Raw genomic sequence first — 57,671 nt, forward strand, 5'->3', positions numbered from 1 at the left:
GTAGGCGGCGACCGCGTCGGGCTGCGTGCCCAGCTCGCGACGCGAGCGGGTGGTGTCGAGCGGCGCCTGCAGCGACACCACCGGGTAGAGCATCGCCAGGAAGTCGGGCCGCGACGAGGTGCGGTCGGCGGCATCCAGGGCGGGATAGAAGTCGTGGTCGAAACGCGTGGCGAGGATGCCACCGAGGTTGGCGCCTGCCGACGAGCCCATGACGCCGATCTTCTGCGGGTCGATGCCCAGCGCATCGGCCTGGCTGCGCAGCAGGCGCATCGCGCGCTGGCCGTCCTGGAACGGTGCCACCGCCGGCCAGCCATCGCCGGGCAGCCGGTAATACAGCACGGCGGCGGTGGTGCCGATCGAGGCCAGCCACTGCGCCATCGGCGCGGCGGCGGTGCCGACCTGGATGCGGAAGTAGCCGCCGCCGCCCAGGATCAGCACCGCGGTGCCGTTGGGCTGCGCCGGCCGGTAGATCTCCATCCGCGGCTCGGCGATGCGGGTCACCGCGCCCAGCGCGCTGCCTTCGTTGCCGACCTGCTCGGGGCCGGTGACATTGGTCGGCAGATGGCCGGCCGGCCACAGCGGCACGGTCTGTGGGGCGGTCTGCGCCTGGGCGATGCCGGTACAGGCGAACAACAGGCCGGCGATGGCGCCGGCCCAGCGGTGTGGTGTGGTCATGGGTCCCCTCCCGAGGTGAAGCATGGATGGCGCCGGTCCGGCGCTCAGTCGAGTGCCAGCACGTCGCGGTCGCCGGGGCCGGCGGCCGGATCGGGCGCGGCCATCACCGGCGCCGGCTTGCCGTCGAGCGCGGCGGTCAGGGCATCGCGGTCGAGCGCGTTCTCCCAGCGCGCGACGACCACGGTCGCCACCGCGTTACCGATGAAGTTGGTCAGCGAGCGGCACTCGCTCATGAAGCGGTCGATGCCCAGGATCAGCGCCATGCCGGCCACCGGCACGGTGGGCACCACCGACAGCGTGGCCGCCAGCGTGATGAAGCCCGCACCGGTCACCCCGGCCGCGCCCTTGGAGCTGAGCATCGCCACCAGCAGCAGCGTGACCTGCTGCCACAGCGTGAGTTCGGTGTTGGTGGCCTGGGCGATGAACAGCGCGGCCAGGGTCATGTAGAGGTTGGTGCCGTCGAGGTTGAACGAGTAGCCGGTCGGCACGACCAGGCCGACCACCGATTTCTTGCAGCCGGCCTTCTCCATCTTCTCCATCAGCGACGGCAGCGCCGATTCCGATGACGAGGTGCCCAGCACCAGCAGCAGTTCGGCCTTCAGGTAGCGGATCAGCTTGAGCACCGAGAAGCCGCAGGCGCGCGCCACCGCGCCCAGGATCACCAGCACGAACAGCAGCGAGCTGACGTAGAACGTGCCCACCAGCCACGCCAGGTTGACCAGCGATTCAAGGCCGTACTTGCCGATGGTGAAGGCGATCGCGCCGAACGCACCGATCGGCGCGGCCTTCATCAAGATATGCACCAGCTTGAACACCGGCGTGGTCAGCGCTTCGAGGAACGTCAGCACCGGGCGGCCCTTCTCGCCGGTGAGCGCCAGCGCGATGCCGAACAGCACCGCGATGAACAGCACCTGCAGGATGTTGCCGTCGACGAACGCGCCGACCAGGGTGCCGGGGATGATGTCGAGCAGGAAGCCGGTCAGGGTCAGCTCGTGGGATTTCTGCACGTAGCCCTGGACCGCGGCGGTGTCGAGCGTGGCCGGGTCGATGTTCATGCCCACGCCGGGCTGGACGACATGCGCGACGACCATGCCGACGACCAGCGCCAGCGTCGAGAAGAACAGGAAGTAGGCCATCGCCTTGGCGAACACCCGGCCGACGGTGCGCAGCTGGGTCATGCCGGCGATGCCGGTGACGATGGTCAGGAAGATCACCGGCGCGATGATCATCTTGACCAGTTTGATGAATGCGTCACCCAGCGGCTTGAGCTGCTCGGCGAACACCGGCGCGTAGTGGCCCAGCAGCGCGCCCAGCGCGATCGCGACCAGCACCTGGACGTACAACTGGCGATACCACGGCAGCCGCGGGGCGGCCGGCGTGGTGGCGGGAATGGCGTGCATGCGGAGGATCCGGTTGGCGCGTCCGTCGACATGCGGGCGCTCGGCGAGGCAGTGTTGTACGCCCGCGCGCCCGATCCGCCGATAGCGCATTGGTGTTATGCGCCGCGTGCATCTGCCGGGCGCACTGCCTAGACTGCCCGGCCCCCTTGCATCCCCTGAGGTCCCCGATGCGCCCCACTCTGCCGCTGCTCATCGCACTCGCCGCCTGTTCTTCATCCGCTTTCGGGCGCGAGTTCGACGACTGGCCGACCAGCTACACCTTCGCCAACGGCACCCAGGTCTCGGCGACGGCGAACTTCGCCTGGGACACCGTGGACTTCAGCGGCGACCCGCGGCTGAGCGACGACAGCGGGCTGCGCCGCCGCGAGTTCGGCGCAACGATCAAGAAGGCCGGCGTCTGGGATGCGATGGTCTATTTCGACTTCGAATCCAAGACCTGGCTGGACGTGTTCGTGCGCGTGGAGAGCAAGGCGTTCCTGGGCCGCGACCTGGGCAAGCTGCGCGTGGGCTACATGAAGGTGCCGGTGGGGTTGGAGGGCGTGACCGCCTCGCGCGCCGGCACATTCATGGAACTGGCTGCGCCGATCCAGGCGATCTACCAGGGCCGGCGGACCGGCGTGGAGTGGACCTACGAGCAGCCGGCCGCGCTGTTCCAGCTCGGCGGCTACGCCGGTCAGGACCTGCACGGCGACAATCACGGACAGACCCTGGCCGGGCGTGCGGTGTGGACGCCGCGCAAGGCCGACGGCGACGTGCTGCACCTGGGGCTGGCGGCCTCGCGCGAGAATCCGGAGGCCTGGACCGATGGGCGCGGCGACCGTTTCGCCCCGACCGCGCGCCTGCGCGCGCGGCCCGGCGCGGGGCTGACGCCGGTGCGCCTGGTCGACTCGGGTGAGCTGGGTCCGGTCGACCACATCCGCCGCACCGGCCTGGAAGGCATCTGGATCCGGGGGCCGGTCTCGCTGCAGGGCGAGCTGCTGCGCGCCGATATCGCCCGCGACGGCGGCCTGCCCGACTACCGCGCCGAAGGCGGGTACCTGGCCGGCAGTTGGCTGATCACTGGCGAGCACCGGCCGTACTCGGCCGGCAACGTCGCCAACCCCAAGCCGGCGCGCAGCTACGGCGCGGTGGAACTGGCCGCGCGCTACAGCACGCTCGACCTCGACGACGGCCCCATTGCCGGTGGCCGCCAGCACGACTGGACGTTCGGCGCCAATTGGTACCTGACCTCGCATTTCAAGCTGCAGGCCAACTACGTGCGCATCAACGCCACCCGCGGCGGCCGCTCGACTTCGCCCGATGCGGTCGAGTTCCGTGCGCAGGTGCATTTCTGAGCGAGCGCACCGTCAGCTCGCGACACGTCGGCCGCTAGTCTGGTCCCATGCGATCCCCGCCCCGCGCCCGCCGTCTGCTGTCGACCGCGATCGCGGTCGGCGGGCTGGTGGCGACGACCGTGCTGGGCTATCAGCTCGGTGGCCACACGGCGCTGCGCCAGCAGACCGCGCTGGCGCAGCAGCAATTGCAGTTGCAGGCGCAGGCGCTGGACCAGCGCATCGAGCGCTACCGGGCGCTGCCGCAGTTGCTGGCGCTCGATCCCGACCTGCGTGCCGCCGTCGCAGCCCCCGTGGACGCGCCCACCCGCGATCGGCTGAACCGGCGACTGGAGGAAGCCAACCGCACCGCGCAGGCGTCCACGCTGACTTTGATCGGCGCCGACGGCACCGCGATCGCGGCCAGCAACTGGCGCACGCTGGGCAGCAACGTCGGCGAGCGTTACGCCTTCCGCCCCTATGTGCAGCAGGCACTGCGCGAGGGCAGCGGGCGCTTCTACGGCATCGGCGTCACCACTGGCGTGCCGGGTTACTTCCTGTCGGAAGCGCTGCGCGACGCGGACGGCCGCGCGGTCGGCGTGATCGTCATCAAGCTTGAGCTGACCCAGTACGAGGAACGCTGGCCGTACGCGCGCAACGTGATGTTGGCCAGCGACCGGTACGGCATCGTGTTCCTCGCCAGCAGGCCCGAATGGCGCTACCGGCTGCTCACCCCGCTCACGACGAGCGCGCGCGAAGAACTCGAGGCCACGCGGCAGTACGGCACGCAGCCGCTGCGTCCGTTCGTGGGCACAATCGGCGCCGATGCGCTGGCACGCATCGACAATCCGGCGATGCCCGGACGCTGGTTGTGGCAGCGCACGCCGCTGGCCGATACCGACTGGACGCTGCACCTGTTGCAGGATGCGACGCCGATCGCGATCGCGGCCTGGCAGTGGGCCGGCATCGCCGGGGTGTCGTGGATCGCGCTGGTGTTCGTGGTGCTGTTCGCGCAACAGCGGCTGCGCCTGGGCGCGCTGCGCCGACGCAGCCGCGAGGAGCTTGAGACGCTGGTGCGCCAGCACGCCCAGGAGCTGCGCACCGCCAAGGACGGGCTGGTCGCCGCGGCGCAGGAGGCCGACACCGGGCTGAGCCGGCGGCTGGCCCACCTGCCGCAGGGGGTGGTCATCATCGACGCGCGGCTGCGCATCGTGGCCTGGAACGCACGCTACATCGAACTGTTCCGCTTCCCGCCCGACCTGGTGCGCGTGGGCACGCCGATCGAGGACGTGTTCCGCTACAACGCCCGCCGCGGCCTGCTCGGCCCCGGTCCGGTCGAGGAGGCGATCGAGCGCCGGCTCGACCACCTGCGCAGCGGCAAGCCGCATGCGCGCGAGAGCGAGAAGAGCGACGGCACGGTGCTGGAGATCCGCGGCAATCCGCTGCCCGACGGCGGTTTCGTCACCAGCTACGCCGACATCACCGCCTACAAGAACACCGCGCGCGAACTGCGCACGCTGGCCGACGCGCTGGAACAACGCATCGCCGAGCGCACCGCGGACCTGGAGCAGGCGCGCCGCGAGGCCGAGGCGGCGAACCGCCAGAAGGGCCGGTTCGCCGCAGCCGCGGTGCACGACCTGCTGCAGCCGCTCAACGCCGCGCGCATGTTCGTCTCGGCGTTGCGCGCACGCTTGCCGGGTGCGGAGGCACGCAACATCGTCGACAGCATCGAGAGCGCGCTGTCGGCGCAGGACGGCATCCTGACCAGCCTGCTCGATGTCTCGCGGTTGGAATCGGGCACGCTGCAGACCGACGTGCGCGACGTGCCGCTGGGGCCGGTGCTCGAGGCGCTGGCGCGCGAGGCCGGTGTGCTGGCGCAGGCCCGCGGCCTGCAGCTCGACGCGGTGCCCACGCGCGCCTGGGTGCGCAGCGATCCGATGCTGCTGCGCCGGCTGGTGCAGAACTTCCTGTCCAACGCGGTGCGCTACACCGCGCACGGCCGCATCCTGCTCGGTTGCCGACGCGAGGGCGCGTCACTGCGCATCGAGGTGCACGACACCGGCCCGGGCATTGCGCCCAACCGCCAGCGCGAGATCTTCGAGGAGTTCCGCCGGCTCGACGACGGCGGCGGCGACGACCGCGGGGTCGGTCTGGGGCTGTCGATCGTCGAGCGCATCGCGCGCTTGCTCGGCCATCGCATCGACCTGCGCTCGCAACCGGGCGTGGGCAGTGTGTTCTCGGTCACGGTGCCGCGGGTCGCCCCCGGCGACGCCGCGCCACTGCCCGCGCCGGAGACCGCCGATACCGACGACGCGCCGCTGCGCGGGCGGCGGGTGTGGTGCATCGACGACGATCCGCACGTGTGCGCGGCCACGCGGCTGCTGCTGGCGCGCTGGGAGTGCGAGGTGCCGCTGGCCGACGGGCCCGAGGCGGCGCTGGCGGCGGCCGCGCCGGGCCAGGCGCCGGAGTTGGTGCTGCTGGACGTGCGCATGGGCGCCTACGACGGTCCGACGCTACTGACGTCCCTGTGCGAACGCTGGCAGGCCACGCCGCTGGTGCTCCTGGTCACCGCCGAGCCCGACCCCGATCTGCGCGCACGCGCCCGCGAGGCGGGTTGGGGCTATCTCGCCAAGCCGGTGCGGCCGCCGGCGCTGCGTGCGGCGATGACCCAGTTGCTGCTGCGCGGCTGAGCGGCGCCGTCAGTCCTCGTCCTCGTCGCGCTCGAGCGCCTTGACCAGCACCGCCGCCTGGGTGCGGCTGTGGCATTCGAGCTTGCGCAGGATCGCGGTCACATGGACCTTGACGGTGTTCTCGGCCAGGCCCAGCTGGTGGGCGATCTGCTTGTTGAGCAGGCCGTCGGCCAGGCACAGCAACACCCGCACCTGCTGCGGCGTGAGCTGGGCCAGGCGGCTGGCCAGCTGGGCATCGGCCTCCGAGCGTTCGGCGGTCAGCGGCGGGAACCAACTGCCGCCATCGAGCACCGCCGCGACCGCCTGGGCGATCGACTCGGCCGGTGCCGACTTGGAGATGAAGCCGGCGGCGCCGAACTGCTGCACCCGGCGCACGGTGCGCGGGTGGTCGTTGGACGAGATCACCAATACCGGCAGCTCGGGCCGCTCGCCGCGCAGCCAGACCAGCGTCGACAGCCCGCGCGCGCCAGGCATCGCCAGGTCGAGCAACACCAGTTCGATCTCGGGGTGGGCCGGCAGCGCGGCCTCGACGGCCGAGGCGCTGGCGGCCTCGACCACGCGGATCTCGCCCAGGCCGTCGCGCAGCGCGTGCAGGACCGCGGCGCGCAGCAGCGGGTGGTCGTCGGCGACCAGGATCGTGGGAGTTTCCATCGCCACAGTCTGGCATGCCCATCGCGCGACGCTTTCGAAGGCACAATGGTCGATCGGGACGATCGGGAGCCGGAGCCGCCATCGAGGTGCATACCGACGCGCACATCCGTCGCGCGCGCAGGCGCCGCCGTTGGCGTGGCGCGCTGCTCGCGCTGCTCGCCGCGCTGGCGTCTGCGGACGTCTTTGCGCAGGCGCCGGACGAGGCGCCTCCGCTGAGCCTGGAGGTCTACGGCCTCGACGAAGGGCTGTCGCAGCTGACGGTCTCGTCGATGTCCGGCGACGACCAGGGATTTCTGTGGGTCGCCACGCAGGATGGCCTCAACCGGTTCGACGGCCATCGCTTCCGCACCTACCGGACCGACGCCACGCCCGGCGAGGCGGGCCTGGCGAGCAGCGGCATCGACAGCCTGGCGTTCGAGACGTCCACCACGCGGATGTGGCTGGGCACCGACGACGCCGGCCTGGAAGTGGTGCATCTGCCGACCTGGACGCGGCGGCGGGTGGATGTCGATGCGGGCCTGTCGCATACGCGCGTCACCGAGATCCTGCTCGACCCGGACGGCGGCGCGTGGGTGGGCACCGAGGCCGGGGTGGGCCATGTCGACGCGGCGGTCGCCACCGTCCGCCCGCTGGGCGCGACTGGGGAGATCGTGGGCCTGGTCTGGGTCGAGGGTCGCGCGCAGCCGGTCGCGCTGGATGCCGCCTGCGGGCTGTGGGCGGTCGCGGACGCCGGGCTGACGGCGCTGCCGTCGCCGCCGGGCGCGCGCCATTGCCTGGCGCTGCAGGCCGGCCCCGAAGGGCTGTGGATCGCGTCCGATGCCGGCCTGCACCGGCTCGACCTGCGCGGCGCGGTGCTGCGCCACTGGCCGATGATCGCGCTGGGCGCCAGCACCGCGCGGCCGACGGCGATGATCCGGCTCGACGACGGCCGGCTGCTGGTCGGCTTCGCCGATGGCGGCGTGGTGCAGCTCGCGCCCGGCAGCGACCGGCCGCAGCGGTTGCGCTTCGATGAACCACCGCGCAGTGCGATCACCCGCTTCCACCAGGGGCGGTCGGGGGCCTGGTGGATCGGGACCTACACCTCGGGCCTGTACCGGGCGCGACCGCTGTCGTCGGTGATCCGCCACGACTTCGTGGGCATGGGCGACATGCGCGACTGGCCGAGCCCGAGCGTGCGCGCGGTCGCGCGCGACGGTGCGCGGATGTTGGTCGGCACCGATGCCGGGCTGCACTTGCGCGATGGCACAGGCGCGTGGCGCACGGTGCCTATGCTCACGACCGATTCGGTGCGCGCACTCGCGCCCGACGGTGTCGGCGGCTGGTGGGTCGGGACGCTGTCGGGGCTGTACCGCCTGCACCGCGACGACCGCATCGCACCGGTCGCCGGCCTGCGCGATCCGCGCATCGATGCGCTGTTGCGCCAGGGCGACACGCTGTGGATCGGCACTCGCGGCGGGCTGCAGCGCTTCGAGCGCGGTCATGCGGTAGACGACCCACGCCTGGCCGCGATCGACGGCAGCATGGTCACAAGGCTATATCCCGATATCGACGGCAGCCTGCTGGTAGGCACCAGCACGCGCGGGCTGTGGCGGCTGCGCGGCGATACGTTCGTGCGATTGCAGCCCACCGGCGCGGGTCTGCACCGTGCGGTCTGGGCGATCCATGCCGATGACCGCGCGATCTGGGCCGGCACCTTTGGCGGCGGCCTGTACCGCATCGACCGCGCGACCGGCGCCTCGACCGTACTGACCGACGGCGACGGGCTGACCAACAACGTCGTCTACCGGATCCTGCCCGATCCGGGCGGGCGGCTGTGGGTGAGCACGAATCTGGGCCTGAGCGTGGTCGACCATGAGAACGGCATCGTGCAGAACCTCGGCCGGCGTGACGGCCTGCGCAACCAGGAATACAACAGCGGCTCGGCGTTCCAGGACGCGGACGGCCTGCTGTACTTCGGCGGCACCCTGGGGCTGGACGTGATCGCGCCGATGCAGCTGCCGCGGCGCAGCGCGCCGGCGCGCCCGGTGCTCACCGGCCTGCAGTTGCTGAGCCGGCGCAGCGACCCGGAGGCGCGCCGTGCCGGCGAGACGGACATCGTCTACGCGACCCGGATCGCGCTCGACGACGAGGACGACGTGTTCACGATCGGCATGACCGCCATCGACTTCCTCGCCCCCGGCGCGGCGCAGCTGCGCTACCGGGTCGAGGGCCTGCACGCGGGCTGGCTGTATCCGCACCAGGCGCGCACCGAGGTCTCGCTCAACCACCTGCCCGCCGGCCGCTATCGGCTGGAAGTACAGGCGGCCGGTCGCGACGGCACGTTCGGCCCATCGCGGGTGCTGGAGATGACCATGCCGCCGCCGCCCTGGCGCCATCCGCTGGCCTATGCCGGCTACGCGCTGCTGGCCGTCTGTGCGCTGGCGCTGTTCGCCTGGCGGGCGCGACGGGCGGTGCGCCGCGAGCGCGAACGCGCGGCGCTGCTGGACCGCACGATCGCCGAGCGCACCGCCCAGCTCGAGCAGGCCAACCGGCAGCTGCAGTTGAGCAACGCACAACTCGACGCGGCGACCCGGCTCGACCCGCTGACCCGCCTGGCCAACCGACGCGAACTGCAGGACTGGCTTGCGCGGGCGTCGCAGCGCGTGTCCACGCCCGCCGCCGCGGAGGCGACGCCGGCCGCGCTGTACTTCTTCATGCTCGACATCGATGCGTTCAAGCGCATCAACGACACCCGCGGCCACCAGGCCGGCGATGCGGTGCTGGTGCAGTTCGCGCAGCGGCTGCGCGGCCTGTGCCGCAGCGACGACCTGCTGGTGCGCTGGGGCGGTGAGGAGTTCCTGCTGGTCGCTCCGCTCGACGGCGCCGAGGCCGCGGCGCGGCTGGCCGAGCGCATCCGCGACACCGTCGCCGCCGAACCGGTGGCGCTGGCCCACGGCGCGCCGCTGCCGCTGACCTGCTCGATCGGCTTCGCGCCGTGGCCGTTCGCGTCCGCCTGGCCGACGCTCGGCGACTGGCAGCAGACCAGCGCCCTGGCCGACCGCTGCCTGTACGCGGCCAAGGCCGCCGGGCGCGACGCCTGGGTCGGTCTGGTACCGACCCCCACGCCCCGCCGGCACCAGCTCCATGCGCTGTTCGCCGGCGCCGACCCGGCCGACCTGGGCGAGAGCGTGCGCTGCCTGTATTCGACCGCCGCGCCACCGACGTTCGGGCTCTGAGCGCCTAGAGCTGGTCGAGCCGGATACGGTTGGCGAACAGCGAGAACGCGAGCATGCCCGCCAGCCCGCCGGCGCGCGCCAGCCACGGCGGCAGCCAATGCGGCGGCTGCAGGGTGCCGTCGTCGAACAGCGGCGCGAACCGGTGCACGTCGTCCAGGGTCATCTTGCCGGCAAACAGTTGCCGGCACAGCGGCAGCTGGCGCTGTGCCAGCGCCTGGCGGAAGAAGGTGTGCACATCGATCAAGCCGCGCAGGTACACCGTGTCCTTGGTGAAGGCATAGCCGCCGCTCAGCGGCACGCCACGAAACACCCGCTGCGCTGAGGCGAAACTCTCGGCCGGGGCTTGTCCGGCGGCGTGGAAGTAGTCGAACACCTGCAGGAAATCGGCCCCGTCCAGGGCACGCGCGATCGCCTCGGTGCGCAGGCTGATCCGCTTCATGCGGGCGATGTCGAGGCTGCCGGTGATCTGCTCGGCGAACACCGCCAGCCCTTCCTGCGTGGCGGTGGTGCGCGGCGCGGCCATCGCCAGACTCGGCAACACCGCCTGCGCGCGGCCGTTGAGCGCGGTCAGCGAATGCACGAAGGCTTCGTGCTGCAGCAGTTGGGCACGGTCGTGCGGCGAATAGCGCGCATCGGCGCGCAGTCGCAGTCGATAGGCGCCGGCGGCGGCCTTGGCGATCAGCCCGGCATCAAGGGCGACCTCGACCAAGCGCACACCGAAGTACGCGTCCAGATCGCCCTGGAGCTGCACTTGCAGCGTCGCGGCATCGACCGTCGGATCGTCGGCCTCGCCGAGCAGGGCCGGATCGTAGGCCTCGGCGATCCGGAGGAAATGCCGCGCCGCGTCGCAGGTCGTCAGCGCCCCGCCGGGTAACACCGCGTCGGGACGTCCGTAGAGCGCGACCGCATGCGCGGTGACCGCGCCTGTGCCCAATGCTTCGAGCAGGCGCGCGGCCACATCCCAGGACTGCGCCGATTCGATCAGGTACGCGCCCAGCGGATGCTGCGCATCGGCCGCCGCCTCGACCGCGGCCAGTTCGCGTCGCGCCTCGGCGAAATCGAGCGTGGGATAGACGACCTCCGGCATCTCGCGGCGTCCGGCCGCGAACGCCGCGAGGAAGCGCTGCTGTGTCTGCGGCGCCCAACTCGCCAGCCCGAGCAACCGGATCCCACGCGCAGCCGCGACCATGCGCGCATCGAGCGCGGCGTGATGGGCAATCGCATCGGGCATCGGCGGCTCCTGGTCGCGGCGCGGCCACTGTAGCAACGCCGCGTGGTCGACTCTCGGCGTCCGCATTGTTCCCTCCCCCGCCTGCGGAGGAAGCAGGCCTCAGCGTCGGCCGGGCCGTCGTCCGGTCGGGCGGGCGTCGTCCTGGCGGGCGGCCAGGCGGTCGGCGCGGCGGGCGGTGGCGGCGTCGCGCTCGTCGCGCAGCTTGAGATAGTTCGCCAGCCGCTGCGCGGTCAGGGTGCCGGCGTCGACCGCGGCGCGCACGGCGCAGCCAGGCTCGCGTTCGTGCCGGCAGTCGCGGAAACGGCAATCGGCGGCCAGGACTTCGATGTCGGCGAAGCCGCCTTCGGCAAGGTCTTCCTCACCAGTCGGCTTGAGCTCACGCATGCCGGGGGTGTCGATCAGGCAGGCACCGGCCGGCAGCGGGATCAATGCACGGTGCGTGGTCGTGTGGCGGCCACGGTCGTCGCTGTCGCGCACCGCGCCGGTGCGCATGTGTTCGCGCCCGAGCAAGGTGTTGGTCAGCGTCGACTTGCCGGCGCCCGAGCTGCCGACCAGCACCGCGGTGGTGCCCGGCCCGAGCCAGGGATGCAGCGCGGCGACGCTGTCGGGGTCGTGGGCGTTGACCGCCAGCACCGCGACGCCCAGCGCAGCAATCTCGGCCAGCGCCGCGCGCGCGGCCTCGGGGTCGGCGCCGTCGCGGTCGGCCTTGGTCAGCACGACGACCGGCGTGCCGCCGCCCTGCACCAGCAGCAGATAGCGCTCGATGCGGCGCGGGTTGAAGTCGGCATCGAGGCCGCAGACCACGAGCACGGTATCGATGTTGGCCGCGATCAACTGCTGCCGGTAATGCTCGCCGGCCGCCGCGCGCTTGATCGCGCTGCGCCGGGGCAGCATCGCAACGATGCGGCGCGCGTCCTCGACCAGCACCCAGTCGCCGACCGCGGCGCGGTCCTCCGGGGCCATCGTGCCCTTGCGGTAGCCGCTGCGGCGCAGCCAGTCGGGCAGCGACTCGACCGACAGCGCTTGCCCGGGGGCGCCGGCGACCAGGTAGCCGGAGCGGTGTTGCTCGACCACGCGCCGGGGTTGCGCCTGCGGGTGCGCGGCCATCACCTCGGCCCAGGGGCCGGACGGGGGGCCGTCGAATGGCCATCCGATCGCGCGCAGCGCGGGGTCGGGGGCGGTCAAGCAGTCGGCGGGACAGTCGGCATGCGGCAGATTCTACGGGGACGGCGCCCAGGCGCGCACGACGGCCGGGCATGTCCATTCGTCGGCCCGGCCGCATTCATGCGGCTTTTGGGCTAGCATCGGGCGACCCGCCCCGCGCAGAGCGCCGTCCGATGTCCGCCCCCCTCAAAACCCGCGAACGCCTGTCCGAAGTGCGCTACGAAATCCGCGGCGAGCTGGCCCGGCGAGCGCGCGAGCTGGAGGCCCAGGGGCGCACGCTGATCAAGCTCAACATCGGCAATCCCGGCGCCTTCGGCTTCCGCGCCCCTGAGCACCTGCAGCGCGCGATCGCCGGGCGCATCCACGATACCGATCCCTACACCCACCAGCAGGGCCTGCCGGTCGCGCGCGAGGCGATCGCCGCGCACCACGCCGCGCGCGGCGCGCATGGGGTCTCGCCCGAGCGCGTGTTCGTCGGCAACGGCGTCAGCGAACTGATCGACATCGCGCTGCGCGCGCTGCTCAATCCCGGCGACGAAGTGCTGGTGCCCTCGCCCGACTATCCGCTGTGGTCGGCGGCGACGATCCTCAACGACGGGCGGCCGGTGTTCTACCAGTGCAAGGCCGAGCACGGCTTTTTGCCCGACCCCGACGCACTCGAAGCGCTGGTGTCGCCGCGCACGCGCGCGATCGTGCTGATCAATCCCAACAACCCGACCGGCGCGGTGTACCCACGCGCGCTGCTCGAGCGCATCGTCGCCATCGCCCAGCGCCACGGTCTGCTGTTGCTGTGCGACGAGATCTACGACGCCATCACCTACGACGGCGCGGTGTTCGAGCCACTTGCGCCGATCGCAGGCGACGTGCCCTGCGTCTCGTTCGGCGGGCTGTCGAAGGTGCACCGCGCCTGCGGCTGGCGCGTGGGCTGGGCGGTGCTGTCGGGCAGTGAGGCGCGCAGCCGCGAGTTCCGCAACGCGATGGACCTGCTCGGCGCGCTGCGCCTGTGCGCGAACGTGCCTGGGCAGTTCGCGATCGAAGCCGCGCTGACCGGCGTCGACACGATCGGCGCGCTGTGCGCGCCGGGCGGCCGGCTGTACGAGGCGCGCCGGGCGGTGGTCGAGGCCTGCGCGGCGAGCCGCTATCTGCAGCTGGTCGAGCCGGCCGGTGCGCTGTACGCGTTCCCCGGCATTGCGCCCGAGTACGCGCAGGGCTTCGACGACCACGCGTTTGCGCTGGACCTGATGGATGCCGAGGGCGTGCTGGTGGTGCCGGGCAACAGCTTCAACGTGCCCTATCGCAACCATTTCCGCGTGACCCTGCTGCCCGAGCCGGCGCAGCTGCGCGAAGTGTTCTCGCGCATCGAGCGGGTGCTCGATCGCCAGATCACCCACGCGCGCAAGGTCGTGCCGCTGGTGCCGCGCGCGGTCAATGGCTGAGCGCGCGCAGCCGCTCCGCTATCTGGCGCTCGGCGACAGCTACACGATCGGCGAAGGCATCGCGCCAGCGACGCGCTGGCCGGTCGCGCTGGCCGATGCGCTGCGCGCGGCCGGAACCGCGATCGATGCGCCGCAGATCGTCGCCACCACCGGCTGGACCACCGACGAGCTCGACGCCGGCATCGACGCCGCCGCACCCGAGGGGCCGTTCGATCTGGTGAGCCTGCTGATCGGCGTCAACGACCAGTACCGCGGCCGCGCCCTCGACGACTACCTGCCACGCTTCGAGGCACTGCTCGCGCGGGCGATCCGCTTTGCCGGCGATCGCGCCGGACGCGTGTGCGTGCTGGCGATCCCCGACTGGGGCGTCACGCCGTTCGGTGCGCAGTCCGGGCGCGACGTCGGCGAGATCGCGCGCACGCTCGATGCCTACAACGCCGCGGCGGCAGCACTCTGTGCGCGACGCGGTGTGGCGTTCGTCGACATCGCGCCGGTCAGCCGCGCCCACGGCGGTGAGCCGGCGATGCTGGCCGACGACGGCCTGCATCCGTCGGCCGCGCTGCACGCGGCCTGGGCCCGACTGGCGCTGCCGGTCGTACGCGGCTTATTGTCGCGGGCATGACCGCGACTGTCTCCGATCCCACTCCGCTCTCCACCGCCCCGTATCCGCGTGATGTCGCGCGTGGCATCGCACGCGCCTTCCTGCCGCGCCACCCGCTGGGCAACCGCTACGACTACTACTACACGCTGACCAAGCTGCGCACCGACCCGCTGTATCCGGGCGTGCTGCAGGCGCTGCGGCCGACGAGCGCGCCGGTGCTCGACCTGGGCTGCGGCCTGGGCCTGCTGGCACACGCCCTGCGTGCCGATGGCCAGGCCCTGCCCTATGCCGGCGTCGACATCGACGCGGCCAAGATCCGCCGCGGTCGCGAGGTCGCCGCACGCGCCGGGCTGGCCGACGTGCAGTTGGACGTGCTCGACCTCGCCGCCGGCCTGCCGGCGCACCAGGGCAGCGTCGCGATCCTGGACGTGCTGCAGTACCTGTCGCACGAGCGCCAGCGCGCATTGCTCGACGAGGTAATCGCGATGCTCGCGCCGGGCGCACTGCTGGTGATCCGCAGCGGGCTGGCCGACGGCTCGACCCGCAGTCGCACCTCGCGCATCACCGACCGGCTGGCCAATGTCGCCGGTTGGATGCAGGAGCGCGCACGCTGCTACCCCACCGCCGACGGGCTGCGCACGCAGCTCGAGGGCGCGGGCCTGGCGACCACGCTGCGGCCGCTGTACGGCGACACGCCGTTCAACAACTGGCTGATCGTGGGCCGCCGCGCATGAGTCCGCGCGACGGGCTGGCCGATGCGCCGATGCTGGCGCTCGACGACCCGGCATGGGCGCGCCTGAGCTGCGCGCAGGGCATCGCCCTCGGCGTGCCGGCGCTGCTGGCGCAGCTCGACGGCGCGACCGAGGACAGCTGGCAGAGCCCGCCCTGGCAGGCGCTGTGGGCGGCGCTGTGCGACGAGGGTCGCGTGCACCCGGCCTCGTTCGCGGCCGTGCCGCACATCGTCGCCGCGCTGGCCGAGGCGCCCGAGCGCGCCTGCCCGAGCCATTTCGTGTTGCCGGCGAGCATCGAGCTGGCGCGCGCCGCCAGCGATGCGGTGATTCCCGACAGCCTGATCGATGGCTATGTCGCCGCGCTCGCCCGGTTGCCGCTGCTCGCCGGCCTGGTCGCCACGCCGGACTGGGACGAGACACTGTGCGCATCGGCGCTGGCCGCCACCGCCGCGGCGACCGGCCAGCACGCGCTGGCCGAGTTGCTGCTCGAGGCCGACGACGTCGACGCGGTGCTCGCCTGGCTGCGCGCGGACTGACGCGGGACCGCCGCTCCCACATCTGCTTCAGCGACGCTTGGCTATAGTCGTCGGCCCGTCGCCAAGCCTGTCTGCCGATGCCGTCCAGCGCCCCTCGCACCGCCCATCCGCTGCCGCGCACGCTGCGTGGCGCCCTGCTGTCCCTGCTCGCGCTCGCCGCTGCTGCGCAGGCGCAAGCACCGGGCGACGACGGCTTTCTCGCCGCGATGCAGGCGGCTGAGCGCGGCCAGCCGGTGCCACCGGCAATGACCGGCCATCCGGCCGCCGCCTGGCTGGAACTGGCCGCGCTGCGGCGCAATCTCGACACGCTGCCGCTGGCGCAGGGCCAGGACTTCCTGACCCGGCATGCCGGTGCGCCAGTGGCCGAGGTCTTCCGCGAGAGCTGGCTGCGTGCACTGGCCAAGCGCCAGGATTGGGCCGGCGTGCGTGCGGCCTGGTCGCCGTCGATCTCGAACGTCGCGCTGCGCTGCATCGAACTGGACGCGCGCGCGCGCACCGGCACCACCGACGCGCAGTGGACGCGCGACGCGCAGGCGATCTGGCGCAGCAGCGGCACGTCGCTGCCCGACACCTGCGACGCCCCGCTGCAGACGTTGTCCGCGCGCGGCGGTCTCGACGACGCCCTGCGCTGGGAACGTTTCGACCTGGCGGTCGCCGCGCAGGATGTGGCGATCGCGCGCGGGATCGCCCGCGGGCTTTCAGCGGCCGAGCAGCCGCTGGCCACCGACTACGCGGCCTATCTGCAGGCGCCGCACGCGCGCGCCACCGGCTGGCCGAAGACCGCGCGCAGCCGGCTGGTCGCCTCGCACGGGCTGGCGCGCCTGGCCAAGAACGACCCGCTGGGCGCCGAGGCACAACTGCCGGCGGTCGCGACCGCGCTGGGCTTCACCGAGGAAGACAACGGCCGCGTGCTCTACCAGGCCGCGCTGTGGACGGTGGCCTCCTATCTGCCGGACTCGGCGCGACTGCTGGCGCGGGTGCCGGCCTCGGCTTACGACGAGCGCCTGCACGAATGGCGCGCACGCGAGGCGATGGCGCGCAGCGACTGGCCAGCGGCGCTGTCGGCGATCCGCGCGATGGGCGCGACGCAGCGCGCGCAATCGCGCTGGACCTACTTCGAGGCGCGGCTGGCAGCGCTGACCGGCGACCCGGCGACCGCCGAACGGCTGTACCGCGACGCGGCGACGAAATCCGACTTCCACGGCTTCCTCGCCGCCGACCGCCTCGGCCAGCCCTATGCACTGTGCCCCTGGGACTTCGCGCCGTCGAACGAGGCCAAGACGCGCGTGGCGACCGACCCGGGCATCGTGCGGGCGATGGCGTTGTATCGCATCGAGCGGCCGATCTGGGCGACGCGCGAGTGGAGCGCCGCGCTCGAGCGCTTCGACGACGAGCAGCGGCGCATCGCGGTGCTGGTGGCGCAGGAGAACGGCTGGTACGACCGCGCGGTGTTCGGCCTCGGCCGCCAACCCGACGAAACCCGGCTCTACGCGCTGCGCTTCCCGCTGACCCAGCAGGCGCTGATCGAGCGCGAGGCCAAGCGCCACGACCTGGACCCGGCCTGGGTCGCGGCCGAGATCCGCGCCGAGAGCACGTTCAACCCGCGCGCTCGTTCGCCGGCCGATGCCCGCGGACTGATGCAGGTGCTGCCGTCGACCGGCGCGGCGGTCGCGCGCCGGCTCGGCCGCAGTTGGGGCGGCGCCGAGAGCCTCTACGACCCTGAGACCAACGTCGCGCTGGGCACCGCCTACCTGCGCGAGAAGAAGGACATGTACGGCAAACCCTACGTCGCGATCGCGGCCTACAACGCCGGGCCGACGCCGACTTCGCGCTGGCTGGCGCAGCGCCCGGACATGGACCCTGATTTCTGGATCGAGACGATCAGCTACCGCGAGACGCGCGAGTACGTCGCCCGCGTGCTCGCCTTCAGCGTGCTCTACGACTGGCGCATGTACGGCCGCGCGGCCAAGCTCGACGAACGCCTGCGCGGCGTCGGCGACGCCCGACAGACGCCATTCGCCTGCCCCACGCCGTGAACACGATGCAGACCTATCTGGTCGGTGGCGCGGTGCGCGATGCGCTGCTCGGCCAGCCGGCGGGTGATCGCGATTTCGTCGTCGTCGGCCAGACCCAGGCGGCGATGGAGGCGGCCGGCTTCCGCGCGATCGGCCGCGATTTCCCGGTGTTTCTGCATCCGCGCACCGGCGAGGAATACGCGCTGGCACGCACCGAGCGCAAGGCCGGACGCGGCCATCGCGGCTTCGTCGTCGATGCCGATCCGTCGGTGACGCTGGAACAGGATCTCGAGCGCCGCGACTTCACGATCAACGCGATCGCCCAGGCGCCCGACGGCAGCCTGGTCGATCCCTACGGCGGCGCGCGCGATGTCGATGCGCGGGTGCTGCGCCACGTCGGCCCGGCGTTCTCCGAAGACCCCCTGCGGGTGCTGCGCGCCGCACGCTTCATGGCGCGGTTCGCGCCGCTCGGCTTCACCGTCGCCGACGAGACGATGGCGCTGATGCGCGCGATGGTCGAGGCCGGCGAACTGGCGACGCTGACACCCGAACGCGTGTGGCAGGAACTGCGCCGCGCCCTGGGCTCGGCGCGGCCCTCGGCGTTCGTGCGCACCTTGCACGACTGCGGCGCGCTCGCGGTCGTGCTGCCCGAAGTCGATGCGCTGTACGGCGTGCCGCAGCGCGCCGAGTACCACCCCGAGGTCGACACCGGCGTGCACATCGAGCTGGTCGTCGACATGGCCGCGCGGCTGGCGCCGGGCGACGATGTGATCGGCTTCGCCGCACTGACCCATGACCTCGGCAAGGCATTGACGCCGGCCGACCAGTTGCCGCGCCACGTCGGCCACGAGCATGCGGGCGTGCGTCCGCTCGAGGCGCTGTGCGCGCGGCTCAAGGTGCCGGTCGCGCATCGCGAACTGGCGATCGTCGCCTGCCGCGAACACCTCAACGTGCATCGCATCGCCGAACTGCGCGATGCCACGCTCTACGAACTCATCGCACGCTGCGACGGCTTCCGCCGGCCCGAACGCATCGACCAGCTCGCGCTGGTCTGCGAGGCCGACAAGCGCGGCCGCCTGGGCAGCGCCGATAGCGACTATCCGCAAGGTGCGCAGCTGCGCCGCGCCCATGCCGCCGCGTGCGCGCTCAACGCCCGCGACATCGCCGCGGAAGGCCTCACCGGCCCGGCAATCGGTGAGGCGCTGCGGCGTGCACGGATCGCCGCGATCGGTGCTGCGCGTGGCGGCGACGCACCGACCACGCCGGTGTCGGCATCCTCGAATCGTTCCGATACGAGAGTCTCCGATGCATAAGGCCGTGATTCTGTCCCTGGGGCTGCTGCTGACGGCTTGCAGCCCACCGCAGGCGCCCGCCCCCGCCACGCCCGCTCCGACCACCACACCGACCGCGGTCGGCGGCGACCGCGATGCCCATGGCTGCATCGGCTCGGCGGGCTATGCCTGGTGCGCACGCAGCGCGGCCTGCGAACGACCGTGGGAGCTGGCCGAACGCGAGGGCATCGAGAACACCGCGCCCGCCGTCGAGGCCTGGTGCGCGGCGCCGGCCGATGCGCCGCAGCCAGGCGACGCGCCCGTCCGCTAGCTCGCAACGCCGCCGGCCATGCCGGCATGTGCGCGGTCGTCGCCATCGAATCCGCTCATGGCTGCGATGAGATCGTCGCGCTTGTGGCGTGCGTGAGGGCCTGTCGACAATCGACCACTCCCAATGACCGGAGTGGATGATGCGAAGCGCGATCGGTTGGATGCTGTGGACGACGGCGGCGCTCGGCGGCCTCGGTGCGGTGCCGGCGAAGGCGGCCGAGCCGCTGCCGCAGTTGCGCGCCTACGAGGTGCCCGCCGCCTGGCGGCAGCCGGTCGCGCCATTGCGCATCGCCGCCGGTACCTGGCAGATCGGCACGACGCAGTTGAGCGCGTTGCTGCTCAAGGGCGATGCCGGGGCCATCCTGATCGACGGCGGCATGCCACAGACCGCCGAGCACTTGCTCGCGAACATGGCCGCCCTCGGCGTGGCCCCGTCCGATCTGAAATTCATCGTGCTCAGCCATGCCCATGCCGATCACGTCGGCCCGTTGGCGGCCCTGCGTCGGGCCACCGGTGCCCGGGTCGTGGCCAATGCCGAATCGGCACAGTTGCTCGCGCGCGGCGGCAGCGACGACCTCCACTATGGCGATGCGTTTCTCTATCCGCCGGTCGTCACCGATCGCCTGCTGCAGGACGGCGAAACGCTGGCATTGGGCGAGCTGCGCTTGCAGGTGCATTTCACGCCCGGCCACACCCCGGGCAGCATGAGCTGGACCTGGACCGACCGGGCCGACGACGGCACGCCCGTGCGGATCGCCTACGTCGACAGCCTCAGTGCGCCGGATTACCGCTTGCTCGACAACCCGCGCTATCCGCACATCGTCGACGCCTATCGCGCGAGCTTCGCGCGCGTGCGCAGCCTGCCCTGCGACCTGCTGCTGACCCCGCATCCCGACTTCAGCGGGCTGCGCTATGGCGCAACGCTCGAGCGCGCACGCCCGGCCACCTGCACGACGTATGCCGACGCCGCCGAGGCCGCGTTCGAGGCCCAGCTCAACGCCGAACGCCAGGGCGCGGTGGGCTGAGCGCTGCGCCAGTTGGTGGGCGCGGCCACGCGAACGCGTGCACTGCCCTTGCCCCCACCCGGCACGCTGCGCGCACCGACGCTCCCGCGCTGCGGGGGCGGTGATCCACGGCGCTATGCGGTCGCTTCGAGCCGCTGCTGCAGCGCCATCGCGGCGGCGGGATTGCGGGCCTTGGCTGCGGAGATGAAGAACACGAAGGTCTCGCGCGGCACGACCGGCGCAGCATCGCGCTCGCCGGCATAGGGCAGGTCGGACGGTGCACCGCCCTTCGCCCACTGGCGCGCGCGCTCTGCCCAGGCGTCGAGTTGCAGGCCGGGGTAGCCCTGCGGGTGCTCCTCGCGGCTGGACATCAGCCGGGCGTAGACGAAGTCGCCGGTCAGGTCGGCGAATGACGGGTAATCGGCCGAATCGGTGAACACTGTGGCGACTTCATGCGCGCGCGCCAGCGCCAGCCAGGCGGCGCTCTGGAACGAGGGATGACGGACTTCGATGGCGTGGCGCAGCGGCAGGCCGTCGACCTCGCGCGGCAACAGCGCGAGAAAGGCCTCGATATCGTCGGCGTCGAAGCGGCGGTTCGGGGCGAACTGCCACAGCAGCGGGCCGAGCCGATCGCCGAGCTCGGCGATACCGCCCCCGACGAAGGCCTTGATGCGCGGGCCGGTGCCGGCCAGTGCGCGCGCGCCGACGATGTGGCGCGGCGCCTTGAGCGAGAACATGAAGCCCTCGGGCGTTTCCGCGCGCCACGCGGCGTAGGTCGCCGGCTTCTGCGCGCCGTAGAACGTACCGTTGACCTCGATCGCGGTCAGACGCCGGCTTGCGTATTCGAGCTCGCGCTTCTGCACCAGGCCCTTGGGGTAGAAGTTGTCGCGCCACGGCGCGAAGGTCCAGCCGCCGATCCCGGTGCGGATGCCGTCGACCGGCTGCGGCGGGGCGTCGAACAGGTCGATCATGAGAACCTCAGTCGGGATGCTGCGCAAAGCGCAGTCGGTTGTGGTCGGGGTCGACGAGCAGCATCTCGCGCGTGCCCCAGTCGGTGTCGTGTGGCGGCTGCAGGATCGCGACACCGGCAGCCGCGAACGCATGCGCGCAGGCATCGACGTCGGCCACCTTGAAGTAGACCGCGCCGCCGACTGCGCAATCGCCCGCATGCCCGCTCAGGAACAGCGTCTGACCATTGCGGGTGAGCTGCGCGAACAGCGGCAGCCCGGGTTCGAACCGATGCTCCCAGTCGACCCGGAAGCCGAGCGCGGCGTAGAACGCGAGACTACGCACGGCATCGGTCATGCGCAGCTGCGGGATCACGGTCTGGGTCATCGTGCAACCTCCGGCGAGGCGGCCGCTGCGAGATGCGGCCGCACGTGGCGGTCGAGGATGACGGCCAGCGGTGCGAGCGCCGGTTCGCGCGCGAGCACCTGGTCGAGATACGCGACGAAGCGCGGCGCATCGGCGAGATACCGGGGCTTGCCATCGCGGTAGTGCAAGCGCGCAAACAGGCCGAGGATCTTGAGATGGCGTTGCAGGCCGGCGAGGTCGGCATGGCGCGCGAACACAGCGGGATCGGGGTCGAGCGGCACCCCGGCGGCGCGCGCACGGGCGTGGTAACGCGCGAGCCAGGCATCAACGCGCGCCGGCGGCCAGCTGCGGAAGGCATCGCGGAACAGGCTGACCGGGTCGTAGGCCAGCGGCCCGCGCACGGCACCCTGGAAATCGATCACCGCCACGCCCGCGCCCTCGGGCATCAGGTTGCGCAGCATGTAGTCGCGGTGCACGAAGCCCTGCGGCTGCGCCAGCACGGCCTCGATCAGCGTCCGCTGCACGGCCTGCAGGCCGGCGCGCGCGTCCGCGTCGAGCGTCACACCGAGGTGGCGGCCGAGGAACCAGTCTTCGAACAGGTCAAGCTCGCGTTGCAGCATCGGTGCGTCGTAGGTCGGCAGGTCCGCGGGGCAGGCGATCGCCTGCAGCCGCAGCAGTTGCTCGAACGCGGCGTCGACCATCGCATCGGCACCGGCGTCGTCGACGACATCCAGACAGGTGCGCGGCCCCAGATCCTCCAGCAGAAGGAACCCGGCATCGGTGTCCTCCGCCAGCACCTCGGGCACACGCACGCCGGCCTCGCGCAGCAACGTGCGGATACGCAGCCACGGCCGCACGTCCTCGAGCTCGGGCGGCGAATCCATGACGATGCGCGCCGCGTCTGTGCCCTGGGTGCGCCAGTAGCTTCGGAAGCCGGCATCGGTCGATGCGCGGACCAGCGTCAGCGCCGCATCGCCGGCCGCGCGGCGCGCCCAGGCCAGGCGAATGGCGCTGTGGTCGGGATCGGCCTCCGGGGAGACGGGAAACGTCGCGGTCATCGGGCGAATGCGTGAGGCGGGATGCGCAGGGTACAAGCTCGGCGCGAGCGCGGCATCGCGGCTTCAGACCTTCGGGTACCACCGCCGCCGGTCCATCCAGGCGGCGACCGCCCACCACAGCGCGACGAACGCCAGCGCGAAGGCCAGCGACGCGCCCTGCGCGCCGAGCACCGGCGTCAACGGTGCGGCAAACAGCACGCGGTAGAGCGGGGCCCACAAGCCGGCGCCGATGGCCAGCAGCACCAGCGCGCTCGAACCGGCATAGACCGCGATCGCGTTGACGCCGAAGCGGCGGCCCCAGGCTGGCCAACCGCGCTGGTCGATCAGCAGGTGCAGGCCGACGAGCGCAAGCGCGGCCAGCCCGCCGGTCCACAGCACGTAGGACCCGCTCCACAGCGGCTTGTTGAGCGGCAGCGCCAGCGACCACGCCGCGCCGAGCGCGCATGCGATCACGCCCAACGCGGCCAGCGCGCGCACGCGCCCTAAACGCAGCCAGTCGCCGGCGCGCACGCCCAGCAGCGTTGTCGCCAGCGCACCCGCCGTGCTCGCCAGGCCCTCCGGGTCGTGGCCCAGGCCGGTGACCGGGTCGTAGCGATACAGCCACGGCGCGAACAGCGCGGTGTCGAGCCGGTCGAACGGGTTGCTCCCGGGCGCGGTCCCGCCCAGGCCCAGGGCCACCGCACCGGCCACAAGCAGCCCGGCCAGCAGTGCCCATTGCGCGCGCGGCGACAGCGACAGCGCCGCAAGTCCGGCGAGCGCGAAGCACACGCCGATACGCTGCAGCACCCCCCACGGGCGGAAATGCGCCAGGTCGAGTACCCACCAGGCCAGCAGATGCAACGCCAGGCCGATCAGCACCAGCCGCGCCGCGCGCGCGAGTACGCTGCGACGCAGCCGGGCGACATCGGCCCCTGCCTCCCGCCGGGGCGACAGCGACAACGCGATCGACACACCGACCACGAACAGGAAGGTCGGGAATACCAGGTCGGCCAGCGTGCAGCCGTGCCAGGCCGCATGCCGCAGTGGCGCGTAGACGTGGTCCCAGTCGCCGGGCGTGTTGACCAGCAACATCGCGGCGACCGCGATGCCGCGCAGCGCATCGACGCTGGTCAGCCGCGCGGGCCGCGCGGCCATGTCAGCCAACCGCGCCACCGATCCAGGTCCCGCGCAGCGACAGCGTGTCGTCGACCAGCGCGAAGTCCGCGCGCAGGCCGGGCGCGATGCGGCCCAGCCGGTCGTCGAGGCCGAGGAACTGCGCCGGATAGGTCGCCGCCATCCGCGCCGCTTCGTCCAGCGGCACGTCGAGCGTGCGCACGGTATTGCGCACCGCCGCCATCATGTCGAGCGCCGAGCCGGCGAGCGCACCGGCGGCGTTGCGCACCACGCCGTCGACGGCAGTGATCGTCTCGCCATAGAGCACGTAGTCGGGGTGGTCGGCGCCGACCGGGGGCATCGCATCGGTGACCAGGAACACCTTGCCGCGTGGCTTGGCGGCCAGTGCGATGCGCAGGCTGGCCGGATGCACATGCGCGCCGTCGACGATGATCCCGCACCAAGCCTTGCGGTCTTCGAGCGCGGCGCCGACCGCGCCCGGCTCGCGCCCCTGCAGCGGCGACATCGCGTTGTAGAGATGGGTGAAGCCGCGGATGCCCGCTTCCAGGCCCGCGCGCGCCTGCGCCCAGGTCGCCGCGGTGTGCCCGGCGGCGACGATCGCGCCGCCGGCGACCAGCGCACGCACGGTGTCGGCCGGCACGCGTTCGGGCGCCAGCGTGACCAGGGTGACACCGCCGCGCAGCGAGGTCGCCAGCGCGATCTCGTCGGCACCGGGCACCCGGAACTTGCCGGCATCGTGGGTGCCGCGGCGCTCGGGCGCGATGTAGGGACCTTCCAGGTGGATGCCGATCACGCCGGGCACGCCGGCGGCGATCGCCGCGTCCACTGCCGCGATCGCTTCGCGCATCACTTCGACATCGTCGCTGATCAGCGTCGGCAGCAGCGCGGTCGTGCCGAAGCGCCGGTGCGCGGCGGCGATCGTGGCGATCGCCTCGACGGTCGGCGCGTTGTTGAACAGCACGCCGCCGCCGCCGTTGACCTGGGCATCGACGAAGCCAGGCAACAGATGCAACCCGTCGAGGTCGTGACGCTCGACCTCGCGCAGCTTCGGGTCGTCGTGCGCGAGCAGCGCGGCGATGCGCGCGCCCTCGACCAGCACCGCGATGTCGTCGCGGAAGCCGGCGTCGGTCAACACGCGGCCATTGACCAAGGCGAGGGCCATCAGACGGTCTCCGTGACCTTGTTGAGATGCGGCGGGACATCGGGATCGAAGCCACGCCGCAGCGACAGCGCATTGGCCGCGCGATAAAAGCTCTGCACTGCCAGCAGCGGCGCGCAGGCCGGTTCGGGCGCCGCGGCAACCGGTAGATCGCCACCGGGCGCGGCCAGCCACACGTCCGCGCCACGGCCGCGGAACTCGTCGGCGACCGCACGCGTGCCAGCGTCGGTGCCGTCGGGCTGGGCCAGCAGCAGTACCGGGAACCGGGGGCCGACGAGCGCCATCGGCCCGTGGCGGACCTCGGCGGCGCTGTAGGCCTCGGCGTGCAGGCCGCAGGTCTCTTTGAACTTCAGCGCCGCCTCCTGCGCCGCGCCCAGACCGGTGCCGCGACCGAGCACGAACAGGTTGCGCGCATTGGCCAGGCCCTCGACCAAGGGCGACCAGTCGCAGGCCCAGGCCGCGCGCATCGCCTCGGGCAGCGCCGGTAGCGCCGCGGCCAGCGCGGTGTCGCCGCTGGCGGCCCGCTGCCAGTGCGCGGTGAGCTGCAGCAGCGCCGACAGCGAGGCCAGATAGCTCTTGGTCGCCGCGACGCTGCGCTCGGGGCCGGCATGCAGCGGCAGCACAGTGTCGGCGAGCTGCGCCAGCGGCGCATCCTCGACGTTGACCAGCGCGACCACGTACGCGCCGGCCGCACGCGCGGCCTCGGCGTTGCGCAGCAGATCGGGGCTGCGGCCCGATTGCGAGATCGCGATGAACAGCGCGCCGTGCATGCGCTGCGGCGCGGCATACACCGAGCCGACCGACGGCGAGGCCGATGCGGTGACGATCCCTAAGCGCGTCTCGAACAGGTATTTGGCGTAGGTCGCGGCGTGGTCGGAACTGCCGCGCGCGCAGGTCACCACGAACGGCGGCGGGCGCGCGACGAGCGCTTCAACCAGCGCATCGACGGTGTCGGCGTTGCGCGCGAACTGCGCGGCGACGACGTCCGGCGCCTGCGCGGCCTCGCGGAACATCCAGGTGTTGGCCGCGTCGCGCGGCGCCTCAGTCGTGTGGAGCATCCTCGGGTCCCGGTGACGGCGTCGGCCGCGGTCGCATCGGCGCGGTGGACCCGCGCACCACCAGCTGCGGCACGAAGCCCTGGTTGTGGGTGGCCTGCGCGGCGACGGCATCGGCGTCCTCGCGCAGGCTGGCGATCAGCATCCGCGCGGCCTGCCGCGCGATGTCCTCGGTGGCCTGCTTGGCGGTGGTCAGCGGCGGCCACGACTGACGCGAGAACGGGCTGTCCTCGAAGCCGGCGATCGACAGATCAAAGGGCACGTGCATGCCGGCCGACTTGGCGGCGGCCAGCACGCCGGCGGCGATCTCGTCGTTGGAGCCGAAGATCGCGGTCGGCGGGTCGCGCAGCGCCAGCAGCCGACGCGCGCCGCGGAAGCCGTCGTCGAAGGTGTAGTCGCCGGGCACCACCAGGTGCTTGTCGTGCGGAATGCCGTAGTCCTTGAGCGCGGCCTCGTAGCCGGCGTGGCGCTCGCCGCTGGAATGGTGCTGCGGCCCGCCCCAAAGAAAACCGATGCGCTGGTGGCCGAGCTGGATCAAATGCTCGGTGATCTCGTAGGCGGCGTCGCGGTCGTCGACGAACACACAGGGATGGCCGTCACGCGGGTCCTCGGTGGCGGCGATGATGCGCACCAGGCGGATGCCGCGTTCGGTCAGCGCGTCGATCAGTTCGCGCCGCTCGGACATCGGCGCGGTCAGCACCAGGCCGGCCAGTCGCGATCGCCGCACGAACTCCACCAGTTCCTCGACCAGCAGCGGCGAGCTCGCATCGCAGGGATGGATCTGCAAGCCGAAGCCGGTTTCCCGGCACGCGGCGAGCACGCCGTTCTGCACGCCGATGATGTGGTACGGGTTGGGGTTGTCGTAGATCAGCCCGATCACGAACGAAGTCGCGCTGCGCAGGTTACGCGCCGACGGATCGGGCTCGTAGTCGAGCTCGGCGATCGCGTGCAGCACCCGCGCGCGGGTGGCCTGCAGCACCGACGGCTCGTTGTTGATCACCCGCGAGACGGTCTTGAGCGAGACCTTGGCCCGCTCGGCGACATCCTTGATGGTGGGTTTGCGCACGTCCGGCTCCGGCATTCTCTCAGGCCGCCATCATCGCGCAGCCCGGCGCGCCGCGTGGCCGGCGCGATGCCCGCGCAGACCGTAGTACAGGATGTACAGGTAGCACGGCAGGGTCAGCGCCAGAAACACCAACTGGAAATCGTAGTGCTGTTTGAGCACCGCAAACAGCTGCGGCACGATCGCGCCACCGGCGATGCCCATGATCAGCAGCGCCGAACCGGTCTCGGTCAGCCGGCCCAGGCCCTTGATCGCCAGCGGGAAGATCGCCGGCCACATCATCGCGTTGGCAAACCCGAGCGCGGCGACGAAGCCCACTGCGACGTAGCCGTGGCTCAGGAACGCGCCGGCCGAGAACACGATGCCCAGTACCGCCGAAATGCCCAGGTAGCGTTCCTGGCTGACGAATCGCGGAATCGCGACCAGACCGGCCACGTAGCCGAGCAGCATCGCGCCGAGGGTGAACGAGGTGAAGAACTTGGTCCGGTCCAGCGGCAGGTCGAAGCCGTTGCCGTAGGTGCCGATCGCGTCCCCGGCCAGCACCTCCACACCGACGTAGAGGAACAGGCACAGCACGCCCAGCCACAGGTGCGGCAGTTGGAACAGCCCACGCACGCGCGCGCCCTCGCCCGGCTCGGCCGCAGCGTTGGCCTCGGCCGGCCGCAGTTCGGGCAGCGGCGAGAACAGCACGCCCAGCGCGACCAGCATCAGCACGCCAGCCATGACCAGATAAGGCAGATGGATCTTGGCGGCGAACTCGCCCAGCAACTGCGCGCGTCCAGCGGCATCGGCCGCGGCGGCCTGCGCGCTGAGATCGCCCATGCCATGCAGTACCACCGTGCCCAGCACCACCGGCGCCAGGATGCCGGCGACCTTGTTGCAGATGCCCATCAGCGCGATGCGCCGCGCCGCGCTCTCGATCGGCCCCAGGATGCTCACGTATGGGTTGACTGCGGTCTGCAGCAGCGCCAGTCCGCTGCCCATCACGAACAGCCCCGACAGCGCACCGGCGTACCAGCGCTGGGTCGAGAACTCGCCAAACAGCATCGCACCAGCGGCCATCACGAACAGGCTCAGTGCCAGGCCCTTCTTCATGCCGGTCCGGCGCAGCACCCAGGCCGCGGGCAGCGCGAGGAAGAAGTACGACAGGTAGAACACCATCAGCACCAGGAAGGCGTTCACCTCGTCGAGTTCGAAGGCCAGTTGCACGAACGCGATCAGCGGGCCGTTGACCCAGGTGAAGAAGCCGATGATGAAGAACAGCAGGCCCATGATCGCGATCGAAGTCGCGTGACTCGGGCGGGCATACGGTGTCGCGATCGCAGACATCAGGGAGCGCTCCGGCGGACGGGACTGCAGGACCGGCGCGGCATTGCCGCAGACCGGACATCGAGTACCAACGTTGTCATCAATCCAGGCCGGACGCTACCCGGCGTCCGCATCATGCCTCAACTTCCGCGCGAAACGCGTGCTGCATTGCGGCATCCAGCGATCGATCTTCTGCCCTGCCCGCCCCCGGAAGCTGCTGATTCGACGCGCGTATCGCGTTCGTTCGCGCGGATGCCGCCGATTGTTGCAAAAGTGTGAAGGATCCAAGCCGCCGATCGACTCTCGACGCGCGAATCGTTGACATCGTTGTCATGACATGCCGACACTCCGTCGCATCTGGCAGCGGCTGTCATCGTATGGCGCCCTTCCCCTCCGGAGCTTCCGTGGCTGCAACCCCCACCCTCTCGTCGACCGCCCATCGCCACGCCGCGCACGAGGCCTTCATTGCCGCCGACGTCGGCGGGACCCACGTGCGCATCGCCCTGGTCGAAGCCACCGGCGATGCCGCGCGTCCGGTGCGCGTGCTCGAGTACCGCAAGTACGCGTGCGCGGCCTATCCGGGTCTGGCGGAGATCGTCGAGGAGTTCCTGGCGACGCTGCCGGGGCGCCGGGTCGATGCCGGCGCGATCGCCAGCGCCGGCTACGCCCTGGGCGACGGCACCGTGATCACCGCCAACCTGCCGTGGCCGATCTCGCTCGAGCGCATCCGCGCGCAGTTGGGCTTCCGGGATTTCCGCCTGGTCAACGATTTCGAGGCCGTCGCCCATGCTGCCGCCCAGGTCGACGCCAGCGAAGTAGTGCGCCTGACCGGCCCCGATGCCGCTGCGCCGGGACCGATGCTGATCGTCGGACCGGGCACTGGCCTGGGCGCCGCGGTGCGCATCCCGACTGCGCACGGCCCGGTCGTGCTGGCCACAGAGGCCGGGCAGGCGGCATTGACCACCGGCCATGCCGGCGAACAGGCGCTGCTGCGCGAACTGCAGCGCGGCCGCAGCCACGTGCCGATCGAGCACGCGCTCTCGGGCCCGGGCCTGCTCAATCTCTACCGCGCGGTGTGCGCGCTGCAGGGCGTCACGCCAATCCACACGACCCCGGGCGCGATCACCGCGGCGGCGATCGCCGGTGACGACGCGCAGGCGCGCGCGACGCTGGATGCCTTCTGCGGCCTGCTCGGCAGCACGATCGGCGACATGGCGCTGCTCTACGGCGCGCACGGCGGCATCTACCTGGCGGGCGGGATCCTGCCGCAGATCCGCGACTACCTGATGGGCAGCGACTTCGTCGCTCGGTTCCTCGACAAGGCGCCGATGCGCGAAGCGCTCGAACGCATTCCCGTGAATCTGGTCGAGCACGGGCAGCTGGGCGTCATCGGCGCCGCCAGCTGGTATCTCGACCGGCTCGACTGACGCGTCGCCGGCGGCGCGCGGGTCGGGAAAACGTCGTGTCGCGACGCGCCCTTGGGGCGCGCGCGGTGCGGCCAGGCAGTGGGGTACGCCGGTACAGGTACGCACGCGACGGCACGACGGCCGCCGCGGCGCCACTCACATCAGCGATGGGGACCACCATGAACACCCGTAAATCAGTGCTTTCGGCCGCGATCACGCTGGGGCTGTGCGTCGCCGCGCAGGCCCAGGCACAACAGACGGCCCCCACGTCGGACGCGGCCACCGATCTGGACCGGGTCGTGGTGACCGGCATCCGCGGCAGCCTGGAGAAGTCGCTCGACACCAAGCGCGAGGCGCAGTCGCATGTCGAGGCAGTGTCGGCCGAAGACATCGGCAAGCTGCCGGCCAAGAACGTCGCCGACGCGCTGCAACGTCTGCCCGGCGTCAACATCAGCTCTTCGAGCGCCAGCGAGGGCGGCTTCGACGAAGCCGACCGGGTGAGCCTGCGCGGCACCAATCCCAGCCTGACCCAGACCCTGGTCAACGGCCACACCATCGGGACCGGCGACTGGTTCGTGCTCAGCCAGACCGCGAACGTCGGCCGCAGCGTCAGCTACTCGCTGCTGCCGGCCGAGATCGTGGACCAGGTTGTGGTCTACAAGACTGCGCAGGCCAAGCTGGTCGAGGGCGGCACCGCCGGCTCGGTCAACATCGTCACCCGCAGCCCGCTGCAGTTCCCGCAGCCGTTCACCGCCGAATTGTCGGTGGGCGCGGTCCACGCCGACCTGCCGGGCGAGACCGATCCGCAGATCAGCGCGCTGTTCAACTGGAAGAACGATGCCGGCAACGTCGGTGTGATGGTCCAGGGCTTCCACCAGAAGCGCCACCTGCGCCGCGACGGCCAGGAGGTCGTGGGCGGCTACGGCGTCATCGGCGCCGATTCCGCGGTCGCGGCGACCAACCCGGACCTTGCAGGCGTGCTCTATCCCAACCTGCTCGGCGCAGTGCTGTTCGAGCAGGAGCGCGAGCGCAAGGGCGGTGTGGTCGACATCGAGGTCAAGGCCTCCGACACCCTCACCCTCGGCCTCAACGCCTTCTACTCCAAGCTCGAAGCCGACAACTTCAACCGCAATTTCATGATGTGGGGCAGCCAGTTCGTCAACGGCCAGGCGCCCGAGCCGGGCTACGTGGTGCGCAACGGCGTACTGACCCAGGCCACCTACGCGCCGGTGACCAGCGACACGGTCACGCCCTACGGCGTCTACGACATGATCTCGCGCCCCGGCGCGGGCTCCGAATCGAAGTACATCGCGCTCGACGCCGACTGGCAGGCCAGCGATGCGCTGGGCATCAAGGTCCAGGCCGGTACCACCCGCGGCCGCGGCCAGAGCCCGACCCAGGACGTGATCGAGACCGGCGTGGCCGGCAACGCCGGCGCCAGCTGGCAGATGCATGGCCTGGGCCACCCGATCGACTGGTCGCTGGGCGGCGACAACACCACCGGCACGCACCTGCCGCAGTTCGGCTGGATCTTCGGCAGCCAGGCGATCGACGTACGCGATGACGAGGACTGGTTCTCTGCCGACGGTGAGCTCTACGTCGGCCGCGTGCTGTCGTCGCTGGACTTCGGTGTGCGCCACGCCGAACACGAACGCCGCAACGACCGACAGATCGGCCAGGGCCCGAACTGGGCCAGTGACTGGCAGAACTTCGACGCCTACCCAACGCCGGGCGGCCACTTCCCCGGCGACTTCGGTAACGGCATCGGCGGCGGCGTGCCCGGCGGCATCTGGTACTACACGCCCCAACAGCTGGCCGAGCTCAACGCCAACTTCGCCAACCGCGATCCGGTGGGCCGTTTCGACTTCTCCGGTGTCTACGGCGTCAAGGAACGCGTGCGCGCCGCGTACGTGCAGGCCAACTTCGAAGGCGATCGCTGGAGCGGCAACATCGGCCTGCGCTACGTCAAGACCGATACCGACGTGAGCTACAACCAGTCGGTGGCCTCGCCCGACGATGTCCCCGGCGCGATCACCGGCTCCGACTTCGGTGCCTACCTGCCGGTGCGCGACGAGAACAACTACAGCAAGCTGCTGCCGAGCCTGAACCTCAAGCTCGACATCACCGACGATGTGGTCGCGCGCTTCGCGGCTTCGCGCACGATGACCCGTCCGGACTTCTCGGCGCTGTCGGGCACACTGGCGCTCGACGACCTGACTCACACCGGCAGCGGCGGCAATCCGTACCTGTCGCCGATCGTCTCGACCAACCTCGATCTGTCGCTGGAGTGGTACTTCGCGCCGCGCGCGCTGCTCGCCGCCAGCCTGTTCCGGATGGATCTGGACGACTACGTCAACTTCGGCACCACCACGATCCAGTACAAGGACCAGGCCGCAAGCGTCGAGGCCGGCCGGGACGTGTACGCCGACTACCTGGTCTCGATGCCGATCAACAGCAACGGCAAGGTCAAGGGCGTGGAGCTGACGTACGAGCAGCCGATTGGCGAGCATTTCGGCGTCGCGGCCAACTACACCTACGCCGACGGCTATGCCGAGGGCGGCCGCCCGCTCAACGGCACGTCCGAAAACACCTACAACCTGTCGGGTTACTTCGAGAACGAGCGCTTCAACGCCCGCGTCAGCTACACCTTCCGCGATGCGTTCTACGCCGGGGTCAGCCGCACCGACGCGTTCTACCAGGACGACTTCGGCACGCTGTCGGCCTCGCTCGGCTTCAAGGCCAGCGACTGGCTCACCGTCACGCTCGAAGGCCTCAACCTCAACAACCCCGACCACAAGTACTACACGCAAACCACCGCCGGTTACCTGCCGTACGCGTTCTACTCCAACGGCCGGCAGTACTACCTCAACTTCCGCTTCAAGTTCTGAGCGCGCAGGCGCGCCGCGTCCGGGTCCACCGGGCACGGCGCGCCCGCATCGCCTGCGGGCCTCCGGTCCGCACCGGCGGCGTCGCATTCGTCCGGCGCCGCGCATTTCTCATGGAATACCGCGCATGCCATTTCGCTTGATCCCGCGCCTGCCCGCCGTCGCGCTCGGCCTGGCCGCCGCCGCCCTGCTGGCGGCCTGCGCGCCCCGCCCGCAACGGCCGCATGAGGTGGTCGCGGCCCCGGCCCTGATTCCCGCGCCGGCTCGCCTTGTCACCGGCGACGGCGGTTTCGATCTCAACGCGACCACACCGCTGCACGCCGACGGCGAGGCCGCGCAGCAGGCGGCGCGCCGGTTTGCCGCGCTGGCCGCCGAATCCAACGCTCTGCACCTGGCCACGCCCACGGGCGGCGGCCCGGCGCCTGGTGCGATCTCTTTCGTGCTCGATCCGGCGGTCTCGCCCGAGGCGCCCGAAGGCTATGCGCTGGAGATCGCGCCGGACGGCATCGTGGTACGCGCCGCCGATGCACGCGGCCTGTTCCACGGCGCGACGACGCTGTGGCAATTGGTCGCGCAGGCCCAGGGCGAGACGATGACCCTGCCGGCGCTGCGCATCGACGATGCCCCGCGCTTCGGCTGGCGCGGGCTCATGCTCGATTCGGCGCGGCATTTCCAGAGCGTCGATGAGATCAAGCGCGTGCTCGATGCGATGGCGATGCACAAGCTCAATGTCTTCCATTGGCACCTGACCGACGACCAGGGCTGGCGCATCGAGATCAAGCGCTACCCGCGCCTGGCCGAAGTCGGCGGCTGCCGCATCCCGGCCGGCGACGGCGGCGTCGATCCGGCCACCGGCGAGCCGGTGCCTTATTGCGGCTACTACACCCAGGACCAGATCCGCGACGTCGTCGCCTACGCCTCCGCGCTTCATATCGAGGTCGTGCCGGAGATCAACGGTCCGGGCCATGCACAGGCTGCGGTCGCGGCTTACCCCGAGCTCGGTGTGCTCGACACCCCGGTGCCGGTGCTCGCCGAATGGGGCGTCAACCGCACGCTGTTCAACGTCGAAGAATCTACTTTCACGTTTCTGGAAAATGTGCTGGCCGAGGTGGTCGAGCTGTTCCCGGGCCGCTACGTGCACGTCGGCGGCGACGAGGCGGTCAAGGACCAATGGGAGGCCTCACCACGGGTGCAGCAGCGCATGCGCGAACTCGGTGTGCGCGACGAGGCGCAGCTGCAGAGCCATTTCATCGGTCGCATGGAGCGTTTCCTGTCCACGCACGGCCGTCGCCTGATCGGCTGGGACGAGATCCTTGAGGGCGGCCTACCGCCGGAGGCGACGGTGATGTCGTGGCGCGGGATCGAGGGCGGCCTCGCGGCCGCCGCGCTCGGCCACGACGTGGTGATGAGCCCGTCCTCAGACCTGTACCTGGACTACCTGCAGACCGACGCCCCTGACGAGCCACCGGGCCGCCCGTCGATGGTCACGCTCGAGCAGGTCTACCGGTTTGAGCCGGTGCCCTCCGCGCTGCCGGAGGCGCAGCGCCATCACATCCTCGGCGTGCAGGCGAACATGTGGACCGAGCACACCCGCAGCTTCGCGCGCCTGCAGCACAACTTGTTCCCGCGCATGGCAGCGCTCGCCGAAACCGCTTGGTCGCCCGTGGAGGCGCGCGACTACGCCGATTTCCTGGCACGCCTGCCGGTGCAGCTGCGGCGCTACCGCGCGCTGGACATCGCCTACGCGCAGACGCCGTTCCAGGCGCTGGCGACGATCGACGGCGACCGCCGCGACGGCACTGCGCGGGTGACCTTACGCAATCCGTTGGGGTACCCGATCCGCTACACCCTCGACGGCAGCAGTCCGGATGCCGGCTCGCCGCGCTATGTCGCGCCACTCGATCTGCGCCTGCCGGTGCAGCTGCGTGCGGCCGCGTTCGCCGCCGACGGCACGCCGCTGGCCCCGGCCACGACCCACGCCGTCGATGCGACCTCGCTGTTGACCCGCCACAACGCCGAGCTGGCGGTCTGCCCCGATGTCGGGCGCCTGCTGCTGCGGCTCGAGGACGACGGTCCGCTGACCGGCGAGCGCGCGATCTTCAACGTGACGATCTTCCACCCCTGCTGGCTGTGGCCAGCGGCGGACCTGGGCGACATCGACCGAATGACGGTGCGCGCCGGGCGCATGCCCTATGCGTTCCAGCTCGCCCACGACGAGCCGCACCGCACGTTCCTGCCGGCACGCACCGCGCATGGCGAGCTGCAGGTCCAGGGCGAGGGCTGCGACGGCCCGGTGCTGGCGACGGTGCCGCTGCCGGCGGCGCCCGATGCCGACGGCTTCCTGACTCTCGACGTCCCGCTCGACACCCGCGCACTGGCCTCGCGGCGCGCCACCGACCTGTGCCTGCGCTTCACCGGCGATACGCGGCCGACGACGTGGGTCGTCGACGCAGTGACACTGCAGCCGCGCTGACGCAGCACGCGGCCGGTGCCCGGACTACGGGCGCCGGCCGTCGATGCGCAGCAGCAGGTCGCGCAGTGGCGTGAGCCGGGTCGCCAGGCCCGCGATCACACCCAGCGTGTTGGCAAGCGCGTCGGCCGGGTCCTGCATGCGGGTCTGGGTCAGCGCGCCTTGCGCGAATTCCAGTCCGATCCCCAGCAGCACCAGACCCAGGCCGGCGCCGAGCAGCGAGGGCCAGCGCGCGTAGAGCTGGACTGCGGCCGCCGCCAGCGCCGCGTAGGCCAGAAAATGCCCGAGCTTGTCGCCATCGGGCACATCGGGCATCGGCACCGATGGCACCAGCGACAGCACGACGACAGTCGCGATCGCCGCGATCCACAGCCCGCACCACAGCCACGGCCGGCGCAGCGGCTTAAGTGCGCTGCGGCGCGCGCACGGCCCCGTGGCGTGACTCACAGCCGGTGGCTCAGATCGCCGACCAGGAAGGCGTGTTCGAAGTCGACGTCGCGGGCAAAGCCGATCGCCTGGAACGCCTCGCCCATGCCGCCGGGCAACGTCAGCTTCTTGACCTGCTGGCGCAGGGCGTAGCGAGCGACTTCGTCGGCGGCCTGGGCTTCGTGCGCGGCCAGGCGCGCATCCAGGCGATTGCCCAGCAGCAACGAGGCCTGGGTGCAGTAACCGGCGAATTCGAATCCGGCCCCGGTGCCCGCCTCGGCCAGCGCGGTGAAGTCGACCGAAGCGGTCAGGTCCTGAAGGCCCGGCAGCGCGAGCACATCCGGCGACACCCGGTGACGGTGGAAAGCGCGCAGGGTGCCGTCGCTGCGGTCGTCGCGGTAGTACTCACTGCGCGGGTAGCCGTAGTCGACGAACAGCATCGCGCCGCGTCGCAGGCCGCCGGCCACCGCCTGTACCCAGTAGGGCAGTTGCGGCAGCAGTTCGGAGCGGTAGCCCTCGGGCAGCGGCGCGCCGCGCTGGCGCTCGATGTGCCGCACCGCCGGCGCCAGCAGCGCATCGGCCGGGCGCAGCGCGGTCGCAAAGCCGCCATCGTCGGCGACGATGACGTACTCCTCGTGGATCTCCCCACCCTGCACTGCGAACCGCGGCGTGGGCAGCGCATCGACGACCTCGTTGGCGAACAGCACGCCGCTCCAGTCGTCGGGCATCGGGCCGTCGAGCCAATGCACGCGCGCGAACAGCGCGGCCGGCAGCCGCGCGGCCAGATGCGTGCGCTGGCGCTCGCGCAGGTCCGCGCTGGGCTCGAGGATCGCGTAGCGGGCCGGCACTGCATCGAGCGCGGCCAGGTGCACGAGCGCATCGGCGGCGAACGCGCCGCTGCCACCGCCGACCTCCAGCAGTTGGGCGTCGCCGCCGATCTCGCGCAGCACCGGCGCAATCGCCTCGGCGATGCATTCGGCGAACAGACTGCCGAGCTCGGGCGCGGTGACGAAGTCGCCGGCAGCGCCGAACTTCGTCGCGCCGGCGCTGTAGTAGCCCAGGCCCGGCGCATACAGCGCCAGCTCCATGAACTTCCAGAACGGAATCGCGCCGCCGGCGTCGGCGATCAGCGCACGAATCGCCGCGCGCAGGCGTTCGCTGTGGGCGAGGGCTTCTTCGGAGATGGGGGGAGCGGACATGGATGGGGCTTGGCGGTCACAATGCACAGCATACCGAGCCTGCTGCACGCGGGCTGTCAGGAGCCCGCATGGACACCCCACGCCCCGTCGTGCTGATCACCGGCGCCGCGCGCCGCCTCGGCGCCGCGATCGCCCGCCATCTGCATGCGCACGGCCACGACGTCGCGCTGCATTGCAATGCTTCGCGCGCCGATGCCGACGCGCTGGCGGCCACGCTCGACGCCGAGCGCCCGGGCAGCGCCGCCGTGGTCCAGGCCGATCTGGCCGATGCCGACGCCCCAGCCGCGCTCGTCGCTGCGACGATGGCCCGCTTCGGGCGGCTCGATGCCCTGGTCAACAACGCCGCGATCTTCACGCCGGCGCCGCTGGAGGACAGCGACGCGGCCGCATTCGATGCGCTGATGGCGGTCAATGCCCGCGCGCCGTTCCTGCTCGCACGCGCCGCCGCCCCGCACCTGCGCCGCGCCGACGGTGCGATCGTCAACATCGTCGACCTCTACGCCGAACGCCCGCGCGCCGACCTGGTCGCCTACGCGGCGTCGAAGGCGGCGCTGCTCGGGCTGACCCGTGGCCTGGCGGTCGCGCTGGCGCCGCAAGTGCGGGTCAACGCAGTCGCGCCGGGGGCGATCCTGTGGCCGGAGGACGGCGGCGATCCCGAGTTGCGCGCGCGCATCCTCGAGGCGACCCCGCTGCGCCGGCAGGGGCGGGTCGAGGACATCGCCGAGGCGGTCGGCTGGCTGCTGCGCGGCGCCGGCTTCAGTACCGGCGAGGTGCTCCACGTCGACGGCGGTCGCATGCTGTGACCCGGCCCGTCCCGCGTGCATTGTCGGCGCACGGTGCATCCGCTCGGCCAGTCTTGGCTGGGCGAGGCCACCCGCTTGGGCCGGCGGCTCGCGACCGCAACGGCGATCGTCACCGCGCCTGTTCTTGACCGCTTCGCCGTCGCCCTGCCAGGCACCGATGCCGCGATCACGCTGCGGGTGGCGGAGCGGATCCGCACGCGCTTTTGCACCGCACTGGCCGACTTCGACGCATTGCGCCCGCCGGTCAGCATCGGCGTAGCTGCCCACCAGGCCGGCGAAGATGCCGACACCCTGTTGCAACGGGCCGACCACGCGCTGTACGAGGCCAAGCCGGCCAGCCGCGACCGCGTGCAGTTGGCGCGTTGAACGCAGGCACCCGCGGCTCGCGTCGCTCTGACCCGGCCACGGCGCGGCGGCCGCGCAACGGCTTCCGCCGCGCGACACACCTTCAGACGCGGCAGGCGGCCAGCGCGTCGATGCGCGCGAACGTCGTGTCGTGGTCGGGATGGGCGGCCCACAGCTGCGCGAGCGTGCGGCCATCGACCGGGTGGCGCAGGTCGGGCGCGATCTCGGCCAGCGGCTTGAGCACAAAAGCATGGCGCAGTTCGTCGCGCGGGATGCGCAGGTTCCCGGCGCCGGTCAGCACCCGGTCGTCGTAGAGCACGATGTCGATGTCCAGCGTGCGGTCGCTGTAGCGCGGACCACTGCGATCGCGCCCGTGCGCGTCCTCGAGCGCGTGCAGCCAGACGTTGAGGGCGTCGGGCGGCAGGTCGGTCTCGATGGTCGCGGCGGCATTGAGGAAATCGGCGCCGTCGTAGCCCACCGCCGGAAAGCGGTAGGCCTGCGAGACGACGAGCGCGGGAAAGCGGGCGCGCAGCGCGTCCACTGCGGCGCGCAGGTGCCGTTCGGGATCGAGGTTGCTGCCGAGGCTCAGGCAGGCGATGGCCATGGTGGCGCTCCTGTGGGGAGCGCCATGATCGCGCATCGCCCGCTTCTGGTCAGCGGGGGCGCGTCTCCTCCAGCGCCGGCGCCGCCTCGGCCGGGCCCTCGATTGCCCTCGGCCCGCCTTGCAGGCGCACGTCCATCGGCGCGTCGCTGCGGGCCTGGAACACCCGCAGGTCGAACTCGGGCAGGATCGCCAGCAGATGGTCGAAGATGTCAGCCTGGATACCCTCGTAGACCGTCCAGTTGGTGTCGGCGGTAAAGCAGTAGATCTCCAGCGGCAGTCCGGTCTCGGTGGGCTGGAGCTGGCGTACCAGCAGCGTCAGATCCTGGTTGATGCCGGCATGATGGCGCAGGTAGTGCTCGACGTAGGCGCGGAAGGTACCCAGGTTGGTGACCCGGCGATGGTTCACCGGCTCGGCGCCGCGCGCGGCCAGCGCGGTGTTCCAGTCCGACAGCTCCTGGTCCTTGCGGTCGAGATAGGCGTCGAGCAGCACGAAACGGCGGAAGCGCGCGATCTCGTCGGCCGCCAAAAACCGCACGCTGCGCTGGTCGAGATACAGCGCGCGCTTGATCCGGCGTCCACCGCCCTCCGACATCGGTCGCCAGTTCTTGAACGCATCGCTGACCAACTGCTTGGTCGGCACCGTGGTCACGGTGCGGTCGAAGTTGCGCACGGTGATGGTGTGCAGCGCGATGTCGATGACGTCGCCATCAGCATTCTGGCTGGGCATCTCGATCCAGTCGCCGATGCGCACACGGCCGTCGTTGCTGATCTGCACGCTGGCCACCAGCGACAGGATGGTGTCCTGGAAGATCAGCATCAGCACCGCGGTCATCGCGCCCAGGCCGGTGACGATGTGCAGGAACTTCGCACCGATCAGCGTGGCGATCACCGAGATGCCCACCAGCACGAACATCACGATCTTGGCCACCTGCAGATAGCCCTTGATCGGCTTGTTGTGCGCGTCGGGGCGGCGCTCGTAGTTGTGGTTGACCACGTCGAGCGCGCGCGAGACGGCCAGCGCGATCGTCACCACGACGAAGATCTGGCACAGCCGCTCGACGATCAGCACCAGTTGCGGCGGCAGGTCGGGCACCACCGTGATGCCGGCCGAAATCACCAGCGCCGGCACGATGTTGGCCAGTCGCGGGATCACGCGCAGGCGCACTTGGCGGTCGTGCTGCGCGCCGCCGAGCGAGGTGCGCCGCAGGACGGTGCCCAGGCCGCGCAGCAGGATGCGCTTGGTGATGAAGTTCGCCAGCCATGCCAGCAGGCACAGGGCGGCCAGCACGGTGGCGCTGTAGGCCCAGGGATAGGGCGCCAGCAGGTCGCTGAGTCGTTCGAGATGGGGCTGCATCGTGCGGGATTCTCCTGTAGCGGCCGCGTCTCCGCGGCGGCGCCAGGACCCGCGGATCAGCCCTGGCGACTGCGTTCGATGATCACGCCGACCGCGCGTGCACCACGCACCGCACCCGGCTTGCTGAGCTTCAATCGTACCCAACCGACATTGAACTCATCGATCACGAGCGCTGCGCAGCGCTCGGCCAGGGTTTCGACCAGGCCGAATTCCGACGCACCGACATAGTCGATCAGCCGCTTGCTGACGGCCTTGTAGTCGAGCGTGCGCGCGATATCGTCGCTCGCCGCGGGCACGCGGTTGTCGAACGCCATCTCGACATCGAACACCAGCGGTTGGCGGATGCGCCGCTCCCAGTCGTAGATGCCGATCAGCGCCTCGATCTCGAGGCCTTCGATGAAGACTTTGTCCATAGGGTCGGGAGGGATGATCCGTGGCAGGGTGATGAGGCAAGCACAACAGCGGGCGACAGCTTAGCGAGTGTCTGGTCGCTGGGGCGCGACGCTCGCGGTCATCGGACGTTTCGCACCACCATCACGAAGCACGGCGCACCGGCGGCAGCTGCGCCATGTCCCACCTCGGCACCACGCGCACCGCCGCGTCGCCGTGCTGGCCGGCCTGCAAACGCAGGGCGCCGGCGAAGGCGATCATCGCGCCGTTGTCGGTACACAGCGCCGGGCGCGGGAAGCACACCCGACCGCCGCGGCGCGTGGCATCGGCCTGCAACTTGTCGCGCAGGCGCAGGTTCGCGCCGACGCCGCCGGCGACAACGAGCGTGGTGCACCCGGTCGCGTCGAGCGCGCGCGCGCATTTGATCGCCAACGTGTCAACGACCGCGTCCTCGAAGCCGCGCGCGATGTCGGCGCGGGTCGACTCGCTGCGGTCGCTGTTCTGCCAGGCCAACAGCACCTGGGTCTTCAGGCCGCTGAAGCTGAAGTCCAGGCCGGGCCGGTCGGTCATCGGCCGCGAGAAGCGGAATGCGCCGGGCGTGCCGGTCTGCGCCAGCGCGGCCAACTGCGGGCCGCCGGGATACGGCAGGCCCATCAGCTTGGCGGTCTTGTCGAAGGCCTCGCCCGCGGCGTCGTCCAGGGTCTCGCCGAGCAACCGGTAGGCGCCGATCGCATCGACCGCGACCAGTTGCGTATGCCCGCCCGAGACCAGCAGCGCGACGAACGGCGGCGCCGGCGCGTCGTCCTCCATCAGCGGCGCCAGCAAATGGCCTTCCATGTGGTGCACGCCGATCGCCGGCACGTCGAGCGCCCAGGCCAGCGCGCGGGCGACGCCCGCGCCGACCAACAGCGCGCCCACCAGGCCAGGGCCGGCGGTGTAGGCGACGCCGTCGAGCGCCTCGACCTTGAGCCCGGCCTCGGCCAGGGTCTGGCGGATCAGCGGCAACAGCTTGCGCACGTGGTCGCGACTGGCCAGCTCCGGCACGACACCGCCGTACTGCGCATGCAGCGCGATCTGGCTGTAGACCGCATGCGCGCGCAGCCCTGCGGCGCCGCCCAGGGCGGTGTCGTAGACGGCGACGCCGGTTTCGTCGCAGGAGGTTTCGATGCCGAGGACGTTCATGGTGCGCAGGACTGCCGGGAAACGGACGGGGATGCGGGCGCATCACAGCGCCCGTCCGGGCGGCTTGCGTCAGCCGCCGGGTCCTCGCTATGATACGCGGCTCGCCGGGAGCAGACCCTCGGCAGACCCGAATTCGTCAGATTCGATCCGGCCCTCGACGGTCGGGTGCCCAGATCCCCGGAGATTCCATGCCTAGCGTCAAAGTCCGCGAAAACGAGCCCTTCGAGTTTGCGCTGCGCCGTTTCAAGCGCACCTGCGAGAAGGCCGGCGTGCTCGCCGAAACCCGCAAGCGCGAGTTCTACGAGAAGCCGACCCAGGAGCGCAAGCGCAAGGCCGCTGCCGCCGTGAAGCGTCAAGCCCGTCGCGTCTCGCGCGACGTCACCAAGCGCCAGCGCCTGTACTGATCGACCCGCGTCGGGCAGCGCCTGACGTGATCGTGTCCTGACGCAAGAGCCGGCCGCGCGCATGCGCTGCCGGCTTTTTGTCGTCCCCGTTCCCGCACCTGCCCGCGCGGCAGGTGCCGCCCCCCGTCGCAGGGTCGCCCTGCCCGTTCGTCACCGGAAACCGCCATGACCCTCAAACAGCAACTGATCGAAGACATGAAGGCCGCGATGAAGGGCGGCGACAAGCACAGCCTGGGCGTGATCCGCCTGGTCAATGCCGCGATCAAGCAGCGCGAAGTCGACGAGCGCATCGAACTCGACGACGCCGCGGTGCTCGCCGTGCTGGAGAAGATGGTCAAGCAGCGCAAGGATTCGGTGACCCAGTACGCGGGCGCCGGACGCGAGGACCTGGCCCAGATCGAGCGCGACGAGATCACGGTCATCGAGCGCTACCTGCCCGAGAAGCTCGGCGAGGCCGAAATCGTGGCCGCGATCGAGGCGGCGAAGGCCCAGACCGGCGCCAGCAGCCCGGCCGACATCGGCAAGCTGATGGGCGTGCTCAAGCCGCAGTTGGCCGGCAAGGCCGACATGGGCGAGGTCTCGCGCCTGGTCAAGCAGTCGCTGGGCTAAAGGCCGATCGGCGGGCCGCCAACGGCCCCGCCCCCACCCGACGCGCTGTGCGCGTCGACCTCCCCCACACGTGGGGGAGGTGATCCGTCGTGCTTTCGCGTCGCGACGATGCGCTCTGCTCCCTCCCCCGCCTGCGCGGTGAAGGGCTGGAGTGGGGGCGGCCGATCGCGACCGACCGCCTCGCGCACGTCAGCGGCGCTGCAGCCAGGTCGTCGGATTGACCGGCTTGCCGTTCTGGCGCAATTCGAAGTACAGGCCGCTGCGGCCCTGGCCGCCGGAGTTGCCGACGCTGGCGATGGTGTCGCCGCGTTTCACCGCATCGCCGGTCTTGCGCAGCAAGGCGTCGTTGTGCGCATACAGGCTCATGTAGCCGTTGCCGTGGTCGACGATCAGCAGCATGCCGTAGCCGGTCATCCATTCGGCGAACACCACCGTGCCATCGGCGACGGCCTTGACGGGGGTGCCCGCGGCCGCGCCGATCAGCACGCCGTTGCTGCTGCTGCCGTCGGGCAGCCTGCCGCCGAAGGCGGTCAGCAGGGCACCGCTGATCGGCCAGCCCAGGCCACCGACCTGTGGCGCCGGGGCGCGGGCGACTTGCGGCCGCGGACGGGACGGCGCACGGGTGCCGCTGCCGCTCTGACGGGCTTCGCGGGCGTCCCGCGCCTCGCGCTCGCGCGCCGCGGCGGCCGCCGCGCGCCGCTGGGCCTCGGCCCGGCGTGCGGCCGCGCGCAGCTGCGCCAGCACCCGCTCCAGCGAGCGCGCATCCTGGCCCAGGGCCTTTTCGCGGGCGCTGCGGTCGTTGAACTTCGCATCCAGGCCCTTGACCGCGTCGGCGCGCTTGCTGCGATCGGCCTCGACCTGCGCCAGCCGGGCGCGCTGCTCGGCATGCGCGGCCTCGAGCGCGGCGCGGCGGTCCTGGATCGCCGCTTCCATGCCGTCGAGCTCGGTCATTTCGGCACGCAGTTCGGCGATGCGCTCGCTGCGCTGCTGCTGCAGGTAGCGGTGGTAGACCAGCAGGCGGCCGGCGTCGGCGACCCGGTCCTGCGCCAGCATCAGCTTGAGCGCGGCCTCGTCGCCGATGGTGTAGGCCGCGCGCAGCAAGGTCGCCAACTCGGCCCGGCGCTGCTCGACGGTGGCAATGAGGGTCTGGCGGCGCGCCTGCAGGCGCTCGAGCTCGGCCTGTTCGGCCGCGAGCTTGATCCGGGTCTCGCGCAGCGCGGTGGTCGAGGCGGCGACCTGTTCGTCAGCCTGGCGCAGCTCGCGCGCGGCGGCGCCGCGCTGGCCTTCGAGGCGACGGCGCTCGGCGGCGACCTCGCGCAGTTCCTTGCGCACCCGCTCCAGGCGGCGTTCGGTCTCGCGGCTGTTCTGGGCCGCGACCTCGAGCACCGGCAGCGCCGCGGCCAGCAGCGCCGTCAGCAGCAGCGCGGTGCCGGTCGCGGTCGCCCTGCCGGTCATGCTCAGCCGTCGGCCGGCAGCAGGCTGCGGCCGGTCATCTCGACCGGCACCGGCAGGCCGAGCAGGTCGAGGATCGTCGGCGCCAGGTCGCGCAGCGCGCCACCCCGGCGCAGCGGGCCGGGCCGGCTGCCGACGTAGACCAGATCGACCGGGCCGACCGTGTGTGCGGTGTGCGGCTCGCCGGTCTCGGGGTCGCGCATCATCTCGACGTTGCCGTGGTCGGCAGTGACCAGCAGTTCGCCACCCTTCGCACGCACGATTTCGACGATCTCGCCGACCGCACGGTCGACGGTCTCGACCGCTTTGATCGCCGCCTCGAGCACGCCGGTGTGCCCGACCATGTCGGGGTTGGCGAAGTTGCAGATCACCACGTCGAAGCGCTCGTCGCGCACCGCCTTCACCAGTTGCGCGCAGACCTCGGGTGCGCTCATCTCCGGCTGCAGGTCATAGGTCGCGACCTTGGGACTGGGCACCAGGATGCGATCCTCGCCGGGGAACGGCGCCTCGCGGCCGCCGCTGAAAAAGAAGGTGACGTGCGCGTACTTCTCAGTCTCGGCAATGCGCAGCTGGGTCAGCCCTTGGGCGCCAAGCACTTCACCCAGCGTGTTGGGCAGGTCGTCGGGCGCGAAGGCCAGCGGCGCGGGCAGCCGCGCGTCGTACTCGGTCAGACAGACGAAGCGCGACAACGCCGGACGCCGCGCCTCGAAACCGGCGAAGGCCGGATCGACGAACGCCGCGGTGAGCTGGCGGGCGCGGTCGGCGCGGAAGTTCATGAACACCACGGCATCGCCGTCGGCCATCGGCACTGCGCCGTCGATGACGGTGGGACGCACGAACTCGTCGTTCTCGTCGCGCGCATAGGCGGCCTGCAAGGCCGCGACTGCGTCGGGCGCGCGGTACGGCGAGGCCGCCTCGACGATCGCGTCCCAGGCCTGGCGCACGCGCTCCCAGCGTTGGTCGCGATCCATTGCGTAATAGCGGCCCGACACGCTGGCCACGTGCGCGTTACCCAGCGCCGCGCAGCGGTCGTGCAGCGCGCGCAGACTCGGCTCGGCCGAACGCGGCGGCATGTCGCGTCCATCGGTGAACGCGTGCACGGCCACGCGCGCCACGCCGCGGCGATGCGCCAGTTCGAGCATCGCGAACAGGTGCGCCTCGTGGCTGTGCACCCCGCCAGGCGAGAGCAGCCCCATCACGTGCAGCGTGCCGCCGTTGGCGCGCACCCCGTCGCAGGCCGCGCCCAGCTCGACGTTGGCGAAGAAGCTGCCGTCTTCGATCGCGGCATCGATGCGGGTCAGATCCTGGTAGACGACCCGGCCGGCGCCGATGTTCATGTGGCCGACTTCCGAGTTGCCCATCTGCCCGTCGGGCAGGCCGACGTGGCGACCCTCGGTATGGATCAGCGTGCTCGGATGCGCGGCGAGCAGGCCGCGCCAGGTCGGAATGTCGGCGAGCGCGAGCGCGTTGTCGCGCGGGTCTTCGCGGTGCCCCCAGCCGTCGAGGATCAACAGGACGACGGGGCGCGGACGGGAGGCGGGAGTGGCGTGTGGCACGACGAACGGCCCAGTGACCAAAGACAGATGCGATTGTACCGACACGGCGGCAAGCTACGGTCGACGGCGGGCTCCGCCCGCTCCGCCTTTCCTTGAGGTTCACCATGTCCGCTGCCCGTCCGCACCGCCCCGCCCGCGCCTTGCTCGCGTTCGCCCTCGCCCTGACTGCCGGCGCCGCCTGCGCCCAGGCCGACGTCTCGAAGGTCAACGGCGGGATCACTGCCGAGGCCGGCCAGGCCTACGGCAACCTGTCGACGGTCAACGGCGGGATCCGCATCGGCGAGGGCGCGCGCGCCAAGGACGTGGAGACCGTCAACGGCGGCATCCGCGGCGACGACGACATCCAGGCCGGCACCGTGGAGACGGTCAATGGCGGCATCACCCTGGGCGCGCGGGCACGCACCGGCAGCCTGACCACAGTCAACGGCGGCGTCCGGCTGGGACAGGAGGCGCAGATCGCCGGCAATATCGAGAGCGTCAGCGGCGGCGTATTCGTCGATCGCGGCGGACGGGTCGACGGCAACGTGGTCACGGTCAACGGCGCGATCGGACTGGTCGGCACCGAGGTGACCGGCGACGTGAGGACGGTCAATGGCGATGTCACCATCGGCGCCGCCTCGAAGGTGCGCGGCGGCCTGACGGTCGACAAGCCGTCCTCGAACTGGTTTCCAGTGACGATCAACCGCCGCAGTCCGCGGGTGATCATCGGCCCCAATGCGGTGATCGAAGGCCCGCTGACGTTCAAGCGCGAGGTCACGCTGTACGTGCACAACAGCGCGCGCACCGGCCCTGTCAGCGGCGCCACCGCGATCGCCTACGACGGCGCGCAGGCTCCCAGGGACTGAACGCGCCGGCGCGCATCGGCAGCTGAACGACCGTATAGTGCGGCGTCCCAGCTTGCAGGAGTGATCACCGGATGCGCAGACCCCACTTGATGCTGGCCCTGCCGGCCGCGCTCATACTCGCGGCATGCGGCGCCCAGGACAAAGCGGCCGATACCGCAGCGACGTCCCCCGCGCCCGATGCCGCGCACACGTTCTCGCCCGAGATCACCAGCGCGGACTTCGGCGAATTGGTCAAGACGCTGGCCTCCGACGAGTTCGAGGGCCGGGCGCCGGGCACCGTCGGCGAAGACCGCACGGTCGAGTACATCAGCGCGCAGTTCCAGCGCATCGGCCTGCAGCCGGGCGGCGACAACGACAGCTGGTACCAGACCGTGCCGATGGTCGAGACCACGGCCGACGAGTCGACCGTCCTCAAGCTCACCACCGCCAAAGGCGCACGCGACCTGGCCTTCGGCCGCGACATGGTGCTGGGCACCCGCACCGGCAAGCCGCAGATCGAAGTCGCCGACAGCGAACTCGTGTTCGTCGGCTACGGCGTCGACGCGCCCGAGCAGAACTGGAACGACTACGCCGGGCTCGACGTCAAGGGCAAGACCGTCGTCATCCTGGTCAACGACCCGGGCTTTCACGCCCAGGATGCGTCGCTGTTCGAGGGCGAGCGCATGACCTATTACGGTCGCTGGACCTACAAGTTCGAGGAAGCCGCACGCAAGGGCGCGGCCGCCGCACTGATCGTGCACGACACCGCCGGTGCGTCGTATGGCTGGGACGTGGTCAAGAACTCGTGGTCGGGCGCGCAGTTCGATCTGCGCCCGCAGGACGATCCCGAACCGCGCCTGCCCGCGCAGGGCTGGATCACCGGCGACGTCGCCCGCGCCCTGTTCGCCGATGCCGGCCTCGACCTCGACGCGCAGATCCAGGCCGCCAACCAGCGTGGTTTCAAGCCGGTGCCCCTCAATGCCAAGGTCTCGTTCGACCTCAAGAGTACGGTGGCCGAGAAGAGCTCGCGCAACGTCGTGGGCATCCTGCCTGGCACCGAAGCGCCGGACGAGGCGATCCTCTACCTCGCCCACTGGGACCACTTGGGCAAGCATGAGGGCGGGCAGTCCGATAACGGCGAGGACACGATCTACAACGGTGCGATCGACAACGCCACCGGCGTAGCCGGCATCATCGAGATCGCCGAGAAGTTCGCCACCGCCGAGCCCAAGCCGAAGCGCTCGCTGGTGTTTCTGGCGGTCACGCTCGAGGAATCGGGCCTGCTGGGCAGCAAGTACTACGTCGCCCAGCCGAGCATCGACCTGGCGCAGACGGTCGGCGTGATCAACCTCGACGCGATGAGCGTCGCCGGCCCCTCGCGCGATTTCGTGGTCACCGGCAAGGGCAGCTCGGAACTGGAGGACATCCTGCAGACCTACGCCGGCCAGCAGAACCGCACGCTGGTCGAGGAAGGCAACCCGGCCGGCGGTTACTACTTCCGTTCCGACCACTTCAACTTCGCCAAGGCCGGCGTGCCCGCGCTCTACGCCAAGGGCGGCAACGACCTGGTCGAGGGCGGCACCGCCGCCGGCAAGGCGGCCAGCGACGACTACGCCACGCGCTATCACCAGCCCGGCGACGAGTACAACCCCGACTGGAACCTGGACGGGGTCGTGCAGGATCTCGAGGCGCTGTACGGCGTCGGCCGCACGCTCGCCGACGGCGACCGCTGGCCGAACTGGTACGACGGCAATCCGTTCAAGGCCGCACGCGACGCGGCGCGCAGCCAGGCCGGTACGCCGTAACTGTGGAGGCCGGCCGGACAGGCCGGCAATTGCGGCACCTTGCGAAGGGCGGCGGCGACGCCGCCCTTCGTGTTGGCGAGGACCGCCCGATGCCCGCACCCACCGGCCCGCAGGCCGACCTGCCCTCATCCCGAATCCGGCTCGCGGACACGCCCGATCCCGTCGGCCCTGTCGCAGCCCTGCCCGATCTCGCGCTGTTCGACTTCGACGGCACGATCACCACCCGCGAGACCTTTCCCGACCTGCTCGTCGCCGCGACGCCGCGTTGGCGGCGGATCGTCGGGCGCGTGCTGTTGGCGCCGATCGTGATCGCCTACCGCCTGGGCCTGCTGTCGGGCATCCGCACACGCGCGGCACTCGTGCGCTACGCCTTCTCCGGATTGCCAGCCGCGCATGTCGCCGCGGCCGGCGCGATGCTGGCGGCCACGCGATTGCCCGCGCTGGTGCGCCCGCGGATGCAGGCACGGATCGACTGGCACCGCGCGCGCGGCGACACCGTGGTCGTGGTCTCGGGCAATCTCGACCTCATGCTCGCGCCCTGGTGCGCAGCCCAGGGCGTGGCCCTGCTGTGCTCGACACTCGAGCAGGTCGACGGCCGGCTCACCGGCCGCTATGCGGGCGCGCAGTGCGCTGGCGACGAAAAAGCCAAGCGAGTGCATGCCGCGTATCCGCGTGAGGCATTCGCGCAGGTCTACGCCTACGGCGACACCGACGAGGACCTCGCGCTGCTGCGCATCGCCGATCATGTAATCTGGCGCGGAGCGCCCTGGGCGACGACGACGTAGACCGACCGGAGTGCAGGATCCACGGCGGGCCTCTCTGCGCAGCAAGGCAGATCTGGCGCTTCACGATCAACGGCGGCGGCATCGCGTCCTGGAGCGATGGCCTCGCGACCCGGCATTTCGGTTGCGCGGCCCGCGAGTGCGCATCGCTGGTGCTCATGCCGAGCGACGACACGGCGCCGGACTGAGGACGCGACGCCACGCCTCGCGCGCAGCGCTCCCCGGGTGCCTGTGTGCCCGGGGAGCATCCGGCGACGTGCTCAGAACCGCCATGCCCAGTTGAGCTGCGCGCCGAAGGCAGACGTGCCGCCACCGCGCTGTCCCTGCGCGGCGATGGACAGGCGCGCATTGGGCGCGGTGCTCACCGCCACGCCGACATCGACCAGTCCGCTGTTGCGGGCCAGTGGCGCGCCATCAATGGCGAACGCATCGCCGCCGACGACGAACGCATGCCGTCCGGTCGGCGCCAGATCGCCGTCCGCGTGCTGCCAGGCGATGCCGCCGAACAGCGTCGCGTTGTCAGCCGCGCCCACTGACAGCGGGCGACGCAGGCGCACGCCCAACGTGGCGGACGCGTGCTCGTCCTTGCGCTCGGCGATGCGCAACGCGGTCGCATCCCCTGTCTCGATCGCCGCATCAGTGTCCAGGCGCCGGTAGGCCAGCGTCAGCGACGGCGTCAGCGCGAGCCGCCCCAGCGACACGGCCCAGCCGGCCTGCAGGAACGCGGCGGTCGCGCTGGCGTCGTAGCGCGATTCCACCGACTGCCCCATGCGCGGTCCGATCGCGCCCTCGCGCCGCATCTTCACGCGGTAGTCGGCGTAGGTGACCCCGCCCGACAGTGACGCCGGCCCGATGTCGGTGGCCGCATACACGCCGACGTGGTTGCCGTCGACATCGGCATGCGACGCCAGCGCCGGCATCCGCATCCGCTGTGCGTCGTGGCCGCCGGCGACGCCGACCAGCCAGCGTTCGGCGCTCCAGTCCACGCCGGCCTGCAGTCCTTGCCGGGTCGTGCGCACCTCCGACGCGTTGCCGTCACCATCGGTGCGTTGCGACAGTCCGCGGCCGCCGGTCCACACGGTGGCGCCGGCCTCGCGCGTCCCCGCCAGCCTGCCTTCGAGCCGCTGACCGATGCCCGACTGCAGGAAGCGATCCTCGAGCAATTGCCCGCGCAGGCCGGCATAGGCTTCGCCCGACAGGTGGCCGAACGCCTGGCGCGCGCCGTCGGCATCGAACAACAGCAGCGTGTTGTACAACGCCAGCGCCTGACCCTGCTGCGGCAGGCCGTTGAGCGCGATCGCGGTGGCGTACTGGTTGGCCGTCTGTGCCACGCGTTGGAACACCTGCGGTGGCGGATTCGGTCCGACCGGACCGGGACCGGGACCGGGACCGGGCTCAGGTTCGGGCTCGGGCTCGGGTTCCGGCTCGGGGCCCGCGTCGTCGAGCAATGCGATCGACAACCCGACCTGCCCCGCCGTGGCGTAGTCCAGCGTCGTGGTCAGGAACGCCGATTGCGAGGCCGACGTGCCGAACCGGCCGTCCACGCCGCCGGCCGCGTCCAGGATCGTGTAGCGCTGCCCGTTCTGGTAGCTCGTCGCCGGATCCAGCGCGGTCACCTCGACCGTGCCGCCTTCCAGCGTCGCCTTGCCCGCGACCGTCAGCCGGTCGCTGCCGCCGTCGCCGGCGATGTCCACCGCATAGATCGCGCCATTCGCGAACAGCAGGTCCCCGCCAGCGGCCAGCGTGCCGAATGCGCCACGCCCGCCGGGCGCCAGCGTGCCGCCGGCGAGCACCCGCACACCGCCGACCGGCGCGGTCCCGGTGTGGGTCTGGCCGGCCTCGACGACCAGATCGGCCGGCCCCTCGCTCCGGATGCCGATGCGCAGTCCGACCTCGCGCGGCAGATGCTCGAGCGCGACGTCGAGAAATGCCGATTCGGTCAGAGCACGGGCGAAGCTGCCTTCGATCGCCGCGTCCGTGCTGAGGATCGTGTAACGCTGCCCGTCCTGGTAACTGGTCGCCGGATCCAGCGCGGTCACCCGCACGTCGACGCCCGCGCCGATCACGGCACCACCGGGCAGGCCCGGCAGCGGCGAACCCAGCGGGTCGTCGGCCGTGACCACGATCCGGTCGCTGCGCCCGTCGCCGGCGATGTCCACCGCGTACACCGCCCCGTCGTCGAAAAGCAGCCGGCCGATCACGTCCAGCGTGCCGAACGGACTGCCGGCGTCGCCAGGCGAGATGCCGGCGCCGGTGCGGACCCGCGTCGTGCCGACGGTCCCGTCACCGGCCAGCCAGCCCGCCTGCACCTCGACGCGGCTGGAGTAGCTCGACCCGAACCCGAGCGCGGCATGGTTGCGGCCGGTGTGCCCGCCAACGACCAGCGTGCCGTCCTCGATCAGGTACGAGGAGACCTCCGGCCCGTACACCGCGTCGTCGTTGGCGTCGCTGGTGTTGACGTCGCCGCGCAGGACCAGGGTGCTGCCGCCCGCGACGCGGACGCCGACCCGCCCGGTCGATCCCGCGGCGATCGGCGCGAAGGCGGACAGGTCGCCGGTCAAGATCGTGGTGCCGGCGAAGCTGTTGATCGCGCCGACCCCGACGATGGCGTTGCCGAAGGTGTAGGCAGCGTCGGTATGGTTGAAGTTGATCTGTGCGTTGCCGCCGGCGTTGGCCTGGAAGCGGACCGCGGTCTGCAGATCGAGCCGGCCGGCAGCCATGGCGGCGCCCGGGATCGGCACGTCGTTGGTGCCGACACGCTCGATGCCGCCGCCGATGTTGAGGAACGACGCCAGAGGGCGGGCCGGCGCGGTGTGGCCGACCAGCACGATGCCGTCGGGGGCGGAGACCGTGGCGCCGTCGGCGATGGTCACCGAGCCCTCGCGGACCAGGATGCCGGCGGCGCTCTCGAACCGGGACCCCTCGCCTGCGATATGCAGGCCGACCCGGTGCGGGGTGTCGAAGCTGCCAGCGATCTCGATCGAGCCGGTCTCGACCACGCCGCCCTCCTCGACCTCGACGGCGCCGCCCAGATCCAGGTGGCCGGCGTTGGTCCAGCGCGAGCCGGACCCGGCGACCCGGACCGTCGGCAGGCGGTCGGCCGGGGCGTTGCCCCACAGGTTGGCGGTGTCGCTTTCGAGCAAGCCGCCATCGAGCACCTGCATGCGCCCGCCGCCATGTCCCATGACCACGCCCATCGCGAACTCACCGGTCTGCAGCCGCGAGCCGGCACCGGTCACCGTGGCCTCGCCGTTCAGCCCGACCTGGAACAGGCCACGTCGACGGTCGGGGGTGATCGTGGAGGCCTGGGCGCCGTCCTCGATGCGCAGCACGCCGTGGGTCCCCTGCCCGCTGGTCCCGGCGAGGCCGACGCTGATGGCGTTGAAGGCCTCGATGCCGGCATCGGGCCCGGAGACAATCAGACGTGCCGTGCCGCTGCCGAACACGCCGCCGACATCGATCCGGCCGCGCCAGTACAGCTGCGGCGTGCCCGGGGCGACCGTCGCACGCAGCCAGCCGTCGCCGACCACGCGGACGTCGACGTCTCCGTCGCCGCCGATCCGCACGTCGCGGTCCAGCCACTCGACCGGTGCATCGACGACGGTGTCCTCCACGTAGTCCACGCGGGTCTGCGCCGCCAGCGGCCCGGCCAGCAGCGCCGCGGACAGCAGCCCGACGCCGGTCCCCGCGATGCGCACCGGGCGCCCCGCGCGTCGTGCGCCTCCCCGGTGCATGCGGGCGCACTCGGGCGCGACCTGCACCACGCCGAGTTCGTGGTTGAATACGAGACGGTAGATCCTGTTCATGACGGCTCCTGACTTCGCTTGCTTCGCACCGATGGAGGTCGCGTCCATGCGATCGGACGGACCAGACCAGCGGAGCCTAGCCAACGCGGACAATCGCCCGTGGTACCTTTTGGTAACGGATCGGTAACGCCGCTCCATCGGAGGTCCGAATGCCCGGACACTGCGGTCGACCGGGGGCGGGGCGGCGCACAAGCGATTGATCCGTCAGGGATTTTCAGCTCAGGGAGAGCACCGCACATGCACGACGCCGCCCATCCCGACGGTGACCGTTACGACTTCCTCTATCGCTTCGGTCACGCCGAGTTCGACGAGGCGAGCTTTCGCCTGCACGTCCACGGACGACCGGTGGAGGTCGAGCGCAGGGCCCTGGAGGTCCTGGCCTACCTGCTCCGCCATGCCGGCGAGGTCGTCACCAAGGACGAGCTGCTGGCCGAGGTCTGGGCGGGCCGGGTGACGGTCGACAAGGTCCTGCCCAACGCGATCAACAAGCTGCGCAAGGCGCTCGACCCCGACACCGCGGCCTTACTGCTCACCCAGCCCCGCGTCGGCTACCAGCTCACCGGGGTGCGCGAGCGCACGGTCGTGCGCAGCCGCACCGCGACCTCGACGCTGGGCCTGCAGGCCGGCGACCCGGTGCCGATGCGGCCCAACTTCCGCTTCGAACGCTGCCTGGGCGGCACCCAGGGCAACGAGGTGTGGCTCGCCGTCCACGTCAAGACCCGCGAGCGCCGGGTCTTCAAGTACGCGCAGGACGGGCGCCGGCTGCATGGCCTCAAGCGCGAGGCAGCGCTGGCCCGGGTCCTGCAACTGGAGCTCGAACCCGGCCAGACCGGTGGCCTCGCCCGCCTCCACGACTGGAACTTCGCCGGTCCGCCGTTCTTCCTGGAGTCCGCCTGGGGCGGCCGCACGCTGCGCGAATGGTCGATCGACCACATCGCCGAGACCCCGCGATCCGATCGGCTGACCATGTTCCTGCAGATCGCGCGGACGGTCGACGCCGCCCACCGCGTCGGCGTGCTGCACCGGGACCTCAAGCCGGCCAACCTCCTGGTCGACCGCGATCCGGTCGCAGGCTGGCGATTGCGTGTCGTGGATTTCGGCAGCGGTGGGTTGCTCGATCCGGCGCGCCTGGATGCGCTGGGTATCACCCGGCACGACCTGCAGGCCGCGGGCGCGCTCGATCCGGCAGGCACCTCCGGCAGCGCGTGGTATCTCCCGCCCGAAGTGGTCGCCGGCCGCCCGCAGACGATCCAGAGCGATGTCTACGCGCTCGGCCTGATCCTGTACCAGATGTTGGCCGGCGACGTCGGGCGTCCGCTGGCGCCGGGCTGGGAACGCGACATCGACGATCCGTTGCTGCGCGAGGACATCACCGCGGCCACGCACTCCGATCCGGCACACCGGCTGACGACGGTCTCCGAGCTCGTCGAGCGCCTGCAGACACTCGACTCCCGCCACCGGCAACGCAATCAGGACCGGCGGGCTGCCGAGCAACTGGCCGGGGCGGAGCGGGAGCTGGCACGTCGCAGCGCGCGGCGGCCCTATCTCGTCGCGCTCGTCTCATTGCTGGGCGGTGGCCTGTTGACCACTGGCTGGCTGCTGCACGACGCGCGGCAGGCCCGCGAGGAAGCCCGGACGGAGCTGCAGACCGTCAAGGCGCTCAACGACTTCATCAACCAGGACCTCATCGGCCAGGCCAACCCCGCGATCAACGGGCGACGCGCAGAGGCGACGGTCCGCGACGTGCTGGTCGCCGCGCGCGACCGCATCGGCGACCGGTTCGACGCGCACCCCCGGGTCGCGGCACGCATCCACAGCACCCTGTCGGGCCTGTTCGGCAGCATCGAGATGCTCGACCTGGCCGAGCAGGAAGCCCGCCAGGCGCTGGCGATCCAGGAGCGCACCGAAGGTGCCCGGGAGGCCGGCACCCTGCGCGCCCGGGCCACGCTCGTGCGGCAGCTGAGCCGGCTCGGCCGGCATGCGGAGGTCGATGCGGAACTGGCCCGCCTGGCGACCGACGACCGCAGCCGGGCCTCGCCGCAGCAGGCGCTCTACTTCGCGCTGGCGCAGGGCATGGCCCTGGTGAACCGGGGCGACATCCCCGGCGGCATCCCCTACCTGGAACAGGCGGTGGCGCTGTATCCGGAGGCCGAACCGGACGATGCCGCCAGCATCGATGCGTTGCGCATCGATCTGGCCCAGGTCTACACCCGCAACGGCCAGGAAGATGCCGCCGATGCGCTGATGCTCCACCTCATTGACGAATTGCAGCGGCGCGACCCGGCCCGTCCGCTGCAGCTTGCGATGGCCCGTCAGGTCCTGGGCGACGTACGCACGCGACAAGGGCGTTATGCCGACGCCGAACGCCTACTCGAGCAGGCCGCGCCCGTGCTGCTGGGCACGATGGGCGAGCACAGCGTCAACGCGATGATGCTGGCGACCAGTCGCTCGCTGCTAGCGCGCAAGCGCATGAATTGGCCGCGCGCGATTGCGCAGAGCGAGCGCTATCTCGCCGCGGCGCGTACGCGGCTGGGGGAGGCGCACGTGATGACGCTGGGCGCCCATGGCCATCTCGGCCAGACGCTGTACCTGGCGGGCGACCTGACTCGCGCGCGCGACGAACTGCGCCTATCGCACACGGGGCTGACCGCCCAGTTGCCGCTGTCGACGCCGCTAGTCCGGACCAACGCCCTGTGGTACCTGATGACCCTGGCCGCGCTGGGCGACTGGGACGCGACCGCCTCGCTGCTGGGCGATCTCGACGCCCACCGCCCCGATGGGGACGAGGACGACGCCGACCGGTATCTCGTCTCGGGTGCGCGCGGGATGCTGGCCGCTGCGCGCGGCCGGACAGCCGATGCGGCTGCGCTGCTGACGCCGGCGGTCGCCGGACTGGGTGACGAGGACCCCGAGGTCCGGGCCGCGGTGCGGGACCGGTTTGAGCGGACGCTGTCCGCGCTGCCGCAGCGGTGAGCGGGGCGACCGCGCGACGCCGCGCCGATCAGCCGACCAACCGCACCCGCGCGAAGTTGCGCTTGCCGACCTGCAGCACGCCCTCGAAGCCGGGCGAAAACACCAGGCCGGCATCTTCGACGACGGCGCCGTCGACCTTGACCGCTCGCTCCTTGAGCTTGCGATTGGCCTCCGAATTGCTCGGGGTGATGCCGGCGGCGGTCAGCAGTGCGGCGATGCGCAGACCCTCGGTGGGCACTGCGACATCCTGCAGCGGCAGTGCCGTCACATCGCCCTCGCCGGTCACCGCGGCATGCCAGCCGGCGATCGCGGTCTGCGCTGCGTCGGCGTCGTGGAAGCGCGTGGCGAGCTCGCGAGCCAGTCGCAGCTTCACGTCACGCGGATTCAGCGCGCCGGCCTCGACGTCGGCCTTGAGCGCCGCGGCTTCGTCGATGCCGATCTCCAGGCTCAGCAACTCGATCCAGTTCCACATCAGCGCGTCGCCGATCTTCATCGTCTTGTTGACGATGTCGATCGCCGGATCGGTCACGCCGATGTAGTTGCCCAGCGACTTGGACATCTTGGCAACGCCGTCCAGGCCAACCAGCAGCGGCATCGTCAACACGACCTGCGGCGCCTGGCCGTGGTGTTCCTGCAGCGCGCGTCCCATCAGCAGGTTGAACTTCTGGTCGGTGCCGCCGCATTCGACGTCGGCGCGCAGCGCCACCGAGTCGTAGCCCTGCACCAGCGGATAGAGAAACTCGTGGATCGCGATCGGTTGCTGACCAGCGTAACGCTTGGCGAAGTCGTCGCGTTCGAGCATGCGCGCAACCGTATGCGTGGACGCCAGCCGGATCATGTCCGCCGCGCCCATCGCGCCGAACCACTCGGAGTTGAAGCGCACTTCGGTGCGCTCGGCATCGAGTACCTTGAATACCTGCGCCTTGTAGGTCTCGGCATTCGCCAGCACGTCATCGCGCGAGAGCGCTTTGCGCGTGGCGCTCTTGCCCGACGGATCGCCGATCATCCCGGTGAAGTCGCCGATCAGGAAGATCACCGTGTGGCCCAGATCCTGGAACTGGCGCATTTTGTTGAGCAGCACCGTATGGCCCAGATGCAGGTCGGGCGCGGTCGGGTCGAAGCCGGCCTTGATGCGCAGCGGACGGTCGAGCGCAAGCCGGGCCTGCAGGTCGTCGCGCTTGAGGATTTCGTCGCTGCCGCGTGCGATCAGGTCGAGGGCTTGGGTCTGGGACATCGGGGAAGGCGTCTCTCGGGAAAAGCCCTCGGCGTATTCACGATGTGAATGCGCGCGCTACGGGCGTTAACGTGTCGTTATCTGGTGAACGGCAGAAAAATTCCTGCGCTGTCAGTCATTTGACGCATGGAGCTCACATCTCTATGTTACCGCGCTGACACGTCTTTCACGCACCGGGATCCGCCACGATGACGACACCCGTCCCGCCGCAGGCCGACGCCCATCACCAGCGCGTGCTCCACGACAACTTGCAGGCGGCAGCGCGCAATACCGCGCAGGAAGGCAGTGTGCGCGGGATCCGGCTGTATCCGGGACGTTGGACGCGACGCGACTGGGCGCATGCCAGTCTGTTCGCGACATTGGGCGCGCTGGTCGTCGCCTTGGTCCCCGGGTTTTCGCATGCGATGCGCGATGGCGACGACGATGGCCATCAGTTGGTCACGATGTCGCTGGCGCTGCCGCCACTGACTGCGCAGCAGCGCAGCGCGCTGCAGATGCACGACAACTGGCAGTTGATCACCGTCGCCCAGGGCCAGACGCTGGGCTCGATCTTCTCCGAGCTCGACCTGCCGGCGACGACGATGCACCGCATCCTTGAGCTGCCCGATGCCAAGGCCAAGCTCACGCGCATGCGCCCCGGCACCGAGCTGGGCTTCGACATCGCCGCCGACGGCACGCTTCAAAAGCTGCGCTACGACCGTAGCGAGACCGAGCGCGTCGAGCTGACGCTCGCCGGCGATGCGGTCCAGGAACAGGTCATCGAGCGCCCGGTCGAGATCCGCAACGTCGTCATCAGCGGCCAGGTCGGCCGCTCGCTGTTCCACTCGGCGCG

The 57,671-nt window shown here is 71.2% G+C and carries 46 protein-coding genes (2 of these 46 cut by a window edge); 23 read left to right on the forward strand and 23 right to left on the reverse strand.

What is annotated here, in order from left to right:
• Both MNO14_RS14540 and MNO14_RS14545 read right to left on the reverse strand, forming a co-directional pair.
• Window positions 1-675, reverse strand: partial view of an alpha/beta hydrolase gene (locus MNO14_RS14540; RefSeq protein WP_241944403.1) — the 5' portion only. Its footprint begins 345 nt before the window's first position; 675 of the gene's 1,020 nt are visible here — the first part of the coding sequence; its start codon is at window positions 673-675; the stop codon falls past the left edge of the window.
• 44 nt (window positions 676-719) lie between these two features.
• The gene (locus tag MNO14_RS14545) at window positions 720-2,075 is read right to left on the reverse strand and encodes a dicarboxylate/amino acid:cation symporter (protein ID WP_241944404.1); all 1,356 of its coding nucleotides are present in this window, start codon (window positions 2,073-2,075) and stop codon (window positions 720-722) included.
• A 167-nt stretch (window positions 2,076-2,242) separates the two neighbouring features.
• Here MNO14_RS14545 and MNO14_RS14550 point away from each other — a divergent pair, with 167 nt between their 5' ends.
• Both MNO14_RS14550 and MNO14_RS14555 read left to right on the forward strand, forming a co-directional pair.
• Window positions 2,243-3,409, forward strand: a complete 1,167-nt coding sequence (locus tag MNO14_RS14550; RefSeq protein ID WP_241944405.1) for a porin — start codon at window positions 2,243-2,245, stop codon at window positions 3,407-3,409.
• Between the two features lie 47 nt (window positions 3,410-3,456).
• Window positions 3,457-6,075 (forward strand): PAS-domain containing protein, encoded by a 2,619-nt coding sequence (locus MNO14_RS14555; RefSeq protein ID WP_241944406.1) that lies wholly within the window; start codon window positions 3,457-3,459, stop codon window positions 6,073-6,075.
• Between the two features lie 9 nt (window positions 6,076-6,084).
• Here the strand turns inward: MNO14_RS14555 and MNO14_RS14560 are convergent, their stop codons facing one another.
• The gene (locus MNO14_RS14560; protein ID WP_241944407.1) at window positions 6,085-6,726 is read right to left on the reverse strand and encodes a response regulator transcription factor; all 642 of its coding nucleotides are present in this window, start codon (window positions 6,724-6,726) and stop codon (window positions 6,085-6,087) included.
• A gap of 86 nt (window positions 6,727-6,812) precedes the next feature.
• Between MNO14_RS14560 and MNO14_RS14565 the strand changes: the two genes are divergently transcribed.
• Window positions 6,813-9,941, forward strand: a complete 3,129-nt coding sequence (locus MNO14_RS14565) for a ligand-binding sensor domain-containing diguanylate cyclase (protein WP_241944408.1) — start codon at window positions 6,813-6,815, stop codon at window positions 9,939-9,941.
• Between the two features lie 4 nt (window positions 9,942-9,945).
• Here MNO14_RS14565 and MNO14_RS14570 read toward each other — a convergent pair whose 3' ends face one another.
• Together MNO14_RS14570 and rsgA are read right to left on the reverse strand one after the other, a co-directional pair.
• Window positions 9,946-11,172 (reverse strand): flavohemoglobin expression-modulating QEGLA motif protein, encoded by a 1,227-nt coding sequence (locus MNO14_RS14570; RefSeq protein ID WP_241944409.1) that lies wholly within the window; start codon window positions 11,170-11,172, stop codon window positions 9,946-9,948.
• Between the two features lie 99 nt (window positions 11,173-11,271).
• Window positions 11,272-12,357, reverse strand: coding sequence for a ribosome small subunit-dependent GTPase A (gene rsgA / locus MNO14_RS14575; protein ID WP_241944410.1), 1,086 nt, complete (start codon window positions 12,355-12,357; stop codon window positions 11,272-11,274).
• 152 nt (window positions 12,358-12,509) lie between these two features.
• Here rsgA and MNO14_RS14580 point away from each other — a divergent pair, with 152 nt between their 5' ends.
• The 8 genes from MNO14_RS14580 to bla all read left to right on the forward strand — a co-directional run bounded on the left by MNO14_RS14580 (window position 12,510) and on the right by bla (window position 20,281).
• A complete protein-coding gene (locus MNO14_RS14580) occupies window positions 12,510-13,772 on the forward strand; it encodes an aminotransferase class I/II-fold pyridoxal phosphate-dependent enzyme (protein ID WP_241944411.1) in 1,263 nt (420 codons plus the stop codon).
• Window positions 13,765-14,394: a GDSL-type esterase/lipase family protein gene (locus MNO14_RS14585; protein WP_241944412.1), complete on the forward strand. Its 630-nt coding sequence runs from the start codon at window positions 13,765-13,767 to the stop codon at window positions 14,392-14,394. Before MNO14_RS14580 ends, MNO14_RS14585 begins: the two co-directional genes overlap by 8 nt.
• Window positions 14,391-15,107 carry a class I SAM-dependent methyltransferase gene (locus tag MNO14_RS14590; protein WP_241944413.1) on the forward strand — a complete coding sequence of 239 codons (717 nt, stop codon included), beginning with the start codon at window positions 14,391-14,393 and terminating at the stop codon, window positions 15,105-15,107. Before MNO14_RS14585 ends, MNO14_RS14590 begins: the two co-directional genes overlap by 4 nt.
• Window positions 15,104-15,640, forward strand: coding sequence for a hypothetical protein (locus MNO14_RS14595; RefSeq protein ID WP_241944414.1), 537 nt, complete (start codon window positions 15,104-15,106; stop codon window positions 15,638-15,640). Before MNO14_RS14590 ends, MNO14_RS14595 begins: the two co-directional genes overlap by 4 nt.
• A 77-nt stretch (window positions 15,641-15,717) precedes the next feature.
• Complete coding sequence (locus MNO14_RS14600) at window positions 15,718-17,676, forward strand: lytic transglycosylase domain-containing protein (protein WP_241944415.1); 1,959 nt, start codon at window positions 15,718-15,720, stop codon at window positions 17,674-17,676.
• A gap of 5 nt (window positions 17,677-17,681) precedes the next feature.
• Complete coding sequence (locus MNO14_RS14605; RefSeq protein WP_241946356.1) at window positions 17,682-18,968, forward strand: multifunctional CCA addition/repair protein; 1,287 nt, start codon at window positions 17,682-17,684, stop codon at window positions 18,966-18,968.
• On the forward strand, window positions 18,961-19,257 hold the full coding sequence (locus MNO14_RS14610) for a peptidase (RefSeq protein WP_241944416.1): 297 nt from the start codon (window positions 18,961-18,963) through the stop codon (window positions 19,255-19,257). The genes MNO14_RS14605 and MNO14_RS14610 overlap by 8 nt, the downstream gene beginning before the upstream one ends.
• Before the next feature lie 160 nt (window positions 19,258-19,417).
• Window positions 19,418-20,281 (forward strand): subclass B3 metallo-beta-lactamase, encoded by an 864-nt coding sequence (bla, locus tag MNO14_RS14615; RefSeq protein WP_241946357.1) that lies wholly within the window; start codon window positions 19,418-19,420, stop codon window positions 20,279-20,281.
• A gap of 113 nt (window positions 20,282-20,394) precedes the next feature.
• On the opposite strand, the gene MNO14_RS14620 is transcribed toward bla, so the two are convergent.
• The 8 genes from MNO14_RS14620 to MNO14_RS14655 all read right to left on the reverse strand — a co-directional run bounded on the left by MNO14_RS14620 (window position 20,395) and on the right by MNO14_RS14655 (window position 28,351).
• Window positions 20,395-21,231 (reverse strand): DUF72 domain-containing protein, encoded by an 837-nt coding sequence (locus MNO14_RS14620; RefSeq protein ID WP_241944417.1) that lies wholly within the window; start codon window positions 21,229-21,231, stop codon window positions 20,395-20,397.
• A gap of 7 nt (window positions 21,232-21,238) precedes the next feature.
• Window positions 21,239-21,595, reverse strand: a complete 357-nt coding sequence (locus MNO14_RS14625; RefSeq protein WP_241944418.1) for a VOC family protein — start codon at window positions 21,593-21,595, stop codon at window positions 21,239-21,241.
• A complete protein-coding gene (locus tag MNO14_RS14630; protein WP_241944419.1) occupies window positions 21,592-22,632 on the reverse strand; it encodes a phosphotransferase in 1,041 nt (346 codons plus the stop codon). Before MNO14_RS14630 ends, MNO14_RS14625 begins: the two co-directional genes overlap by 4 nt.
• A gap of 63 nt (window positions 22,633-22,695) precedes the next feature.
• Window positions 22,696-23,766 carry a heparan-alpha-glucosaminide N-acetyltransferase domain-containing protein gene (locus MNO14_RS14635; RefSeq protein ID WP_241944420.1) on the reverse strand — a complete coding sequence of 357 codons (1,071 nt, stop codon included), beginning with the start codon at window positions 23,764-23,766 and terminating at the stop codon, window positions 22,696-22,698.
• Window position 23,767: 1 nt separating this feature from the next.
• Window positions 23,768-24,907 carry an N-acetylglucosamine-6-phosphate deacetylase gene (gene nagA, locus MNO14_RS14640; protein WP_241944421.1) on the reverse strand — a complete coding sequence of 380 codons (1,140 nt, stop codon included), beginning with the start codon at window positions 24,905-24,907 and terminating at the stop codon, window positions 23,768-23,770.
• Window positions 24,907-25,962, reverse strand: a complete 1,056-nt coding sequence (locus tag MNO14_RS14645) for an SIS domain-containing protein (RefSeq protein ID WP_241944422.1) — start codon at window positions 25,960-25,962, stop codon at window positions 24,907-24,909. Before MNO14_RS14645 ends, nagA begins: the two co-directional genes overlap by 1 nt.
• The gene (locus MNO14_RS14650; protein ID WP_241944423.1) at window positions 25,946-27,025 is read right to left on the reverse strand and encodes a LacI family DNA-binding transcriptional regulator; all 1,080 of its coding nucleotides are present in this window, start codon (window positions 27,023-27,025) and stop codon (window positions 25,946-25,948) included. Before MNO14_RS14650 ends, MNO14_RS14645 begins: the two co-directional genes overlap by 17 nt.
• A 30-nt stretch (window positions 27,026-27,055) precedes the next feature.
• Window positions 27,056-28,351 (reverse strand): sugar MFS transporter, encoded by a 1,296-nt coding sequence (locus MNO14_RS14655; protein ID WP_241944424.1) that lies wholly within the window; start codon window positions 28,349-28,351, stop codon window positions 27,056-27,058.
• Between the two features lie 383 nt (window positions 28,352-28,734).
• Here MNO14_RS14655 and MNO14_RS14660 point away from each other — a divergent pair, with 383 nt between their 5' ends.
• The 3 genes from MNO14_RS14660 to MNO14_RS14670 all read left to right on the forward strand — a co-directional run bounded on the left by MNO14_RS14660 (window position 28,735) and on the right by MNO14_RS14670 (window position 35,094).
• Window positions 28,735-29,757, forward strand: coding sequence for a glucokinase family protein (locus MNO14_RS14660; RefSeq protein ID WP_241944425.1), 1,023 nt, complete (start codon window positions 28,735-28,737; stop codon window positions 29,755-29,757).
• 158 nt (window positions 29,758-29,915) lie between these two features.
• Window positions 29,916-32,624 carry a TonB-dependent receptor gene (locus tag MNO14_RS14665; RefSeq protein WP_241944426.1) on the forward strand — a complete coding sequence of 903 codons (2,709 nt, stop codon included), beginning with the start codon at window positions 29,916-29,918 and terminating at the stop codon, window positions 32,622-32,624.
• 124 nt (window positions 32,625-32,748) lie between these two features.
• Entirely contained in the window at window positions 32,749-35,094 is a 2,346-nt protein-coding gene (locus MNO14_RS14670; protein ID WP_241944427.1) for a family 20 glycosylhydrolase, read from the forward strand.
• Between the two features lie 24 nt (window positions 35,095-35,118).
• Here the strand turns inward: MNO14_RS14670 and MNO14_RS14675 are convergent, their stop codons facing one another.
• Together MNO14_RS14675 and MNO14_RS14680 are read right to left on the reverse strand one after the other, a co-directional pair.
• Entirely contained in the window at window positions 35,119-35,538 is a 420-nt protein-coding gene (locus MNO14_RS14675) for a VanZ family protein (RefSeq protein ID WP_241944428.1), read from the reverse strand.
• Window positions 35,535-36,716: an SAM-dependent methyltransferase gene (locus MNO14_RS14680; RefSeq protein ID WP_241944429.1), complete on the reverse strand. Its 1,182-nt coding sequence runs from the start codon at window positions 36,714-36,716 to the stop codon at window positions 35,535-35,537. Before MNO14_RS14680 ends, MNO14_RS14675 begins: the two co-directional genes overlap by 4 nt.
• A 68-nt stretch (window positions 36,717-36,784) precedes the next feature.
• Between MNO14_RS14680 and MNO14_RS14685 the strand changes: the two genes are divergently transcribed.
• Window positions 36,785-37,519, forward strand: a complete 735-nt coding sequence (locus MNO14_RS14685) for a pteridine reductase (protein WP_241944430.1) — start codon at window positions 36,785-36,787, stop codon at window positions 37,517-37,519.
• 33 nt (window positions 37,520-37,552) lie between these two features.
• A complete protein-coding gene (locus MNO14_RS14690) occupies window positions 37,553-37,885 on the forward strand; it encodes a diguanylate cyclase (RefSeq protein WP_241944431.1) in 333 nt (110 codons plus the stop codon).
• An 82-nt stretch (window positions 37,886-37,967) separates the two neighbouring features.
• Here the strand turns inward: MNO14_RS14690 and folK are convergent, their stop codons facing one another.
• From folK to tsaD, 4 genes are all read right to left on the reverse strand, one after another.
• Window positions 37,968-38,468: a 2-amino-4-hydroxy-6-hydroxymethyldihydropteridine diphosphokinase gene (folK, locus tag MNO14_RS14695; protein WP_241944432.1), complete on the reverse strand. Its 501-nt coding sequence runs from the start codon at window positions 38,466-38,468 to the stop codon at window positions 37,968-37,970.
• Window positions 38,469-38,517: 49 nt separating this feature from the next.
• Window positions 38,518-39,822: a mechanosensitive ion channel family protein gene (locus MNO14_RS14700; protein WP_241944433.1), complete on the reverse strand. Its 1,305-nt coding sequence runs from the start codon at window positions 39,820-39,822 to the stop codon at window positions 38,518-38,520.
• A 56-nt stretch (window positions 39,823-39,878) separates the two neighbouring features.
• Window positions 39,879-40,235, reverse strand: coding sequence for a dihydroneopterin aldolase (folB, locus tag MNO14_RS14705; RefSeq protein ID WP_241944434.1), 357 nt, complete (start codon window positions 40,233-40,235; stop codon window positions 39,879-39,881).
• Window positions 40,236-40,356: 121 nt separating this feature from the next.
• Window positions 40,357-41,394: a tRNA (adenosine(37)-N6)-threonylcarbamoyltransferase complex transferase subunit TsaD gene (gene tsaD / locus MNO14_RS14710; protein ID WP_241944435.1), complete on the reverse strand. Its 1,038-nt coding sequence runs from the start codon at window positions 41,392-41,394 to the stop codon at window positions 40,357-40,359.
• Between the two features lie 188 nt (window positions 41,395-41,582).
• Between tsaD and rpsU the strand changes: the two genes are divergently transcribed.
• On the forward strand, window positions 41,583-41,798 hold the full coding sequence (gene rpsU / locus MNO14_RS14715) for a 30S ribosomal protein S21 (protein WP_047138278.1): 216 nt from the start codon (window positions 41,583-41,585) through the stop codon (window positions 41,796-41,798).
• A gap of 165 nt (window positions 41,799-41,963) precedes the next feature.
• On the forward strand, window positions 41,964-42,407 hold the full coding sequence (locus MNO14_RS14720) for a GatB/YqeY domain-containing protein (protein WP_241944436.1): 444 nt from the start codon (window positions 41,964-41,966) through the stop codon (window positions 42,405-42,407).
• 189 nt (window positions 42,408-42,596) lie between these two features.
• Here the strand turns inward: MNO14_RS14720 and MNO14_RS14725 are convergent, their stop codons facing one another.
• Window positions 42,597-43,862 carry a peptidoglycan DD-metalloendopeptidase family protein gene (locus MNO14_RS14725; protein ID WP_241944437.1) on the reverse strand — a complete coding sequence of 422 codons (1,266 nt, stop codon included), beginning with the start codon at window positions 43,860-43,862 and terminating at the stop codon, window positions 42,597-42,599.
• A 2-nt stretch (window positions 43,863-43,864) separates the two neighbouring features.
• The gene (gene gpmI, locus MNO14_RS14730; RefSeq protein WP_241944438.1) at window positions 43,865-45,415 is read right to left on the reverse strand and encodes a 2,3-bisphosphoglycerate-independent phosphoglycerate mutase; all 1,551 of its coding nucleotides are present in this window, start codon (window positions 45,413-45,415) and stop codon (window positions 43,865-43,867) included.
• 104 nt (window positions 45,416-45,519) lie between these two features.
• Here gpmI and MNO14_RS14735 point away from each other — a divergent pair, with 104 nt between their 5' ends.
• From MNO14_RS14735 to MNO14_RS14745, 3 genes are all read left to right on the forward strand, one after another.
• Window positions 45,520-46,260 (forward strand): hypothetical protein, encoded by a 741-nt coding sequence (locus MNO14_RS14735; RefSeq protein WP_241944439.1) that lies wholly within the window; start codon window positions 45,520-45,522, stop codon window positions 46,258-46,260.
• A 71-nt stretch (window positions 46,261-46,331) separates the two neighbouring features.
• Window positions 46,332-48,044, forward strand: coding sequence for a M28 family metallopeptidase (locus MNO14_RS14740; RefSeq protein ID WP_241944440.1), 1,713 nt, complete (start codon window positions 46,332-46,334; stop codon window positions 48,042-48,044).
• Window positions 48,045-48,133: 89 nt separating this feature from the next.
• Window positions 48,134-48,829 (forward strand): HAD-IB family hydrolase, encoded by a 696-nt coding sequence (locus tag MNO14_RS14745; protein ID WP_241944441.1) that lies wholly within the window; start codon window positions 48,134-48,136, stop codon window positions 48,827-48,829.
• A gap of 257 nt (window positions 48,830-49,086) precedes the next feature.
• Here the strand turns inward: MNO14_RS14745 and MNO14_RS14750 are convergent, their stop codons facing one another.
• Entirely contained in the window at window positions 49,087-52,632 is a 3,546-nt protein-coding gene (locus tag MNO14_RS14750) for an autotransporter domain-containing protein (protein ID WP_241944442.1), read from the reverse strand.
• 237 nt (window positions 52,633-52,869) lie between these two features.
• Here MNO14_RS14750 and MNO14_RS14755 point away from each other — a divergent pair, with 237 nt between their 5' ends.
• Window positions 52,870-55,605, forward strand: a complete 2,736-nt coding sequence (locus MNO14_RS14755; RefSeq protein WP_241944443.1) for a winged helix-turn-helix domain-containing protein — start codon at window positions 52,870-52,872, stop codon at window positions 55,603-55,605.
• A 28-nt stretch (window positions 55,606-55,633) separates the two neighbouring features.
• Here MNO14_RS14755 and tyrS read toward each other — a convergent pair whose 3' ends face one another.
• Entirely contained in the window at window positions 55,634-56,839 is a 1,206-nt protein-coding gene (tyrS, locus tag MNO14_RS14760) for a tyrosine--tRNA ligase (protein WP_241944444.1), read from the reverse strand.
• A gap of 188 nt (window positions 56,840-57,027) precedes the next feature.
• Here tyrS and MNO14_RS14765 point away from each other — a divergent pair, with 188 nt between their 5' ends.
• Window positions 57,028-57,671: the 5' portion of a peptidoglycan DD-metalloendopeptidase family protein gene (locus MNO14_RS14765; RefSeq protein WP_241944445.1), read on the forward strand. Its footprint extends 832 nt past the window's final position; the window shows 644 of its 1,476 coding nt (coding positions 1-644); the start codon lies at window positions 57,028-57,030; its stop codon lies off the right edge, out of view.

The organism is Luteimonas sp. S4-F44 (genome assembly GCF_022637415.1).
Taxonomy (GTDB): domain Bacteria; phylum Pseudomonadota; class Gammaproteobacteria; order Xanthomonadales; family Xanthomonadaceae; genus Luteimonas.

Excerpts from the sequence above, each read along its gene's own strand:
- MNO14_RS14700 (WP_241944433.1), bottom strand. The coding sequence starts at position 39,822 with ATGCAGCCCCATCTCGAACGACTCAGCGACCTGCTGGCGCCCTATCCC.
- MNO14_RS14635 (WP_241944420.1), bottom strand. The coding sequence starts at position 23,766 with ATGGCCGCGCGGCCCGCGCGGCTGACCAGCGTCGATGCGCTGCGCGGC.
- folK (WP_241944432.1), bottom strand. The coding sequence starts at position 38,468 with ATGGCCATCGCCTGCCTGAGCCTCGGCAGCAACCTCGATCCCGAACGG.
- folB (WP_241944434.1), bottom strand. The coding sequence starts at position 40,235 with ATGGACAAAGTCTTCATCGAAGGCCTCGAGATCGAGGCGCTGATCGGC.
- MNO14_RS14670 (WP_241944427.1), top strand. The coding sequence starts at position 32,749 with ATGCCATTTCGCTTGATCCCGCGCCTGCCCGCCGTCGCGCTCGGCCTG.
- MNO14_RS14745 (WP_241944441.1), top strand. The coding sequence starts at position 48,134 with ATGCCCGCACCCACCGGCCCGCAGGCCGACCTGCCCTCATCCCGAATC.
- MNO14_RS14580 (WP_241944411.1), top strand. The coding sequence starts at position 12,510 with ATGTCCGCCCCCCTCAAAACCCGCGAACGCCTGTCCGAAGTGCGCTAC.
- MNO14_RS14605 (WP_241946356.1), top strand. The coding sequence starts at position 17,682 with ATGCAGACCTATCTGGTCGGTGGCGCGGTGCGCGATGCGCTGCTCGGC.
- MNO14_RS14545 (WP_241944404.1), bottom strand. The coding sequence starts at position 2,075 with ATGCACGCCATTCCCGCCACCACGCCGGCCGCCCCGCGGCTGCCGTGG.
- MNO14_RS14655 (WP_241944424.1), bottom strand. The coding sequence starts at position 28,351 with ATGTCTGCGATCGCGACACCGTATGCCCGCCCGAGTCACGCGACTTCG.
- MNO14_RS14755 (WP_241944443.1), top strand. The coding sequence starts at position 52,870 with ATGCACGACGCCGCCCATCCCGACGGTGACCGTTACGACTTCCTCTAT.
- MNO14_RS14720 (WP_241944436.1), top strand. The coding sequence starts at position 41,964 with ATGACCCTCAAACAGCAACTGATCGAAGACATGAAGGCCGCGATGAAG.
- MNO14_RS14685 (WP_241944430.1), top strand. The coding sequence starts at position 36,785 with ATGGACACCCCACGCCCCGTCGTGCTGATCACCGGCGCCGCGCGCCGC.
- MNO14_RS14680 (WP_241944429.1), bottom strand. The coding sequence starts at position 36,716 with ATGTCCGCTCCCCCCATCTCCGAAGAAGCCCTCGCCCACAGCGAACGC.
- nagA (WP_241944421.1), bottom strand. The coding sequence starts at position 24,907 with ATGGCCCTCGCCTTGGTCAATGGCCGCGTGTTGACCGACGCCGGCTTC.
- MNO14_RS14560 (WP_241944407.1), bottom strand. The coding sequence starts at position 6,726 with ATGGAAACTCCCACGATCCTGGTCGCCGACGACCACCCGCTGCTGCGC.
- MNO14_RS14595 (WP_241944414.1), top strand. The coding sequence starts at position 15,104 with ATGAGTCCGCGCGACGGGCTGGCCGATGCGCCGATGCTGGCGCTCGAC.
- MNO14_RS14550 (WP_241944405.1), top strand. The coding sequence starts at position 2,243 with ATGCGCCCCACTCTGCCGCTGCTCATCGCACTCGCCGCCTGTTCTTCA.
- MNO14_RS14625 (WP_241944418.1), bottom strand. The coding sequence starts at position 21,595 with ATGACCCAGACCGTGATCCCGCAGCTGCGCATGACCGATGCCGTGCGT.
- MNO14_RS14645 (WP_241944422.1), bottom strand. The coding sequence starts at position 25,962 with ATGCTCCACACGACTGAGGCGCCGCGCGACGCGGCCAACACCTGGATG.
- MNO14_RS14665 (WP_241944426.1), top strand. The coding sequence starts at position 29,916 with ATGAACACCCGTAAATCAGTGCTTTCGGCCGCGATCACGCTGGGGCTG.
- tsaD (WP_241944435.1), bottom strand. The coding sequence starts at position 41,394 with ATGAACGTCCTCGGCATCGAAACCTCCTGCGACGAAACCGGCGTCGCC.
- MNO14_RS14585 (WP_241944412.1), top strand. The coding sequence starts at position 13,765 with ATGGCTGAGCGCGCGCAGCCGCTCCGCTATCTGGCGCTCGGCGACAGC.
- MNO14_RS14620 (WP_241944417.1), bottom strand. The coding sequence starts at position 21,231 with ATGATCGACCTGTTCGACGCCCCGCCGCAGCCGGTCGACGGCATCCGC.
- tyrS (WP_241944444.1), bottom strand. The coding sequence starts at position 56,839 with ATGTCCCAGACCCAAGCCCTCGACCTGATCGCACGCGGCAGCGACGAA.
- MNO14_RS14590 (WP_241944413.1), top strand. The coding sequence starts at position 14,391 with ATGACCGCGACTGTCTCCGATCCCACTCCGCTCTCCACCGCCCCGTAT.
- MNO14_RS14600 (WP_241944415.1), top strand. The coding sequence starts at position 15,718 with ATGCCGTCCAGCGCCCCTCGCACCGCCCATCCGCTGCCGCGCACGCTG.
- MNO14_RS14555 (WP_241944406.1), top strand. The coding sequence starts at position 3,457 with ATGCGATCCCCGCCCCGCGCCCGCCGTCTGCTGTCGACCGCGATCGCG.
- MNO14_RS14735 (WP_241944439.1), top strand. The coding sequence starts at position 45,520 with ATGTCCGCTGCCCGTCCGCACCGCCCCGCCCGCGCCTTGCTCGCGTTC.
- MNO14_RS14740 (WP_241944440.1), top strand. The coding sequence starts at position 46,332 with ATGCGCAGACCCCACTTGATGCTGGCCCTGCCGGCCGCGCTCATACTC.
- MNO14_RS14750 (WP_241944442.1), bottom strand. The coding sequence starts at position 52,632 with ATGAACAGGATCTACCGTCTCGTATTCAACCACGAACTCGGCGTGGTG.
- MNO14_RS14570 (WP_241944409.1), bottom strand. The coding sequence starts at position 11,172 with ATGCCCGATGCGATTGCCCATCACGCCGCGCTCGATGCGCGCATGGTC.
- MNO14_RS14725 (WP_241944437.1), bottom strand. The coding sequence starts at position 43,862 with ATGACCGGCAGGGCGACCGCGACCGGCACCGCGCTGCTGCTGACGGCG.
- MNO14_RS14610 (WP_241944416.1), top strand. The coding sequence starts at position 18,961 with ATGCATAAGGCCGTGATTCTGTCCCTGGGGCTGCTGCTGACGGCTTGC.
- bla (WP_241946357.1), top strand. The coding sequence starts at position 19,418 with ATGCTGTGGACGACGGCGGCGCTCGGCGGCCTCGGTGCGGTGCCGGCG.
- MNO14_RS14630 (WP_241944419.1), bottom strand. The coding sequence starts at position 22,632 with ATGACCGCGACGTTTCCCGTCTCCCCGGAGGCCGATCCCGACCACAGC.
- rpsU (WP_047138278.1), top strand. The coding sequence starts at position 41,583 with ATGCCTAGCGTCAAAGTCCGCGAAAACGAGCCCTTCGAGTTTGCGCTG.